The sequence below is a fragment of the Vibrio olivae genome (genome assembly GCF_042428525.1).
Lineage (GTDB): Bacteria > Pseudomonadota > Gammaproteobacteria > Enterobacterales > Vibrionaceae > Vibrio > Vibrio olivae.
This window is the reverse complement of record NZ_JBHMEP010000001.1, coordinates 55,961-113,631: the sequence shown is the minus strand read 5'-3', so window position 1 is coordinate 113,631 and position 57,671 is coordinate 55,961. Positions and strand designations below refer to the sequence as shown.

Annotated in this window: 55 protein-coding genes (2 of these 55 running past the window's edge); 19 read left to right on the top strand and 36 right to left on the bottom strand. The window is 46.2% G+C overall.

Annotated elements, in window-relative coordinates; genetic code table 11:
* The 5 genes from queF to xni all read left to right on the top strand — a co-directional run.
* Positions 1-275, top strand: partial view of an NADPH-dependent 7-cyano-7-deazaguanine reductase QueF gene (gene queF / locus ACFFUV_RS00580; protein ID WP_390188984.1) — the 3' end only. Its footprint begins 571 nt before the window's first position; 275 of the gene's 846 nt are visible here — the last part of the coding sequence; the start codon falls outside the window, past its left edge; it ends in the stop codon at positions 273-275.
* 10 nt (positions 276-285) lie between these two features.
* Complete coding sequence (locus tag ACFFUV_RS00575; protein ID WP_390188983.1) at positions 286-2,556, top strand: tetratricopeptide repeat-containing diguanylate cyclase; 2,271 nt, start codon at positions 286-288, stop codon at positions 2,554-2,556.
* Positions 2,557-2,663: 107 nt separating this feature from the next.
* Positions 2,664-4,232 (top strand): GGDEF domain-containing protein, encoded by a 1,569-nt coding sequence (locus ACFFUV_RS00570; protein ID WP_390188982.1) that lies wholly within the window; start codon positions 2,664-2,666, stop codon positions 4,230-4,232.
* Between the two features lie 151 nt (positions 4,233-4,383).
* On the top strand, positions 4,384-5,754 hold the full coding sequence (gene ppnN / locus ACFFUV_RS00565) for a nucleotide 5'-monophosphate nucleosidase PpnN (RefSeq protein ID WP_390188981.1): 1,371 nt from the start codon (positions 4,384-4,386) through the stop codon (positions 5,752-5,754).
* Between the two features lie 69 nt (positions 5,755-5,823).
* On the top strand, positions 5,824-6,597 hold the full coding sequence (gene xni, locus ACFFUV_RS00560) for a flap endonuclease Xni (protein WP_390188980.1): 774 nt from the start codon (positions 5,824-5,826) through the stop codon (positions 6,595-6,597).
* 52 nt (positions 6,598-6,649) lie between these two features.
* Here the strand turns inward: xni and rlmM are convergent, their stop codons facing one another.
* The 7 genes from rlmM to pomA all read right to left on the bottom strand — a co-directional run bounded on the left by rlmM (position 6,650) and on the right by pomA (position 13,401).
* A complete protein-coding gene (gene rlmM, locus ACFFUV_RS00555) occupies positions 6,650-7,741 on the bottom strand; it encodes a 23S rRNA (cytidine(2498)-2'-O)-methyltransferase RlmM (protein ID WP_390188978.1) in 1,092 nt (363 codons plus the stop codon).
* The gene (locus ACFFUV_RS00550) at positions 7,738-8,136 is read right to left on the bottom strand and encodes a DUF423 domain-containing protein (protein WP_390188977.1); all 399 of its coding nucleotides are present in this window, start codon (positions 8,134-8,136) and stop codon (positions 7,738-7,740) included. Before ACFFUV_RS00550 ends, rlmM begins: the two co-directional genes overlap by 4 nt.
* Positions 8,126-8,749: an alpha/beta family hydrolase gene (locus ACFFUV_RS00545; RefSeq protein WP_390188976.1), complete on the bottom strand. Its 624-nt coding sequence runs from the start codon at positions 8,747-8,749 to the stop codon at positions 8,126-8,128. The genes ACFFUV_RS00550 and ACFFUV_RS00545 overlap by 11 nt, the downstream gene beginning before the upstream one ends.
* Positions 8,730-9,650, bottom strand: a complete 921-nt coding sequence (locus ACFFUV_RS00540; protein WP_390188975.1) for a transcriptional regulator GcvA — start codon at positions 9,648-9,650, stop codon at positions 8,730-8,732. The genes ACFFUV_RS00545 and ACFFUV_RS00540 overlap by 20 nt, the downstream gene beginning before the upstream one ends.
* A 408-nt stretch (positions 9,651-10,058) precedes the next feature.
* The gene (gene thiI / locus ACFFUV_RS00535; protein WP_390188974.1) at positions 10,059-11,507 is read right to left on the bottom strand and encodes a tRNA uracil 4-sulfurtransferase ThiI; all 1,449 of its coding nucleotides are present in this window, start codon (positions 11,505-11,507) and stop codon (positions 10,059-10,061) included.
* Positions 11,508-11,670: 163 nt separating this feature from the next.
* Positions 11,671-12,627, bottom strand: a complete 957-nt coding sequence (locus ACFFUV_RS00530; RefSeq protein ID WP_390188973.1) for a flagellar motor protein MotB — start codon at positions 12,625-12,627, stop codon at positions 11,671-11,673.
* A gap of 9 nt (positions 12,628-12,636) precedes the next feature.
* Positions 12,637-13,401 (bottom strand): flagellar motor protein PomA, encoded by a 765-nt coding sequence (gene pomA, locus ACFFUV_RS00525; protein WP_390188972.1) that lies wholly within the window; start codon positions 13,399-13,401, stop codon positions 12,637-12,639.
* Positions 13,402-13,671: 270 nt separating this feature from the next.
* Between pomA and xseB the strand changes: the two genes are divergently transcribed.
* Genes xseB through dxs form a run of 3 tightly spaced genes read left to right on the top strand, consistent with a single transcriptional unit; the run spans position 13,672 to position 16,709 of the window.
* A complete protein-coding gene (gene xseB / locus ACFFUV_RS00520) occupies positions 13,672-13,914 on the top strand; it encodes an exodeoxyribonuclease VII small subunit (RefSeq protein WP_390188971.1) in 243 nt (80 codons plus the stop codon).
* A 23-nt stretch (positions 13,915-13,937) separates the two neighbouring features.
* Positions 13,938-14,822 (top strand): (2E,6E)-farnesyl diphosphate synthase, encoded by an 885-nt coding sequence (ispA, locus tag ACFFUV_RS00515; RefSeq protein ID WP_390188970.1) that lies wholly within the window; start codon positions 13,938-13,940, stop codon positions 14,820-14,822.
* 21 nt (positions 14,823-14,843) lie between these two features.
* Positions 14,844-16,709, top strand: coding sequence for a 1-deoxy-D-xylulose-5-phosphate synthase (gene dxs / locus ACFFUV_RS00510; RefSeq protein ID WP_390188969.1), 1,866 nt, complete (start codon positions 14,844-14,846; stop codon positions 16,707-16,709).
* Positions 16,710-16,762: 53 nt separating this feature from the next.
* On the opposite strand, the gene truC is transcribed toward dxs, so the two are convergent.
* Entirely contained in the window at positions 16,763-17,488 is a 726-nt protein-coding gene (gene truC, locus ACFFUV_RS00505) for a tRNA pseudouridine(65) synthase TruC (protein WP_390188968.1), read from the bottom strand.
* Entirely contained in the window at positions 17,488-17,805 is a 318-nt protein-coding gene (locus tag ACFFUV_RS00500) for a YqcC family protein (protein ID WP_390188967.1), read from the bottom strand. Before ACFFUV_RS00500 ends, truC begins: the two co-directional genes overlap by 1 nt.
* Before the next feature lie 77 nt (positions 17,806-17,882).
* Here ACFFUV_RS00500 and ACFFUV_RS00495 point away from each other — a divergent pair, with 77 nt between their 5' ends.
* Together ACFFUV_RS00495 and ACFFUV_RS00490 are read left to right on the top strand one after the other, a co-directional pair.
* Positions 17,883-18,926, top strand: coding sequence for a DUF3549 family protein (locus ACFFUV_RS00495; protein WP_390188966.1), 1,044 nt, complete (start codon positions 17,883-17,885; stop codon positions 18,924-18,926).
* On the top strand, positions 18,923-19,222 hold the full coding sequence (locus ACFFUV_RS00490; protein ID WP_390188965.1) for a DUF3301 domain-containing protein: 300 nt from the start codon (positions 18,923-18,925) through the stop codon (positions 19,220-19,222). Before ACFFUV_RS00495 ends, ACFFUV_RS00490 begins: the two co-directional genes overlap by 4 nt.
* On the opposite strand, the gene ACFFUV_RS00485 is transcribed toward ACFFUV_RS00490, so the two are convergent.
* The gene (locus ACFFUV_RS00485; RefSeq protein WP_390188964.1) at positions 19,182-19,688 is read right to left on the bottom strand and encodes a GNAT family N-acetyltransferase; all 507 of its coding nucleotides are present in this window, start codon (positions 19,686-19,688) and stop codon (positions 19,182-19,184) included. The genes ACFFUV_RS00490 and ACFFUV_RS00485 overlap by 41 nt on opposite strands.
* 767 nt (positions 19,689-20,455) lie before the next feature.
* On the opposite strand from ACFFUV_RS00485, the gene ACFFUV_RS00480 reads away from it, so the two are divergent.
* Together ACFFUV_RS00480 and ACFFUV_RS00475 are read left to right on the top strand one after the other, a co-directional pair.
* Entirely contained in the window at positions 20,456-20,743 is a 288-nt protein-coding gene (locus ACFFUV_RS00480) for a hypothetical protein (RefSeq protein WP_390188963.1), read from the top strand.
* On the top strand, positions 20,740-21,189 hold the full coding sequence (locus ACFFUV_RS00475) for a YaiI/YqxD family protein (RefSeq protein ID WP_390188962.1): 450 nt from the start codon (positions 20,740-20,742) through the stop codon (positions 21,187-21,189). The genes ACFFUV_RS00480 and ACFFUV_RS00475 overlap by 4 nt, the downstream gene beginning before the upstream one ends.
* A gap of 61 nt (positions 21,190-21,250) precedes the next feature.
* Here ACFFUV_RS00475 and ACFFUV_RS00470 read toward each other — a convergent pair whose 3' ends face one another.
* Positions 21,251-22,837: an AbgT family transporter gene (locus ACFFUV_RS00470; RefSeq protein WP_390188960.1), complete on the bottom strand. Its 1,587-nt coding sequence runs from the start codon at positions 22,835-22,837 to the stop codon at positions 21,251-21,253.
* A 358-nt stretch (positions 22,838-23,195) separates the two neighbouring features.
* Here ACFFUV_RS00470 and tsaA point away from each other — a divergent pair, with 358 nt between their 5' ends.
* Both tsaA and ACFFUV_RS00460 read left to right on the top strand, forming a co-directional pair.
* Positions 23,196-23,891: a tRNA (N6-threonylcarbamoyladenosine(37)-N6)-methyltransferase TrmO gene (gene tsaA, locus ACFFUV_RS00465; protein WP_390191781.1), complete on the top strand. Its 696-nt coding sequence runs from the start codon at positions 23,196-23,198 to the stop codon at positions 23,889-23,891.
* Positions 23,892-23,987: 96 nt separating this feature from the next.
* Positions 23,988-25,703, top strand: coding sequence for a proline--tRNA ligase (locus tag ACFFUV_RS00460; protein ID WP_390188958.1), 1,716 nt, complete (start codon positions 23,988-23,990; stop codon positions 25,701-25,703).
* A 50-nt stretch (positions 25,704-25,753) separates the two neighbouring features.
* On the opposite strand, the gene ACFFUV_RS00455 is transcribed toward ACFFUV_RS00460, so the two are convergent.
* Positions 25,754-26,599, bottom strand: a complete 846-nt coding sequence (locus ACFFUV_RS00455) for a class II glutamine amidotransferase (RefSeq protein ID WP_390188957.1) — start codon at positions 26,597-26,599, stop codon at positions 25,754-25,756.
* A 36-nt stretch (positions 26,600-26,635) separates the two neighbouring features.
* The gene (lpcA, locus tag ACFFUV_RS00450) at positions 26,636-27,214 is read right to left on the bottom strand and encodes a D-sedoheptulose 7-phosphate isomerase (protein ID WP_390188956.1); all 579 of its coding nucleotides are present in this window, start codon (positions 27,212-27,214) and stop codon (positions 26,636-26,638) included.
* 310 nt (positions 27,215-27,524) lie between these two features.
* Here lpcA and fadE point away from each other — a divergent pair, with 310 nt between their 5' ends.
* Positions 27,525-29,975 carry an acyl-CoA dehydrogenase FadE gene (fadE, locus tag ACFFUV_RS00445; RefSeq protein ID WP_390188955.1) on the top strand — a complete coding sequence of 817 codons (2,451 nt, stop codon included), beginning with the start codon at positions 27,525-27,527 and terminating at the stop codon, positions 29,973-29,975.
* Positions 29,976-30,041: 66 nt separating this feature from the next.
* Here the strand turns inward: fadE and ACFFUV_RS00440 are convergent, their stop codons facing one another.
* Entirely contained in the window at positions 30,042-31,292 is a 1,251-nt protein-coding gene (locus tag ACFFUV_RS00440) for a TIGR03503 family protein (protein ID WP_390188954.1), read from the bottom strand.
* A 26-nt stretch (positions 31,293-31,318) separates the two neighbouring features.
* A complete protein-coding gene (dnaQ, locus tag ACFFUV_RS00435) occupies positions 31,319-32,062 on the bottom strand; it encodes a DNA polymerase III subunit epsilon (protein WP_390188953.1) in 744 nt (247 codons plus the stop codon).
* 56 nt (positions 32,063-32,118) lie between these two features.
* On the opposite strand from dnaQ, the gene rnhA reads away from it, so the two are divergent.
* On the top strand, positions 32,119-32,595 hold the full coding sequence (gene rnhA, locus ACFFUV_RS00430; protein ID WP_390188952.1) for a ribonuclease HI: 477 nt from the start codon (positions 32,119-32,121) through the stop codon (positions 32,593-32,595).
* A gap of 5 nt (positions 32,596-32,600) precedes the next feature.
* Here the strand turns inward: rnhA and ACFFUV_RS00425 are convergent, their stop codons facing one another.
* Positions 32,601-33,314: a class I SAM-dependent methyltransferase gene (locus tag ACFFUV_RS00425; protein WP_390188951.1), complete on the bottom strand. Its 714-nt coding sequence runs from the start codon at positions 33,312-33,314 to the stop codon at positions 32,601-32,603.
* A 57-nt stretch (positions 33,315-33,371) separates the two neighbouring features.
* On the opposite strand from ACFFUV_RS00425, the gene gloB reads away from it, so the two are divergent.
* The 3 genes from gloB to ACFFUV_RS00410 all read left to right on the top strand — a co-directional run bounded on the left by gloB (position 33,372) and on the right by ACFFUV_RS00410 (position 36,461).
* Positions 33,372-34,130: a hydroxyacylglutathione hydrolase gene (gloB, locus tag ACFFUV_RS00420; protein WP_390188950.1), complete on the top strand. Its 759-nt coding sequence runs from the start codon at positions 33,372-33,374 to the stop codon at positions 34,128-34,130.
* Positions 34,131-34,200: 70 nt separating this feature from the next.
* A complete protein-coding gene (locus ACFFUV_RS00415; protein ID WP_390191777.1) occupies positions 34,201-35,772 on the top strand; it encodes a lytic transglycosylase in 1,572 nt (523 codons plus the stop codon).
* Positions 35,769-36,461: a YIP1 family protein gene (locus ACFFUV_RS00410; RefSeq protein WP_390188949.1), complete on the top strand. Its 693-nt coding sequence runs from the start codon at positions 35,769-35,771 to the stop codon at positions 36,459-36,461. Before ACFFUV_RS00415 ends, ACFFUV_RS00410 begins: the two co-directional genes overlap by 4 nt.
* Before the next feature lie 4 nt (positions 36,462-36,465).
* Here the strand turns inward: ACFFUV_RS00410 and ACFFUV_RS00405 are convergent, their stop codons facing one another.
* The 20 genes from ACFFUV_RS00405 to tsf form a co-directional block, all read right to left on the bottom strand.
* Positions 36,466-37,308 carry an endonuclease/exonuclease/phosphatase family protein gene (locus tag ACFFUV_RS00405; protein ID WP_390188948.1) on the bottom strand — a complete coding sequence of 281 codons (843 nt, stop codon included), beginning with the start codon at positions 37,306-37,308 and terminating at the stop codon, positions 36,466-36,468.
* A gap of 64 nt (positions 37,309-37,372) precedes the next feature.
* Entirely contained in the window at positions 37,373-37,711 is a 339-nt protein-coding gene (gene glnB / locus ACFFUV_RS00400) for a nitrogen regulatory protein P-II (protein WP_390188947.1), read from the bottom strand.
* Between the two features lie 101 nt (positions 37,712-37,812).
* Positions 37,813-38,127, bottom strand: a complete 315-nt coding sequence (locus ACFFUV_RS00395) for a c-type cytochrome (protein ID WP_390188946.1) — start codon at positions 38,125-38,127, stop codon at positions 37,813-37,815.
* A gap of 40 nt (positions 38,128-38,167) precedes the next feature.
* Positions 38,168-39,499 (bottom strand): tRNA lysidine(34) synthetase TilS, encoded by a 1,332-nt coding sequence (gene tilS / locus ACFFUV_RS00390; RefSeq protein ID WP_390188945.1) that lies wholly within the window; start codon positions 39,497-39,499, stop codon positions 38,168-38,170.
* A gap of 139 nt (positions 39,500-39,638) precedes the next feature.
* Positions 39,639-40,598, bottom strand: coding sequence for an acetyl-CoA carboxylase carboxyl transferase subunit alpha (gene accA / locus ACFFUV_RS00385; RefSeq protein WP_390188944.1), 960 nt, complete (start codon positions 40,596-40,598; stop codon positions 39,639-39,641).
* Positions 40,599-40,641: 43 nt separating this feature from the next.
* Positions 40,642-44,118, bottom strand: coding sequence for a DNA polymerase III subunit alpha (dnaE, locus tag ACFFUV_RS00380; protein ID WP_390188943.1), 3,477 nt, complete (start codon positions 44,116-44,118; stop codon positions 40,642-40,644).
* 79 nt (positions 44,119-44,197) lie between these two features.
* Positions 44,198-44,815, bottom strand: a complete 618-nt coding sequence (gene rnhB, locus ACFFUV_RS00375) for a ribonuclease HII (protein WP_390188942.1) — start codon at positions 44,813-44,815, stop codon at positions 44,198-44,200.
* Positions 44,816-44,825: 10 nt separating this feature from the next.
* Complete coding sequence (gene lpxB, locus ACFFUV_RS00370) at positions 44,826-45,968, bottom strand: lipid-A-disaccharide synthase (RefSeq protein WP_390188941.1); 1,143 nt, start codon at positions 45,966-45,968, stop codon at positions 44,826-44,828.
* Between the two features lie 109 nt (positions 45,969-46,077).
* On the bottom strand, positions 46,078-46,866 hold the full coding sequence (lpxA, locus tag ACFFUV_RS00365) for an acyl-ACP--UDP-N-acetylglucosamine O-acyltransferase (protein ID WP_390188940.1): 789 nt from the start codon (positions 46,864-46,866) through the stop codon (positions 46,078-46,080).
* A 1-nt stretch (position 46,867) separates the two neighbouring features.
* A complete protein-coding gene (fabZ, locus tag ACFFUV_RS00360; RefSeq protein ID WP_390188938.1) occupies positions 46,868-47,320 on the bottom strand; it encodes a 3-hydroxyacyl-ACP dehydratase FabZ in 453 nt (150 codons plus the stop codon).
* Positions 47,321-47,424: 104 nt separating this feature from the next.
* On the bottom strand, positions 47,425-48,450 hold the full coding sequence (gene lpxD / locus ACFFUV_RS00355; RefSeq protein ID WP_390188937.1) for a UDP-3-O-(3-hydroxymyristoyl)glucosamine N-acyltransferase: 1,026 nt from the start codon (positions 48,448-48,450) through the stop codon (positions 47,425-47,427).
* A 3-nt stretch (positions 48,451-48,453) separates the two neighbouring features.
* Positions 48,454-48,963 (bottom strand): OmpH/Skp family outer membrane protein, encoded by a 510-nt coding sequence (locus ACFFUV_RS00350; RefSeq protein WP_390188935.1) that lies wholly within the window; start codon positions 48,961-48,963, stop codon positions 48,454-48,456.
* Positions 48,964-48,977: 14 nt separating this feature from the next.
* Positions 48,978-51,389: an outer membrane protein assembly factor BamA gene (gene bamA / locus ACFFUV_RS00345; protein ID WP_390188934.1), complete on the bottom strand. Its 2,412-nt coding sequence runs from the start codon at positions 51,387-51,389 to the stop codon at positions 48,978-48,980.
* A gap of 39 nt (positions 51,390-51,428) precedes the next feature.
* Positions 51,429-52,787: a sigma E protease regulator RseP gene (gene rseP / locus ACFFUV_RS00340; RefSeq protein WP_390188933.1), complete on the bottom strand. Its 1,359-nt coding sequence runs from the start codon at positions 52,785-52,787 to the stop codon at positions 51,429-51,431.
* Positions 52,784-53,992: a 1-deoxy-D-xylulose-5-phosphate reductoisomerase gene (gene ispC, locus ACFFUV_RS00335; RefSeq protein WP_390188932.1), complete on the bottom strand. Its 1,209-nt coding sequence runs from the start codon at positions 53,990-53,992 to the stop codon at positions 52,784-52,786. The genes rseP and ispC overlap by 4 nt, the downstream gene beginning before the upstream one ends.
* A 51-nt stretch (positions 53,993-54,043) precedes the next feature.
* Positions 54,044-54,886, bottom strand: a complete 843-nt coding sequence (locus ACFFUV_RS00330) for a phosphatidate cytidylyltransferase (RefSeq protein WP_390188931.1) — start codon at positions 54,884-54,886, stop codon at positions 54,044-54,046.
* Positions 54,887-54,902: 16 nt separating this feature from the next.
* Positions 54,903-55,655 (bottom strand): undecaprenyl pyrophosphate synthase, encoded by a 753-nt coding sequence (gene uppS / locus ACFFUV_RS00325; protein WP_390188930.1) that lies wholly within the window; start codon positions 55,653-55,655, stop codon positions 54,903-54,905.
* 99 nt (positions 55,656-55,754) lie between these two features.
* On the bottom strand, positions 55,755-56,312 hold the full coding sequence (gene frr, locus ACFFUV_RS00320; RefSeq protein ID WP_390188929.1) for a ribosome recycling factor: 558 nt from the start codon (positions 56,310-56,312) through the stop codon (positions 55,755-55,757).
* A 97-nt stretch (positions 56,313-56,409) separates the two neighbouring features.
* The gene (gene pyrH, locus ACFFUV_RS00315) at positions 56,410-57,141 is read right to left on the bottom strand and encodes a UMP kinase (protein ID WP_390188928.1); all 732 of its coding nucleotides are present in this window, start codon (positions 57,139-57,141) and stop codon (positions 56,410-56,412) included.
* 201 nt (positions 57,142-57,342) lie between these two features.
* Positions 57,343-57,671: the final stretch of a translation elongation factor Ts gene (gene tsf, locus ACFFUV_RS00310; RefSeq protein WP_390188927.1), read on the bottom strand. 514 nt of this gene lie beyond the right edge of the window; the window shows 329 of its 843 coding nt (coding positions 515-843); the start codon falls outside the window, past its right edge — the gene reads right to left on this strand; the stop codon is at positions 57,343-57,345.

Below are 57,671 nucleotides of genomic sequence, written 5' to 3'. Positions count from 1 at the left end.
CCAATCAACCGGATTGGGGCAGCGTTGAAATTCAATATCAAGGCCGTAAAATTAATCGTGAAGCTTTACTGCGTTACATTGTTTCCTTTCGTGAGCATAATGAGTTCCATGAACAATGTGTCGAGCGTATTTTTACTGACATTATGAAATACTGTCAGCCAACCTCTCTCACCGTGTATGCGCGCTATACACGACGTGGCGGTCTCGATATCAACCCATACCGCTCGACTCAACAGGCGGAGCCTTTACACAATCAACGCATGGCGCGTCAATAAGGATTTTTACATGCTACCTTTTCGCTGGATATTCATCATCCTGTGGTGTGCGTTAAGTGTTACTCACGCTGCGCGAGCAGCTATTCTTTATTCGTCTCCCGTCCTCAACGAGGCTGCGGGGCTGCTAGATATCGTTCCGGAACAATCTAAACAGTTAGCGAGTAGTTACTTAACCCAGCGAACCTTAACCGCAAAAGAGGAGAAAAGCCCCTCTTCCGTGGGACGTGAAGATACGGACAGTCGAATTCGTACGCCAGGAGGCACCGTTGAAGCGCTACAAATTCTCGCTCAAGCGGAATACAATCTTGATAACCATAAAATAGCGATGCAAAGGCTAGAGCAAGCAGAGCAACTTTCCTCGCGCCATACATTGCCGTTTCAACATTTGAGAACCCGATTACTGATGATTCGTCTACGCTGGTTGGACGATCATAACTCTCGTCAGGCGCAGAAAAGCCTAGTCTCCGTTGAACAAGAATTTCGTCAAATCGAAAACACCGAGCAACTGGCTAAAGGCATTCAGTATCAAATGAGCATGCTTGCCGCTGAAATTGCCTCGTATGACAACGACATTCTTGCAGCCGATCGCCTGTATGCCGCTCAAGCAGATTACATCAGTCATGTGCAATCACCGAGCATCATTATTGACTACCACACGGCCATTGGTCGCCATCTTCTCAATCACAAACTGTATAACAAAGCGTTGTCTGAGTTATTGCTCGCCTACTGGAGCGCGATTGAGGAAAATGCCAGTGCGGAGTTGGCTAAGGTCAACCAATTATTGGCTCAGCTGTTCTACGAACGTAAAGTGCTCGACAAGTCACTGGATCATCTATTGCAGGCCGCCGATTTCTATGACAATTACGAGAAATCGCCTGCCCTACCCCATGTCCTGAAATTAATGGGCGATGTTTACTACCATCAAGGAAAATACAACCTTGCTTTGGTTCATTATTTTAATGTCATTGATCATGAAGACGAACGCAGTGATATTCGTAATGTCATTGATATTCGCCTTTCGCTGGCGAAAACCTACCTCCATCTGTACAACATCCCTTTGGCCGAGCAATATCTCAATCGCGCAAACGAACTGTTAGCGGTCGCTCACTTCCCTGAATTAAAGGCCGAGGCGTTACTTCTCGAGTCCGGGCTGGCGTATAATCAAAAGCTCTCTTCGCAAGCAATCAGCAGCGCACAACATGCTTTGGATATCGCAACCGAAGAAAAAGACGTTGGCTTACAACAAAATGCTTATCGTTTATTGTATTTAGCCTATGAACAAGCTGGCCAGTACGACAAAGCCCTTAGCAACATTGAGCAATATAATGCGTTGGCGACCATTGAGCAGCGCCAACTTAACCTGATTAGCGAAGACGCGTTTCGTCAGCAAAAAGAGTTTATCGAGCAGCGTTTACACTTAACCGCACAGCAAAAACAATTGGATAAAGTCAGCAGCGACTTTCAAAAATTCCAGAAAGTGTCGTTTGTGCTATTCATCGGTGGCACCTTATTCTTTTTGTTAATGCTACGTCGCGGCCAATTGCTTAAAGACAGTCAAGAAAGCATCGATGCCTTGACCAGTCGGTTATTTACTCACTCACGCTCAGGCCTCAACAACCTCAGAATGCTCAACATCAAATTGCCGCAATCTCTTGAGCAGAGTAGTGACAAATTTGAACGCTGGCACATTGGTGAATTGATTAACGAACCACTCAATGACCGCCTTCAATTCGCGATGATAGATGTTCCATTCATGCGTAACATTTACCTTAAACATGGGTACGAAGAAGGCTTGAAATTAGAAAAAGCGTTCGGCGACTACATGAAAGAACATATTGAAGAGCCCGCGCGAATTTATCATTTTTCCGATTCCAACTTTTTGTATATCGAACCCAACACCGACCGCGACCGAGACCCAGCGCAATTAGTCGATAAAATTCAAAAGTGGATTGAGGATTTTCTTCCTCAGCGCAACTTAGACAGAATCATTCGTGTTGGCATCGCAGATTATCCGTTTTTGCCGCGTGCTTATACGGCGATCAACGACCGCGAACTCCTCGATATTTTGCTGATGGCGACGAGCGCAGCGCGTACTTTGGCAATGCAAGAGCAAACCAGCCAGTGGGTTTATCTCAAAGCGATTGAAAATGCACCTGCGGCAAGCTTAGCCACCGGAAATATTCGCAAAGCGTGTAAGCATTCACTCAGTCAGGGGTTAATAAAAGTGCATTCTTCATTCCAGAATGAGGAAACGCTCAAAAAACTGTTAAAAGATGACTAAAAGGGCATCAAACAATCGTACAAACGGGTGACGAAGCGTTTTTATTTGATATTATCGAATATCAGTCGGCAGAGATGTCAGTGATTTAGTGGTTAAAAAGTTTATAAATGAGCGGTTTAGAACAAGACCTTGATCAACAGCTAAAAATGCTGAAACAGCAGCTTGAGCAAGTGCGGCTGACACAAAGGGATAGCTCATTTAAATACCAGCGCGAGCAAAAAGTACTCACCCGAATGATTGCATCGTTATGCCATTCTCAACGTGATCGGGCCAACTTGCGTCTAAACCAAAGCCTTGATGAACTGTGCCAATCTCTAGAACAAAATAAGGATGTCAGCCTCCTTATTCCTAAGATTTCCGTTGTCGAACGGCTATTGCGTCAGCAATCGACAGCCAACGAAAAGCACGGGCAACACTTGGATACCCAAGTCAAACAAAGCGGTGAAACACTGCTACGGATAACGGGCTTACCCGCTAAGTTAAAACGCGACTTAAGAGATCTACTCAGTTACTCACACGGCACTTCCCTCTCCCATTCTGAACACATCACTAAACTTCTTTCTGTCTATGAACGAGCGCTAAAAGTTGTTACCGCCAACCCCGAAGCCACAGTTGAAGAATTCCATAACAGTGCAGAAAAAGAGTTATTAGCCCGGCTATCCAATGAACTTCAACACCTCATCACCGAGCTCGATTTTGAAGGCGAATATGGTGAACGGTTGCTGGATATTCGCGCGAAATTACTGCTTGGCTTAAACACTCACTCATTGCTTGAAATTACCTTGCAAACTCTACGTTTGGTCGTTGAAGGTACCAAATTTGAACGTAAGACCTCCGAGCAATTTGTTGATACGGTCAATCAGACGTTATCTCATCACTTGGCCAATTCAGGGCACAATCTCGACCAAACGCAAAGTTACTTTCAGCAACGTGTTGCCACCAATCGTGAAATTCAACAAATCGTTCAACAGTCACACCGAACGGTGTCATCAGCGTCGACCCTTGAAGGGTTGCAGATGAACATTAGTCCACTACTGGAGAAAATTGCCCAGTTATCAGAACGATTGCAGTTAACCGAAGAGCGTGAACAAGCCCTGATTGAGCGAGTCAGCCATAGCCGAAGTCAGATAGAATCGCTATACGAAGTCAGCCAAGATTATCGCCGCAGACTTGAACTTCAAGCCCTGAAAATGCAGCGCGATCCACTCACCAAAGCATTGAACCGTAATGCTCTACTTGAACGTTTAGATATCGAATATCGTAAATGGATCCGTCATCAAAACTTGCTGCGTGTGGTGCTGTTAGATATCGATAACTTCAAAGTGATTAACGATAATTTTGGCTACACCGCCGGCGATAAAGCATTGAAAATCATCGTTCGCACCATTACCAAAGAGTTACATGCCTCAGAGACTCTCGCGCGTTTTTCCGGTGAAGAGTTCGTGCTGATTTTGCCAGAGCGCAACAGTAGTGACGCTCATAAACTAGTTAAAAACCTTCAAAATCAAGTCTCTAAACTTCCATTTAAATTTAAAGATCAAAACATCATGATTACCTTCACGGCCGCCGTTACCATGTTTGCTGACAACGACACGCCAGAAGTCGTGATGGATCGCCTCAACCATCTACTCAACCAAACCAAACAAAAAGGTCCCAACCAATTGGCGTGGCAATAAACGCCTCAACACATCATCAATATCTATAGATTGATTCAGTAATATCAAGAAGTTATGTTGTCCGATTCAAGCTTTGTCTGCTAAGCTAGGTTATACACCAACAATAACAGCATCAGTCAGGTGCGTTTTCCTGCTTAGGGAGGAGGTCATAATGATCACTCATATCAGTCCCGCTGGAAGCATGGATCTGCTTTCACAACTTGAAGTTGAACGTCTAAAGAAAACCGCAACCAGCGATAAAGACTTATACCAGCTATATCGAAATTGCACACTTGCGGTACTTAATTCAGGTAGCCATACCGATAACTCAAAAGAGCTTCTCGATAAATATCAATCTTTTGATGTTAATGTCTTAAGCCGAGAGCGTGGTATTAAGCTGGAACTTATTAATCCGCCAGAACATGCGTTTGTCGATGGTGACATCATTAAAGGTATCCAAGAGCACCTTTTTTCCGTATTGCGCGATATCGTCTACGTCAACATGCACTTGGCTGACAGCCAACGTCTTAACTTAACCAATTCAACGCACATTACGAACTTAGTGTTTGGAATACTGCGCAATTCAGGCACCATCCGCACCGGGATCATCCCTAATATGGTGGTGTGCTGGGGTGGTCACTCGATCAATCCTATCGAATACCAATATACGCGAGAAGTCGGAAATGAGCTTGGTTTACGCGAGCTAAACATCTGTACTGGATGCGGGCCTGGTGCAATGGAAGGCCCAATGAAAGGTGCTGCGATTGGTCATGCCAAGCAGCGTTACACCGAACAGCGTTATCTCGGCCTAACCGAGCCGTCGATTATTGCCGCTGAGCCACCCAACCCCATCGTCAATGAACTGGTGATCATGCCAGACATCGAGAAACGTCTTGAAGGATTCGTACGCCTTGGTCATGGCATCGTTATCTTCCCTGGCGGCCCAGGCACAGCGGAAGAGCTTCTTTACATTCTGGGTATCATGATGCATCCAGAAAATATCGACCAACCGATGCCCATCGTGCTGACAGGACCAAAAGAAAGTGAAGCTTACTTCCGCTCAATTGATGAGTTTATTGGTGACACCTTAGGCCCCGAGGCACAAAAACATTACCAGATTGTGATTGATGACCCGGCTCAAGTCGCTCGCATCGTCAAACAAGCGATGCCAAAAGTTCGTGAGCACCGTAAGATCAACAGTGATGCTTACAGCTTTAACTGGTCACTTAAAGTCGATGCAGATTTTCAGGTACCGTTTGAGCCGACCCATGAAAGTATGGCTGCGCTAGATTTGCATTTGGAGCAACCACCTGAGAAGTTGGCCGCTGCGTTGCGTAAGGCTTTCTCTGGAATCGTGGCTGGTAATGTCAAAGCCGAAGGCATTCGTGAAATTGAGCAATTTGGTCCATTTGAAATTGATGGCGACGCCCGTTTGATGCGTAAAATGGATAAACTACTTCGCGACTTTGTTGAGCAAAACCGAATGAAACTACCGGGTGGTAGTGACTATGTGCCTTGCTACAAAATTGCCTCGCAACTCTAACGGGTTGAAGGGCTGCGCATTTCTTTTACAATAGGGGCCAATTAACTGGCCCCTTTGCTTTGGAATTTTATGTCTATTCATCTTGTGATCATCGATGCGCTGAATCTTATTCGTCGAGTGCACTCGGCGCAGCCCGATCCAAACGATATTCCTCGCACCATTGAAACCACATCGCGCACCCTGAGACGTATTTTGTCTGAAGCTCAGCCAACCCATATTATCGCGGTGTTTGATCACCACCTTCAAGACCGAGGATGGCGGGCTGAGATCTTGCCAACCTACAAACAAAATCGTAAACCAATGCCCGAACCTCTACTCCATGGACTTGATACCATACAGCAAGCCTGGTGGGAGCTTGGCATTGACTCACTGTTGTCCGACGGTGATGAGGCCGATGACTTAGTGGCAACCCTGGCAGTCAAAGTGGCACAACACAACGAGAAGGTAACGATAATTTCAACCGATAAAGGCTACTGCCAACTGCTGTCACCCACATTGCAAATTCGTGATTACTTTCAAAACCGCTGGTTGGACGCGCCCTTCATCGCCAAAGAATTTGGCGTCGAGCCCAATCAACTCGCTGACTATTGGGGATTGACCGGCGTAAGTTCTAGCCAAGTTCCCGGTATACCCGGCATCGGCCCCAAAGCAGCAAAAGAGATATTAGGCCAATATCATGATATTGAGCAGGCATACGCAGCACCTGAACTCGCGACGAAATATCGTAAAAAATTCGATGAACATATTGAAATGGCGCGAGTTTGCAAGCAGGTCGCCATGCTCAAAACGGATATCGAGCTGGGGTTTAATTTGCAGGATATTCGGCTTCAATCGCCAAGCTAATCAGCACCAAACAACAGACATAAAAAAGCCGACCTGTGGGTCGGCTTTTTTATTATTGAGGTGAGATATTGGATAAACACTGAACATGCACCGTGATCTCTTCTCGATCGTGATAGAGGTGCTTAGCTTGCAGTTTAAACTTCACATCATGCTCTTTAAAAAACAGCTTTAAATTATCAATGTCTTCCGCCACCTCTTCGTAACGCCCTTTCATTGGTAATTTGAGGTTAAAAATCGCCTCTTTCGCCCAGCCACTGATGATCCATTCTCCCATCAATTGTGCTACTCGTGACGGGCGCTCGATCATATCGCAGATCAACCAAGTCACGTTCTTGCGCACAGGCTCAAACTTAAAGCCATCCACTTGATGATGCGTAACTTGCCCTGTTTCCATCAGGCTATCCGCCATCATACCGTTATCCACGGCATGTACGAACATTGAACGTTTAACCAGTTGGTAAGTCCAGCCTCCAGGGCACGCTCCGAGATCAACGCCCCACATGCCTGGTGCCAAGCGATCATCCCATTCATTACGAGGAATAAACACATGGAACGCTTCTTCTAATTTCAACGTTGAGCGGCTTGGAGCATCGGCTGGGAACTTCAGGCGCGGAATCCCCATAAAGAAAGCGGAGTTATTACCCGGTATCGAGTAACCGACAAAACAATGGCCTGGCGCGACAAAACAAATGTGTATTACTGGTTTCTTACTGTGTTCTTTTTTCAGCAAAAGACCTTTTCCGCGTAATGCTTGACGAGTTGGTACCGTAAACTTACGACAAAACTTTAACAACTCTTTGGCTTCGTTAGTGTCTGGCGTTTCAATTCGAAGATCACCACAAACAGGTAACCCATCACACTCGGCCAACGCGTCCAAAATCGGAGACAAGCGGTCACCACTTGGTAACTCACTCAGCTCTGCAGCGACCACAAACATCTGACGAGCGAAGATTAAGCTTTGAAAATCAAGCTGTTCAAGTAAGGCTTTTGCATCCCCTTCTTGATAGCATTCAAACAACACATAGCCTGAATGAACTTTTACACGAGGAAATCCAAAGATCTCTAGTTGATTAGCTCGGTCTTGGATTTCGCCAGCGCAGTCTTTTTCAAAACCTGCGCGGCAGTAAAGCATAAGGTGTTTCACTGCTTATCCTCTTTGATTTGTAGTGCTGCGAATATAAAGAGCGCCCAACCAACCATAAATAGCAAACCGCCAAATGGAGTAATGGGCCCAAACCATTTAATGCCAGTCAATGCCAACGCATACAAGCTGCCACTAAAGCAAAAGACGCCGATGATAAAGCAAATCGCTGCCGCACAAAATGCTTTTCGTGCTTTTGTAGGCAAAGAGAAGTTAAGTAAAACCGCACACACTAAAATAGCCAGCGCGTGAATAAACTGATAATTGACACCAGTTTGGAAAACCTCAAGCAGGTACGCAGAAAGCTGAGCTTTCAAACCATGAGCGGCAAACGCACCTAAACCAACACCAATCCCCGCGAACGCGCCACCAAAAACCAATAAATTTTTACTTGTCATTGTAAACCTCAAAAATAAAATCACTAAGCTCGGCTACGGCGGCCTTGATATTGTCCTGTTCGCTTAATCCAGAGCGTTTACGTGGTTTGAAACTATGGTCGCCATCCGTAAGGAATGTTAACCGTACTTGGTCTGAGAACGGATATTGCAAACACTCTTGCTGAGTTCCAAACGTATCGCGCTCGCCTTGCAAAATTAAGCACGGTTTTTCAATCTTCGCTAAGTGTTCACCTTTAAAGTTCTCGGGTTTACCCGGCGGGTGAAATGGAAACCCTAAACATGCCACCCCAACAACCTGCGGCAGATGAGCGAGATGGCTCGCCATGCGTCCGCCCATCGATTTACCACCAATAACCACCTTGGCGCCTGAATGTTCTTCAATCACTTGCTGATAAGCCTCAAGCAATTTAGGAGCACGATCTGGCGGACGCTTTTTCCCATCTTGTTCGCGTTTTTCCATGTAAGGAAAGTTAAAACGCAGAACCTGAATGCCTTTGGTTGCTAATCCGCTCGCAACTGCCGTCATAAACTCGTGGTCCATCCCCGCCCCGGCTCCATGGGCAAAAATAAATAATGGCTGATTGGTTTCACCATTATGGCGTATTTGTGTCATCTAAAAGCTCCTCTTGCTCGCTTTGTGCTTTGGCTAGCATCCAATCTCGGAATGTCGCGATACGCCCAGTATCCGCTTGTTTTTCATGACAAACCACGTAAAACGCATTGTTGGTCATCAACACTTCATCAAAAGGGGCAATCAAGCGCCCGGCATCCATTTCTGGTTGCGCCAACACGTTATTTCCAAGGGCGATTCCCTGCCCATGCGCCGCAGCTTGCAATACCATGGTCGAGTGGCTAAAGATCGGACCATGATTCACGTTCACCCCTTCAAGGTGATTTTGTTTGACGAACTGTTTCCAATCTTTGCGCGAAGTATCATGCAGAAGGGTATGCAGTTTCAAGTCTGCGAGGCTTTCCAAAGGCTTAGCGCCCAAAAGCAGAGAAGGAGAACACAAAGGTATGAGAAACTCTTGATAGAGCTTATCCGCACGTAGCCCAGGCCAGTGACCTCGACCATAATAAATGGCTACATCCACATCATCGGTCAGTGACCCCTCTTCGACATCCGCGGCTTTGATTCGTACATCAATATCCGGCTCTTGCTGATTGAAATCAGCAAGACGAGGAACCAACCATTGAATCGCAAAACTGGGCGGTAAACTGATGGTCAAGGTCCCTTTTTCACTGCGCTCAAGGACTTTATCTGTCGCATCAGTTAATGAAGAAAAGATATCTTTAATATCGAGGAAGTAGCCTTGCCCTTCCTCAGTAAGTAGCAAAGAACGATTGCGTCGGCGAAATAATTTTAATCCTAGAAATTCTTCTAGCGCTTTAATTTGATGACTTACCGCCGCCTGTGTCACAAACAGCTCTTCCGCGGCACGCGTGAAACTCAGGTGCCTTGCAGCCGCTTCAAACACGCGCAGCGAATTTAGAGGTGGCAATCTTCTGGACATAGGTCACTCTTTATTATGGATTAGTTTTTTTTATCTGAAACATTATAAAATGTCCGTTGCTTAGCAGCCAGAGAAATTCTATATTTCACCCCGCAACGCTAACCCAGAACGGCTTGGTTCTTCGAATCAATTGGCTTAGTTGTTGCGATGTTGTGTTTGCAAACTCGTATTTCGAGTTAGGTAGATTTCTACCATTGTTTTGTTTCTTTAAATCCGGGAAACAAAACAAATACTTCCTGTATTTTTTTTGACCTGTCTGTCAAATATTTTTAGCACCGCCAATAGGCGGTGTTTTTTTATCACATGTTCACTGCCGAACACCCTTTTACCGCCCTAAGCCGAATTTGGGCCAATAAAAAACCGCTTACCTGACGATAAGCGGTTATTGATTGGTTCGAAGCGTTACGTTTACGGGCGGTATACTTTTACGTTACCAAAGCCTTGCTCTTGCAAATACAACGCCTGCAAGCGACTCATCACCCCACGCTCACAATAGAGTAAATAGGTTTTACTCTGATCCAAGTCACCAAACTTAGTACCAAGCTTGTAAAAGGGTAGGTGCTGCACTTCAACACCATCGATTTCCAGCGGATTATGCTCTTCTTCTTCAGGGCCACGAATATCCAGCACAACCGCGTGCTCTTCAACCGCTTCCACCAACTCAACTTCAGGCGCAACTTGCTGCGACTCTTTGGCGATGTCACGAATATCCATTACGCGAGCGTCATACACCACCTGCTCAAGAACTGAGAAGTCGAAGTTTTGCTCTTCTGCTTCGAGCTTACGTTTAACCGCCTTGACCGTTGGCTTCTTAGAAATCACACCACAGTATTCAGGCATGGTTTTGGCGAAATCTTCAGTGCCGATATCACGCGCTAAATTGATGATGTCTTCTTTATCCCAGTTGATAAGTGGGCGTAAAATCAGAGTATCCGTTACGCCGTCGATATGGCGTAAGTTGGTTAGCGTCTGGCTAGAAACTTGCCCTAGCGCTTCACCGGTAACCAATGCTTCAATACCAAATTTATCCGCAACCATACCCGCTGCACGCATAAACATCCGCTTGAGCACTACGCCCATCTGACCATCATCGATGTTTTCTAGAATCTGTGCGACGACAGGTTCAAAGTCGATAGAGATAAACTTCACTTTGGCCGACGAACCGTATTTGTTCCACAAGAAATGGGCGACTTGCTTCACGCCAATTTCATGAGCAGGTCCACCTAAATTAAAGAAACAATAATGGACTTTTGAGCCTCGTTTAATGTGCAAATAGCTAGAGACACCAGAATCGAAACCACCTGAAATTAGGCTTAGTACATCTTCCTGAGTTCCCAGAGGGAAACCGCCCAAACCTTTATGGCGTGCGATGATTTGGTTAAGTTTGTCACCAGAGACTTCAACATTGACGGTCACATCGGGATTCTTCAATTTAACCGATGCAGATTCAACGGCTTGATTTAAACCACCGCCGACATAACGCTCGAGTTCAATCGAGGTGAAATCGTGTTTACCACGACGCTTAGCACGGACAACAAACGTCTTGTTTTCGATGTTTTTGCCGTTGAGCTCCAGTACTTGCTCAAAAATATCATGTAAGTCTTTGAACTCGGACTGCTGAACTTCCAACACGTGGTGAATACCCGGCGTACGAGTTAATACGCTCAAGGCTTGCTGGTAATACTCAAATGACTCTGACGTGACTTCAATATGATCACGACGGTTAAATACCGCGACAGACTGGGTCTCACGCTTGATGATATTGCGAATATTGCATTCAAGAATCTTCGTGAAGCGCTTGCGCACTGATTCACTTTTAACAAAAATTTCCGGATGGGGCTTAACAATAAATTTCATAGTTTCTTCGCAAGTTAGTTTCGCAAACAGTCAACCGTGAGTCAGAATCGCTTGCTGACGATCACGCGCCTTTAAGGGCGCAGGATTATACATGATCAATCGCACATAAAAAAGACGAGTCGCTGACTCGTCTTTGTATTTCATGTTATGGGCCTGCCTTTGACTATTCGCTCGGCGCTGGAACCGAAGGCACTTCATCGCTGTACAAAGGCTCGCCTTGCATGATGCTAATTTCAACACGGCGATTTCTCGCGCGCTGAATATCGGTATCATTCGGGACCAGTGGCTCTGTATCCGCCATTCCTCGCACTCGCAAACGCTGATGTGAGAAGCCACGCACCTGCTCCATTTCTTGAGCAACCGACACAGCACGCTGCGATGATAAATCCCAATTTGAGCGGTATAACTCTGAGTCAAGACGCTGATTATCGGTGTGCCCAGACACTCGCACAATACCCGGCACGTCTTTAACTAAATCGGCGATTTGCCTCACCAAAGGACGGAACTTGGGTTGTAAGAACGCGGAGTTTTCAGGAAAGGCGCCCTTTTCACGAATTCGAATAACCAGTTGCTGACCTAAATTTTCGACTTCAATCGCACCTTGATCGATCTCTTGCTGTAGCGCTTTCTTAATTTTTTCTTGCAGCTCTTCCATCTCTTGTGATTGAGATTCCGATTGCTGCTGCGGTTGATCCGATTCAGAGTTCTGGTTGGTCTGAGTCGACGTTTGCGGAGAGTCACCACCGGTCAGTTTGCCCGCTTCACGTTGCGTACCACCAGCACGGTCGGACTCCCCTTCATGAAACTCAAGCGTTTGCTGAGTGATATCCATGGTTTGCTGCATGATAACGTCAATTGGCGTTGGTTCTGGACGACCAGGACGAAATTCTTGTGCGATAATGCTTGTCCCTTTCGGGATGTCTTTGACTTCTAAGCGATTTTGCACACCAAAGGCGAATTTCATTGAGCCCGCGATCTGCTTAAACTTAAGAACATCCATCTCAGAGAACGAAAGAAGCAGAACGAAAAAGCACATCAGCAATGACATCAAATCAGCAAACGTCCCCATCCATAATGGAAGACCGGGTGGCGGACATTTTTTGTCATTTTCTTCTTCCATGCCGCTTACCTACTCGTTGTCAACGTCAAGCGCACGTTTGCTTTCATTGAGGTAGTTTTTCAGATAGCCGTCGATGACTCGTGGGTTTTGGCCATCTTGAATCGCCAAGACACCATCCATAATCAAGCGGCGATTTAGTTTCTCTTGTTCACGGCGAAGCGACAGTTTGTCGGCGATAGGGAAAAACACCATATTAGACAGGACCGCACCATAAAGCGTGGTCAACAAAGCCACCGCCATCGCAGGCCCAATGGATTTTGGATCATCCATGTTTGACAGCATCGCCACCAGACCGATCAAAGTCCCGATCATTCCCATGGCTGGCGCTACATCACCAAAGGCACGAAATACCCCCGCACCCGCTTCATGTCGCTCATCGGTAAGTGCAATGTCTTTTTGCAGTGCGGCGCGCACAACATCGGCGTCATGGCCATCAACCAATAAATCAATGCCTTTTTGCATGAAGCTGCTGCTGATTTCCATTTCTTCCAAAGCGAGAAAACCGCCCTTACGCGCGGCATCGGCCATTTCAACCACTTTGGCAATCAAGTCTTCTGGGTCATCGGCCTTAAACATAAAGGCTTTACCGGCAATTTTGGCTGCACCAAAGAACTGCCCCATGGTAAATTTCATCAACACCACAAAAGTGGAGCCGCCGACGACGATCAAAATAGAAGTGACGTCGATAAACATCATAATGCTTCCGCCTAGCACCATCGCCATAATCACGAAAGCAAAACCGCCAATGAGCCCTATCAGCGTTGCTAAATCCACAAAGCACTCCTCATGCACAAAATTAAACGTCTCATTCAGTATATCGGCAACATCTTAAGATCTTTAATGTTTTATTAAATTCTGTAGCCTATGCCAAACACCGCCACCCTAACACTATAAACCACCACAGATGAATTTCCTTACCGTGATGGATTGTCATCTTCAATCCATCAAGCAAGGTCGAATTTTATGGTAAATTTACATGGTTACATTTGACCATCCTCTATGCCTAAGGTAACTTTCGTCCATCTTTCTAAATCAAGAATTATTATGGCAAGCAAAAAACCGGAAAACATGACCTTTGAAGCCACCATCGAAGAACTCGATACGCTGGTTGAACAATTGGAAACGGGCGATTTGTCCCTTGACGATGCTTTAAAGAAGTTTGAACGTGGCATTGCCTTAGCACGCTCAGGACAAGTGAAACTGACGGAAGCGGAACAACGTGTTAGCATTCTCTTACAAAATGATGATGACGCCCCTTTGAGTGATTTTGACACTCCGTCTGAATAATCAAATGAAAGAAGTCCCGTTCCATGATTGAGTCTTTAACTGCGCTTCAACACCGTAATAGCGCTCAGCTTGACCAATGGTTAAGCCAACTCCCTCAACAAGAGGTTCCGCTAATCCAAGCCATGCGTTATGGGTTGTTGCTTGGCGGAAAACGTGCTCGTCCTTACTTAGTCTACATTACAGGCACCATGTTAGGGTGTGAGCTTGAAGCGCTGGATACTCCGGCCTCTGCCGTTGAGTGCATTCATGCCTACTCACTGATTCATGACGATCTTCCAGCAATGGACGACGACGAACTACGCCGTGGTCAGCCAACTTGCCATATCAAGTTTGATGAAGCGACTGCCATTTTAACTGGCGATGCCCTGCAAACGTTAGCCTTTACCATTTTAAGTGAAGGTCGATTGAGCCAACAAGGTGAGTCAAATCGTATAAAGATGATTCAGACCCTAGCCAACGCCTCGGGTATTGGTGGTATGTGCTTGGGGCAAGCACTTGATCTGGCAGCGGAAAACCGCAGAGTATCACTGGAAGAATTGCAGTTAATCCATCGCAATAAAACTGGCGCGCTGATGAAATGTGCCATACGCTTAGGCGCATTGGCTGCCGGAGAAAAAGGCCTTGCTGTCTTACCTCAGCTTGACAAATTTGCTGACGCGATTGGCTTGGCGTTTCAGGTTCAAGACGATATTCTGGATATAATCAGTGACACTGAAACCCTCGGAAAGCCGCAAGGCTCAGACCAGGAACTGAACAAAAGTACCTACCCAGCATTGTTGGGTTTAGAAGGTGCAATCAATAAAGCTCAAACTCTGTTAGAGGAAGCACTTCAAGCATTGTCGGCAATCCCTTACAATACTGAGCGTCTAGAAGAGTTCGCCCGATATGTCATCGAGCGCAAGAACTAACACTATAAGCGCGCATTTTATATGACTCTTGATATTTCAAAATATCCAACATTGGCATTGACCAACACACCGGATGAATTACGCAAGCTCCCAAAGGAGACATTGCCGAAGCTGTGTGACGAATTACGCACCTACTTACTGAACTCTGTGAGTCAGTCGAGTGGACACCTTGCGTCTGGACTCGGCACGGTTGAGCTCACCGTGGCGCTTCATTACGTCTACAACACGCCATTTGATAAATTAATTTGGGATGTAGGCCATCAAGCGTATCCACACAAAATCCTGACAGGGCGCCGTAGTAAAATGTCGACCATTCGCCAAAAAGAGGGGCTCCACCCTTTTCCATGGCGTGAGGAAAGCGAGTACGATACCTTATCTGTCGGTCACTCCTCGACCTCGATCAGTGCTGGGCTTGGTTTGGCCATCAGTGCGGAAAAGGAAGGTCAAGATCGTAAAGTGGTTAGCGTTATCGGCGACGGTGCGATTACTGCCGGGATGGCGTTTGAAGCCATGAACCACGCGGGTGATGTCCACCCTGATATGCTGGTGATTCTTAACGACAACGAGATGTCGATCTCTGAAAATGTGGGCGCGCTGAATAATCACTTAGCTCAATTGTTATCTGGCAATTTTTACACTTCCATTCGTGAAAGTAGTAAAAAAGTGCTTTCCGGTGTTCCGCCGATTAAAGAATTGGTTCGTCGCACCGAAGAGCATTTAAAAGGCATGGTAGTGCCGGGGACGCTATTTGAAGAGCTCGGTTTCAACTACATTGGCCCAGTTGATGGTCATGATGTCAATGAACTGGTCAAAACATTAAAGAACATGCGAGAGCTTAAAGGTCCGCAGTTTTTGCATATTATGACCAAAAAAGGCAAAGGCTATGAGCCAGCGGAGAAAGATCCCATTGGCTATCATGCTGTGCCGAAGTTTGCACCAAACAACGATTGCTTGCCAAAAAATACCAGCGCGAAACCAACATTTTCTAATATCTTTGGTGACTTCCTCTGCGATATGGCCGCCGAAGACCCTAGCCTTATGGCGATTACTCCAGCCATGCGCGAAGGTTCAGGCATGGTGCGTTTCTCTAAGGAATACCCATCGCAATACTTCGACGTTGCGATAGCTGAGCAACATGCAGTGACATTAGCATCAGGAATGGCGATTGCAGGTAATAAACCGATTGTGGCTATCTACTCCACCTTCTTGCAGCGTGGTTATGACCAGTTAATTCACGACGTGGCAATTATGGATCTCCCTGTGATGTTTGCTATCGACCGCGCCGGGCTAGTCGGTGCTGATGGCCAGACTCACCAAGGTGCATTTGATTTGAGCTTTATGCGTTGCATTCCGAACATGGTGATCATGACGCCAAGTGACGAAAATGAATGCCGTCAAATGCTGTATACCGGCCATCAACATCAAGGACCAAGTGCGGTGCGCTATCCACGAGGAAGTGGCTGTGGTGCCAAAGTGGAAACTCAGTTCACGGCGCTTGAGATTGGTAAAGGCCGCATCGTTCGTGAAGGTCAAAAAGTCGCGATATTAAACTTTGGTACGTTCTTACCAAACGCACTTGAAGCAGCAAACAACCTCAACGCAACTGTCGCCGACATGCGTTTTGTTAAGCCGCTGGATACCGCACTAATCAAGCAGCTTTCCGAACAATACGACGTATTGGTAACACTGGAAGAGAATGCCATTGCCGGCGGCGCGGGTGCGGGTGTCGTCGAGTTTATGATGCAAAATAAACTGATTAAGCCGGTGCTCAATCTTGGCCTGCCTGACCAATTTATCGAGCAAGGGACTCAAGATGAGCTTCATCAGCAACTCGGCCTTGATAGCCAAGGTATCGAACGTTCGATTCGCGAGTATTTAGACAAGTAGTCTTCGATAAAAAGGCCCTTTAAGGGCCTTTTTTCATATTGATGATTGCTACTTTAGGTAAGCGGGTTGTGCCAGCTAAATTGCTCAAATAAGCGCAACCAGACCTCATCAAATCCGGCTTTTATTGTGAGCGATTGCTCAGTAAACGGATGGATAAACCTCAACTCTGAAGCATGTAGCATTAAACGGTGCGCATCATACTGCTCTCGAAATAGGCGATTGTGTTTGCCATCGCCATGAGTCGTATCACCAATGATTGGGTGGCTTAAGTGATGCATATGACGTCGTAACTGATGCTTACGCCCGGTCGTTGGTTTCATCTCCAGTAACCCATAACGACTGGTAGCAAAACGCCCTGTCGAATAGGGCACTTCGACTTTCGCTAACGGCTGGTAAGCTGTGACAGCGGACTGCGGTGGTTTATCTTCACTGGCAAACTTATCGGCGATTTTATCCAACTCCACTTTGAGCGGATAATCCAGTACATCTCCTTGCTCAATCCAACCACGAATGATCGCATGATAGGTTTTCTCCATATCGTGATTGGCAAACATTGGCATCACTTGAGATGCTATCTCACTTGATAATGCAAACAGCAGTACACCGGATGTCGGACGATCGAGACGATGCAGTGGGAACACATGCTGACCCAGTTGATCACGTAGCGTTTGCATGACAAATTGAGTTTCGTGTTTGTCCAACCAACTGCGGTGGACCAGCATACCTGCGGGTTTATTCACCGCCACGAAGTAAGGGTCTTGATAAATAATCTCTAGCATTATTTGTGGCTCTCTTGATCAATTCGCTGGAGTATCGTCAGCACATTGGCATAGCCGGGCTGTTGTTGCCATACCTGCTCAAAGTACGGTGTAACCTCAAAACCACTAGGTAGCCCATGGTTCGCTTCAATCAACGCCCCCATTTTAGGAATAAAGATCCACTGTAACCATTGTTGCGGTGTTAGAATATCGACCGAAAAAGGCTCTCGGCTGCTCAATTGCTTCAGCGTAGGAGATTCAGTTTGCCATAACCCTAAAGCCTGTAATTCTCGCTCTAGCTCTTCAAGCTGTAACGCCATTGTTTTGAGTGTTGCCATTGATATTTTAAGAGTTGACCTTGAAAAAGGGCCATAGAGTACCATTTATACTGGAAAGAAAGTTAGGACAAATTTCCATGGAAACCATTAATACTTTGACCCAGCTGTTAACTAACAGCGATTGCGAGTTTCGCATCTTTGATTTGGGTCGCCGCATCACACCAATAGACGCTAAGGTGTTTTCTGACGTAGAGCAAGGGCTTCAACCCTATCCTTACCCACTACAACGCAAAGCTCATATCGCTATTGCCTATTGGAATGCACAGCAACAACCGTGGATTTGGTTTTTGAAGTTTGACCTTGATGAGCGCGGTTTACTCAAACAAGCTGAAATCGGCCAATTTATTGAATACGTTCTAGAGGCAATGGGGACGCGTTTAAACCAAGAGATTGATGAAGAGCAGCAGCAGAAGCTCGCGAATAATCCATATACTTTTAAACCATCAGAAGACAAGATGGCGGTGTTTCATAGCCAAGTTCGTGCGCTACTCGATCTCGCGACCAGTCAATACTACGAACACGCGCAGCACTATTTCAGTGGTGGATTGGGTTGGCAAAACTGGCAAACAGTTGGCCTACAAGGCATCACTGATATCTGTGCCCGCTTAGACAAAGAACAGAATCAAGTCACGCTGCGTAAGTCACTCCCACATCTTCCTAATGAGCCTTTGTATGCGCTGCTTGGCGCATTGGAACATGTCGAATTACCCGCAAAGTTAGCGCTGCGCATTCAAGAGTTAGCCGATGAACAGATAACAAGCTCCGACCCAGACCTATTTTTACTTGCTGCCTTAGCCCGCGCTCTTTCAGGTGCAGATAATAAAACGTTAACTGCAATGGTTAATACCATTCTTGCCAGTCCACGTCTAAGCCATCAAGAGGTACTTATCGGAATTGCAGGTCGCTCTTGGCACGCACTAAGCGATGCCGCAGTGGCTGAACAGTTTCTATTGCGTCTTGCCCAAACTGGCAACCAAGCACTATTTAACCAATTGTTTGCTGATTTAGTAATGATTCCACAGCTACGCATGGTTTTATTGCCCTTACTGCATAGCAATCCATCGTCACAATTGGCACAAGCGCTGACAGAGCTGCAACGTAGCGCTAAAGGTTCAGCATGATGGATAACTTGTTGATGATTCTTGGTGTCAGCTTAGCGTGCTGGCTTTTTTGGCAACAGCGACGTCAAGCGGAAATCGCAAGAACAACCATCACTCAAAAATGTAAGCAACTCGACCTGCAGTTGGTGAGCGTTGCGTTTGGCGCTCACAAATTAAAAACGCCAGCAGGAGCCTGGCGTTTTCATACCGTTTACCACTTTGAATTTTCTTCTTTGGGCGACGATTGCTACCCAGGAAGTCTGACTATGTGGGGCTTTAGGCCTGGCGAGTTTCATTTATCGCCACATCGGCTCTAAACACATACTCATAAAATGGCCCAAAACCATCACTGCGCTGTGCGCTATTCACGAATCCAAGCTTGTGCAGAATGCGTATTGATGCCTGATGATTGACATTCACAGTCGCACTCACGGTTTCAAGCTGACACTCATACAGCGCTTTAGGGAAGAAAGCCTTTAATGCTTCACTGGCGATTCCCCTACCCCAATACGCTTTGTCAAAGATAAAACCAAGCTCAGGTTTTTTATCAAGATGGCACACAAAAACATGCCCAATAAATTCGCGAGTGGTTTGATCAAGAACCGCCATCGAATACAAACTAGAATCATGCATCACTTGATGAAAAAGCTGTTTTGCCGCAGTTACGGTTAGCGGTCCATTCATCTCAGCACGGTTTTTTGAGCAGCAATTTAACATTAAAAAATCAGATTGAAGCGACTCATTATAAGGGATAAGGAGTAATCTCCTTGTTGCTATTGTCACGCCACATCCTTGGTAATGATTTATTATTACGGTAAGTAAAGCCGATTAAAGTGTTAGCCAAATAGTGTTTATATTAGTACCAGCGTTGCTAATGTGGTGTGGGCCACGGGAAGGCGAAAATTAATAGTTATTGATAGAACAATAAAAGGCCTATCGCTCACAATAAGAAAAGCCCTGACACGTAAGTATCAGGGCTATAGTCTTACTCGCAGCAGTCCGGCTACATTATAATGCTCCATGCATCATCCATAATAGTGGCGACTCCATGTGCCTTATCCTGACTTCGCCATCCTAGCGGTGTCCTGTTCGTCCTGATAGCTAACTATCCTCGTTAGCTGACATCACTTGTTCCTTGAGCGGTGTCCCTTGTGCCGTCCCAGCACTGTCCTTAATCCTTTAACACTCACATCCTGTTCGTGTTTTTGCATCCTGCTTGACCACTCATCCTGAGCCATCAAACTTTGATTCCTTACCATCCATCCTTGATGTTTGGTTTCAGCATCCTGCCGACAGAGATAAATTTACCCTATTCCGTAAAAGAAACAATCCTTGTCAGTTCACGTTTTTTATTCAAAAAACGATGAAACAAAGTAAATTATATAAATTTCAATACATTACATATAATAACTCAGCAAAACACACCAATGAAAAGCGCTATATCTCACGCTCGTGTGAGAGATATCGCACAATATTCATAATAAGAAAAAAGTCGATAAACGACGCTAAGTCAGTATGATTAACCTATCGCCTTAAATTGATGGTGCATTATGCTAACCAAAAACATCACAGACGAACTCGAATCCGTCTTACAAGCTCTCCATGATGAGGGGAAAACACCCACCGTTGCGTTGGTAAAAGCCCGTTTAACAACTCAGGTTCCAATGCCGGCCTTGGTCTCTACGTTGAAAAGCTGGAAAAGCAAAAAGCGAGTTCCTAAAGTCGAAGTCGCTACACCGCCAAACAACGAGCCAACCATCGCGCAATTGATGGAAAAAATTGATGCGTTAACCGAGCGCGTTATTGTTCTGGAAGATCAATTGAGAAAAACATCATGAAAATATGGGTTGATGCTGATGCCTGTCCGAAAGTGATTCGCGAGACCATCGTTCGAGCAGCAGAGCGCACTGGTGTGGAATGCACATTTGTTGCCAATCATGTGGTGCCAATTCCGAAACGTGATAACTTGCGGTCATTGCAAGTACCTGCTGGTTTTGACATCGCAGATAACGAAATCGTCAAGCGCACTGAAGCCGGTGATTTGGTGATTACCTCCGATATTCCACTGGCCGATGAAGTCATTACTAAAGGCGCATTTGCTTTGAGTAGTCGCGGTGAGTTGTACACCAAAGACACGATAAAAGCGCGACTTAATATTCGTGATTTTATGGATACCATGCGTTCAAGCGGTATTCAAACTGGTGGACCAAGTGCATTATCACAAACCGAGCGTCGTGAATTCGCTAATCATTTGGACCGATTCCTCGCCAAGTATCATCGCTAATTTTTAGAAAAAAAGCCTGCATTAATGCAGGCTTTTTCGTCTCTAACTCTCGCGTTAACCACTAAGGCGTATAATACGTAGCGGCACCAGGCCCTACCGGTAACCCGAAAATAAACACCCAAACGTAGAACAATACACTCCAACCCGCAATAAAACAGATTGAATATGGCAGCATGGTCGCAATCAACGTACCGATACCTAGGTTTTTCATATAACGCGTTGCAACCGCTAGAATTAAACCAAAGTAGCTCATCATTGGCGTAATAATATTGGTGGTCGAGTCGCCAATACGATATGCCGCTTGAATGGTTTCTGGCGCGTAACCGACCAACATCAGCATAGGTACAAAAATGGGTGCTGTGACCGCCCACTGCGCGGATGCTGAGCCAATCATTAAGTTGATAAAGCCACACATCAAAATGAAGGCAAAGAATAAACCTGGTCCAGTTAAGCCAACATTTTGTAAGAAGTCGGCGCCAGCCACGGCAAAAACTTGTCCAAAGTTTGTCCATTTAAAGAACGCAACGAATTGAGCAGCGAAGAATACTAATACGATATACATCCCCATTGATGACATTGACTTAGACATTGCGTCAATCACATCACGGTCAGTTTTCATCGTTCCAGCAATACGCCCATACACAAACCCGGGAATCGCAAAGAAAACGAAAATAAACGCCACGATACTCTTAAGGAAAGGAGACCCCGCAACGGTACCTTGTGCTGAACGAAGTACGCCATCTTCAGGGACAATGGTCCAAGCTAAGAGCGCAGAAACAACCAGTACCGCAACACCTGCCCATTTTAGAGCCTTCTTCTCGATGGCGGTCAGTTTGCCCATACTGTCTTTAGAGAGATCCTCCGCCGCATCTTCATCTTGGTAAGCTCCCAGTTTTGGCTCAACGATTTTCTCAGTAACAAATGCCCCCATTCCTGCAATGAAGAAGGTCGAAATGAACATAAAGTACCAGTTCGATTCAGGCCCAACCGTATAGGTTGGATCAATCACTTGTGCCGCCGTTTGGGTAATCCCCGACAACAGAGGGTCAACCGTACCGATCAGCAGGTTCGCTGAATAACCGCCAGAAACACCAGCAAAAGCTGCTGCTAGGCCCGCCAAGGGGTGACGTCCTAATGAGTGGAACAACATCGCAGCCAGTGGTATTAACACCACATACCCGAGCTCTGATGCCGTATTTGAAATAATACCAGCAAAAACAACGGTGACCGTTACCATACGCTTAGAAGCGCCCATGACAAGACCGCGCATAGCCGCTGACAGTAAACCTGAATGCTCAGCAATCGCCACACCTAACATGGCAACCAACACCGTCCCAAGCGGTGCAAAACCAACAAAGTTTTTCACCAAGTTAGTGACGATCAGCTGTAAACCTTCGGCATTGAGTAGACTTACTACGTAAATCATCCCATCTGCAGAACGTCCTTTTGCTCCCTCAGGACGAGGGTCGACAACAGAAACATCGAAATAACCCGCAACCCCTGACATCACCAAAATGGCTAAACAGAAAATGGCAAACAAAGTGATTGGGTGGGGCAATAAATTCCCTAAGTACTCGACAGAATCAAGAAAGCGCGTAAACAGTGGCTTCTTCGGCGAGTTTTGTTTTATTGAAGTTGATGAACTCATCAAATTCCTCCTTGTAATTATCCTTAGCTCCCAGGGGGTTAGCACTGAGAAGGCGGAATAATACAAAACAAGGAGGACGTACGGTAAATAAAAGTGTTACAAAAGTTTATAATTTCAAACTAAATAACTATTATTAGTAGATAAATTAAATTTTACCTCCAATTAAATTTATTTTTCCAGCATATAAAATCAAAATGAATAACGCCAAGTTCATCATCGGCAGTGATTTCTGGCGCGGCATTTCATAACGCAGGCCTATCTGACTCTTGCAATGCATTGGTCGACGAACGCACGCTTTGCTCTAAAACTAGCTGAAATGTGTTATTTTCTTGGCATTCCAACTCGAACAAATACCGATATGCATACCATCACTCCTATTGGCTACGTTGAAAGTCCATATAAAGAAAAATTTGCTGTCCCTCGCCAACCTCGATTAGTGCCGAGTGCCACGGCGAAAATTCAGTTATGTGGCGAAGCGAATTCACCGCAAGCCATTCGAGGAATCGAACAATTTAGTCACTTGTGGCTACTGTTTTTGTTTGACCAGAACTTAGCGCAGGGCTGGAAGCCGACGGTGCGTCCGCCCCGTCTTGGTGGCAATGAAAGAATGGGCGTCTTCGCGTCACGCGCAACATTTCGTCCTAATGGCATTGGCATGTCTGCCGTGGAGTTACTCGGCAGTGAAATCAACGGTGACCAAGTTTCCTTACTGGTCGGAAGTGTCGATTTAGTCGATAAAACCCCGATCGTCGATATTAAGCCGTATATCCCCTACTCCGACGCGATTTCTGATGCGACCGGTGGCTATGCGGGTAGCCAACCAGAAACCATTGAGGTCATGTTTTCACAACGCGCCCTAGACGCGTTAGAGAAACATAGTGATGCCAGCATGATCAAAAACGTCATCGCACAGGTATTGGCTCAAGATCCAAGGCCTGCGTACAAAAAGAACAAGCCCGACAGTAAAGAATATGCCGTAAATCTGTTCGACTTGAACGTAAAATTCACGATCACTGACAACTTAGCGACCGTAACCGACATACAAGGCTTTTGACAAACGCATTTGGCTGATATTATTAGCGGCTACAGAAATTTGCGCCAGCCCACGGGTATGGCGAGTTATTATCACCTTAATAAACGGATACCATAAATGCGTACCAGTAATTATCTTCTTTCAACTCTGAAGGAGACCCCAAACGACGCAGAAGTTGTGAGCCACCAGCTCATGCTACGTGCCGGTATGATCCGTAAGCTAGCTTCAGGTCTTTACACTTGGCTACCTACAGGTCTGCGCGTAATGCGTAAAGTCGAAAACATCGTTCGCCAAGAAATCGATAATGCTGGCGCGATTGAAACGCTAATGCCTGTCGTTCAGCCGTTTGAACTGTGGGAAGAGACAGGTCGCTCAGAAAAAATGGGCCCCGAGCTTCTGCGCTTTACTGACCGCCATGAACGTCCGTTTGTTTTGAGCCCAACCGCTGAAGAAGTGATCACCAGTTTGGTACGTAACGAAGTCAGCTCCTACAAACAGCTTCCGCTCAACTTGTACCAGATTCAAACCAAATTCCGTGATGAACGTCGCCCTCGTTTTGGTGTGATGCGTGCACGAGAATTTTCAATGATGGATGCTTATAGCTTCGACATTGATAAAGCGGGTCTGCAGCAATCTTACGACACAATGCATGACGCATACTGTAAAGCGTTTGATCGCATGGGCCTCGACTACCGTCCAGTATTAGCGGATAGCGGTGCGATTGGCGGCAACGGCTCGCAAGAATTCCATGTGCTTGCCGAAAGCGGTGAGGACCTGATTGCTTTCTCGAGTGAATCAGATTACGCAGCCAACATTGAAAAAGCTGAGGCAGTAGCACCAAGTGGTGAATTAGCTGAGCCGACTCAAGACATGCACTTGGTCGACACGCCAAATGCGAAAACCATCGCCCAATTGGTTGAGCAACACGGCCTCGACATCGAGAAAACGGTCAAAACTTTGTTCTTCAAAGCCTCTGACCAAGTTGATGCCCCAATCATTGCTCTGATGGTTCGTGGCGATCATGAGCTCAATGAGGTGAAAGCAGAAAACCTACCTCAAGTTGCGGCACCACTTGAGATGGCGACCGAAGAAGAAATTCGGGAGTTAGTGGGGGCAGGCCCTGGCTCTCTCGGCCCTGTTGGTCTGAAACTGCCATTAATCGTTGACCGCTCAGTCGCAATGATGAGCGATTTCGGCGCTGGCGCTAATATCGACGGTAAGCACTATTTCGGCATTAACTGGGGACGTGATGTTGAACTCGGTCAAGTTGAAGACATTCGTAACGTGGTTGAAGGTGACCCAAGCCCATGTGGTCAAGGCGTTATTCAGCTAAAACGTGGTATCGAAGTCGGCCATATTTTCCAACTGGGCACCAACTACTCAGAGAAAATGAACTGTGGTGTGCTTGGTCCTGATGGTAAAAATGTGATTCTGGAAATGGGCTGTTATGGTATCGGTGTATCACGTGTTGTCGCTGCCGCCATTGAGCAGAACCACGATAAGTACGGCATTATCTGGCCAGATGCCATCGCGCCATTCCAGATCGCCATTGTGCCAATGAACATGCATAAATCTGAGCGTGTACAACAAGCCGCTGAAAAACTGTATGCAGAACTGACTGCTGCTGGTTTCGATGTATTGTTTGATGATCGTAAAGAACGCCCCGGCGTCATGTTCTCTGATATGGAACTTATCGGCGTACCACACACCGTCATCATTGGTGACCGTAGTATGGATGAGGGTAACTTCGAATATAAGAATCGTCGTAGCGGTGAGAAATCTGCCGTGGCCATCGATAACATCATCGATCACCTCTCATCACAAATCGCTTAGTGATTGGAACAAAAAAGGTTGATGCGAGCATCAACCTTTTTTTTGACCATTTATATCAGTGGTTCAGTAGGCGCCTGATTCCCAGGCTTGGCCTCAGCGTAGTCAATATGTGAAAGCGCATTGGTATTGCTGGCAATACGCCCCCCCAAATAGAATACCCCATATTCTCCCGGCTTCATTCTGCGCCAATCTTCGTTGTCCGTTAAAGGCTGGGTGGCAATCACCGAGACAATATCATTCGGCGTGGTCTCTTCTTGAAAGTTAATCGTGACATCTTCATCAATTAACGTGGCTTTACCAAAAGGCGCACGGCGGGTAATCCAATATAAATGGTTGGTGCAGTACGTCATCACATACTCACCATCAGACATCAACATATTGAACACCCCTTTCTCACGCAACTGAGTACAACAATCTGCAAGGTATTCAAACACCTCCACCATATTGCTCGGCGGCATTGGGTATTTCGTTTCCAGCTGATTTAGCAGCCAACAAAAAGCTTGTTCACTGTCGGTTTGACCGACAGCGCGGTGACGCCCGGTCTCTAAACTCTCATAGCCCGTCATCTGTCCATTGTGGGCAAACGTCCAATATTTACCCCACAACTCACGGGTAAAAGGATGCGTATTTTCAAGGTTGATCGCTCCGCGATTCGCCTGACGAATATGGCTGATCACCGCACAGCTTTTGATGGGATAGTTTTGTACAAGCTCCGCTATTTTTGACTCGGAACTGGGCGCAGGATCTTTAAAGTTACGAAAGCCTTTGCCTTCATAAAAGGTAATCCCCCAGCCATCGCGATGAGGGCCAGTATTGCCCCCACGCTGCATCAAGCCTGTGAAGCTAAAACATATGTCAGTGGGCACATTGGCACTCATACCGAGCAACTCACACATGATTTCATTGTCTCCTTTTTCATTCACCGTAGTGAATTACTTTTCCATTTCTTTTTCAATTAATTGAATCACGATATGGATGATTTTAATGTGTACTTCTTGAATACGATCCGCGTAGCCAAAATGTGGAACGCGAATTTCGACATCCGCTAAACCCGCCATTTTTCCGCCATCTTTACCAGTTAACGCAATGGTTTTCATGCCTTTTGCTTGCGCCGCTTCTATCGCTTTAAGAATATTGCCTGAGTTCCCCGAGGTCGATAAACCAAATAACACATCGCCTTTACTGCCGACCGCTTCAACGTAACGAGAGAAAACAAAATCGTAACCAAAATCGTTACTCACGCAAGAAAGATGACTAGGATCTGAAATCGCAATCCCTGGGTAACCAGGACGGTTTTCTCGATAACGACCCGTTAATTCTTCTGCAAAATGCATAGAATCGCAGTGGGAACCGCCGTTACCACAAGAAAGCACCTTACCACCCTGCTTAAAAGAGTCTGCAATCGTTTTTGCTGCCTTTTCTATTTGGGCAATATTGTGGTCATCGCTTAAAAATGCGTTCAGTACTTCAGCCGCTTCCGTCAATTCGTTCTTAATTAAGTCGTGGTACATAGCTAATGTCTCTGGTTATCGATCTAAAAAATAGCTCTGAATAGAGGCTAGTGGTTATGGGGTGAGTTTACCCGAACTCCAGATAGTGTCGATAGTTATACTCCAAGATTTATCTCAAACTTAGCTTTTATGACTTTCGTTCCTTTGAACTAAGCAGTCAAAGTTAGACTATTAACTCTACTTGGATCACTTTTTACTCAATTGATCATTTTACAAACCATTAATAATCTGTTTACACTCTTCTGGTCTGACCTCTAATTAAAGTCATAACGTATAACTCCTACACCACGTCCAAAAAAGGAACATGACTATGGACTTGCTTCTTTCACTCTTTACTCTCGCTCTGGTACTGGGTATCTGCCTCTACCACCGTGCATCAATGATGACCAGCCTTATTGCGTTAGCGGTATCCATGCTAGCGCTGACATTGGTTGGCATAACCTCATCATTAGGATGGCTGATTTTTATTGTCATGGCGAGCATCGTCGCGATCCCAAACCTGCGCCAATCCTTAGTTAGCGCAAAGGCATTAAAGCTGTTCAAATCCGTACTCCCTGCCATGTCTCAAACCGAGAAAGAGGCCCTTGAGGCCGGGACAGTATGGTGGGAGGCAGACCTGTTTAAAGGCAAACCGGATTGGCAAAAAATGCACAAAATTGGCGCACCAACACTCAGCGCCGAAGAGCAAGCCTTTATCGATGGTCCGGTCAATGAAGTGTGTGCAATGGCTAGCGATTTTGAAATCACTCATGAACTCGCCGACCTTCCTCCACAAGTATGGCAATATCTCAAAGACAATAAGTTCTTTGCGATGATCATCAAAAAGCAATATGGCGGTTTAGAGTTCTCCGCCTATGCTCAATCGGTTGTATTGCAAAAACTATCCGGTGTATCGGGCGTTTTATCTTCTACCGTTGGCGTGCCTAATTCATTGGGCCCAGGTGAACTGTTACAACACTACGGTACTGAAGAACAAAAAAATTATTACCTGCCTCGTCTTGCACAAGGCATTGAAATTCCATGCTTTGCCTTAACCAGCCCAGAAGCAGGCTCTGACGCGGGTTCGATTCCAGATTATGGCGTTGTTTGTGAAGGAGAATGGGAAGGTAAAAAAGTGTTGGGGATGCGCCTGACTTGGAACAAACGCTATATTACATTAGCTCCTGTTGCCACTGTACTGGGCTTAGCGTTTAAGTTACGTGATCCTGATGGGCTGCTTGGCGAACAACAAGACTTAGGTATTACCTGTGCGCTAATTCCAACTGATCTCAAAGGGGTCGAAATTGGTCACCGCCACTTCCCGTTGAATGTTCCGTTTCAAAATGGCCCAACACGTGGCAATGACATTTTCGTCCCACTTGATTTCATCATTGGTGGCGCAGCCATGGCAGGTCAAGGCTGGCGTATGTTGGTGGAATGTTTATCGGTCGGTCGCGGCATCACGTTACCCTCAAACTCAACAGGCACAACAAAAGCAGCGGCACTGGCGACCGGCGCTTACGCTCGTATACGCCGTCAATTTAAACAGCCTATTGGTCATATGGAAGGGGTCGAAGAACCGCTAGCTCGTCTTGCGGGGAACGCCTACATGATGGATGCGGCAAGCAACTTTACCGTTGCGGCGATCGATCTCGGCGAAAAACCCTCCGTAATCTCAGCAATTGTCAAATACCACTGTACTCATCGCGGTCAACGTGCCGTCATTGATGCAATGGATATCGTCGGTGGTAAAGGTATTTGCATGGGACCATCTAACTTTTTGGCGCGTAGCTATCAAGGCTCCCCCATCGCGATCACAGTCGAAGGGGCCAATATTCTTACTCGATCGATGATCATCTTTGGCCAAGGGGCTATTCGTTGTCATCCCTATGTCCTCAAAGAGATGGAGGCGGCTTATTCACAAAGCCCAAATGCCGTTAACGACTTTGACCAAGCACTTGTCGGTCATATTGGTTTTACCCTCAGCAACTTTGCTCGTAGTTTATGGCTAGGATTAACCGATGGTCGAGGGTCTGCAAGCCCCGTCAGTGATAGCACCAAACGTTACTATCAACAGCTCAATCGCTACAGCGCGAACTTGGCGCTGCTCGCGGATATTTCCATGGCGGTACTTGGCGGTTCATTGAAGCGTAAAGAGCGCTTATCAGCACGGTTAGGGGATATTCTCAGCCAACTCTATTTAAGTTCTGCGGCCCTCAAACGGTTTGATAACGATGGACGCGTCAGTGGTGATTTAGCCTTGGTTCACTGGGGATTACAAGACAGCTTATACCAAGCGGAACAAGCAATTGATGCCTTCTTAGCAAACTTCCCGAATAAATGGCTAGCAAAAGCGCTGCGTGTTGTGATTCTACCTTTTGGTAAAGTTCGCCGTTTGCCCAACGACAAACTTGATAGCAAAGTGGCGCGAATCCTTCAAATGCCAAGCGCGACTCGTTCACGCATTGGACGCGATCAATACCTTGAGCCCACAGAACACAATACTGTTGGTCGTATTGAGCAAGCTTTGGACGTCATCTTACAGGCCGAACCTGTATTTGATAAAGTATGCCAAGCCCTTGAACAACGCAGACCTTTTACCAACCTGGATAAAGTTGCAGCATTAGGGTTAGAGCAGCAAGTGATTGACCAACAAGAAGCGGACCTGTTAATCACGGCCGAACGGCTACGTTTATATGTCATTAATGTCGATGACTTTAAACCAGAGCAATTATCGGCAAACCAATCATTAACACATCCGGCGATGGGCAACGTGGCGTAAATTAGGTCACGTGCAAAATAAAAAAGGCAGCATCATGATGCTGCCTTTTTGTTTGTCGATACATGATCAACTCTTGGGCATGTCCAGTTGCATTTCAGGAACTTTTGCTTTGCTGGCTTTAATTTTACGCACAACAAACCAGCCTAAAATTCCCAGTACAAGAGCAACCAAGTTGCCGATGATTAAAATCAGCATATTACGTTGGCGTGCATCTTCACGCGCCTGAATAATACGAATTTCTTGCAAGCGCTGCGCCTGCTTCGCTCGCTCCTCTTCCTGAAGACGCCGGCTTTCAGCGATATCGAGCTCTTGGACAACACTGTAGGTATGATTGGTGATTGGGAAGATCAATGGGCGTTTTGATGCCAGATCCGTTGCGTACATCATTCCAGACCAAGAGTAATTACCGAGTTGGCCATTATAGGGAATATCTAAACTCGCTTTTAAAGAGCCATTCTCGGCGCGAGTTTCAACGGCCAGTTTATCGCCATCCGGGCCTTGATGATCAATATGCGCCGCCACGGAACCCGGCTCAATCATGCCCTGTTCACCAGAAAACACGATTTGATGCGGTGTGCCTTCATTGCGTGATTGAATAAACGTACTTTCCATCGGTGGTGGATAGACCAACACTTCTTGCTCTAAAGCACGTAAAAATACCCCGTTGCCTGAGGTGATACGAACACGATATTTGTTTGGTTGCGCGGTGATCGGCAATGAAACCGTAAACACTCCATCGCCAGCTTGTTCATCAAGCCCTTGCCCATCATCCTCAAACACACCAAGTTCAATCGGAATCGGCCTCGCGTCTTTAGAAAGGCTTTCAACACTCTCAATATACTTGGTAAAGGTCACTTTTAAGTTCACACGATCCAGAAAGTCTCTCAACACGAGCGGCTGATCATCAGAGGTCAATCGAGCGGTAAGCTTCAGCTCTTCGCCTTCAAAAAGACGTTCGGGCAGTGGCTGTGCTTCCAGCTTGAGATTAGAGATTAACTTAATTTTGTTTTTAGGCGTGACTTTACCGATCGCTTGCCATGGACCTGGCATGGGATTATCGACCGAGATAATGTCCATTGAGGATTCCTGATACCAGCGAACGTTATCAGGAAAACGCGACGCATAATATTTTTTGCCATCGGGGCGCACCAGAACCACCGGCTGTGAATTATCCGCGCGATATATCACAAAGGTCATCTGCTCTACAGATGGGTCGACACGGAAACGATTATCGAGGAGCGACATTGAGGACTCTTGGCTCGCAAACCCGCTTGCACTAACAAGTAATCCCAATATGGACACCAGCTTCCTCAACATGTTCTCTCCTACTCGGTTTTACTTAGTTACGATCGCCACAGGCAGTTGCCACCTTTAGCCACTAAATCTAAACGTTCATTATGCGCTGCTATTTCATCGGCAGAAGCAGGGATAACCTTTAGCGATTTTCGTCCGACATCAGCTCGTTTTATCGACTCACCTCCCACTTCACCGCTGCTATTACCATTGCCACCAAACTGAATTGACGTTTGGCCGCCAGTCATCATTAAGTAAACGTCCGCTAATATCTCCGCATCGAGCAAAGCGCCGTGCAGCGTACGATGTGAGTTATCAATCCCGTAACGCTCACAAAGAATGTCCAAGTTGTTACGCTTACCGGGGAAGATTTTCTTTGCCATCGCCAAGGTATCAGTCACTTGACAGAAATCCTCTGTCTTACCGATTGAGCGATTGAGCATTTCAAACTCGTTGTCCATAAAGCCAACGTCAAACGGCGCATTGTGTGCGACAAGTTCGGCGCCTTTGATAAATTCGAGAAACTCATCATGGACATCACGATACTCTGGCTTATCAGCCAAGAATTCATCGGTAATACCGTGAACTTCAATCGCTTGTTCTTGAATCAGGCGATCAGGTTTAATGTAAACGTGAAAATGACGCCCCGTCAGTTTACGGTTAACGATTTCCACCGCACCAATTTCAACGATGCGATGGCCTTGATAATGTGGACCACCTTCAAAGTTCATACCTGTGGTTTCGGTATCGAGAACCACAATGCGGTGGTAGTAAGAATTGTTGCTAGTATTCATAACAAATTTTGTGTCAGACTATGCCAATAATGTGCTTAACCCAATAGTATCAAATCATGACGAAACAGGTGGAAATTTTCACGGATGGTTCTTGCTTAGGCAATCCAGGGCCCGGTGGCTATGGCATTGTAATGCGCTATAAGCAGACCGAAAAAACGTTAGCCAAAGGCTTTCGACTCACCACCAACAACCGGATGGAAATGTTGGCAACCATCGAGGCACTACGGGCGCTGAAAGAGCCATGTAAAGTGAGCTTAACCACCGATAGCCAATATGTTCGTCAAGGTATAACCCAGTGGATTCATAACTGGAAAAAGCGTGGTTGGAAAACATCCGACAAGAAACCAGTAAAAAATGCCGACCTTTGGAAAGCGTTAGATGCTGAAACAGAGCGCCATGACATAGAATGGCATTGGGTTAAGGGCCACGCGGGCCATCGTGAAAATGAGATGTGTGACGAGTTAGCACGCACCGCGGCCGAAAATCCGACCCTTGATGACCAAGGTTATATAGACGCAACTCAAGCGAACTAAATCGTTCATCCATTGACGCTTACCGGCGTCAATTTTCGTTTTAACTTCCAGTGCGGTTTGATCGGTTTCAACGGGTAACTGCGTTTTCTGGCCACAATAAAATACAGGCTACCAAATGGTGACGCCCATTCACCGATGCCATTTTCCACCCAAGTCCAAAAGGTTCGATGGTACTGGAAAGGAAACAGCGCGTAACTGTCCGCTTCAACCACTTGATAATTGAGAATACCGAGCCAATCTTTGACACGGTTGGGCGTAAACATTCGCCCACACCAAGGAAAATTATTTTTCCGCCATGGCATTAAACTCGACAAGCCCGTCAGGCTAAAGGGATTAAACCCCGTGATGATAAGGTAGCCATCGTCAATCATGACCCGATCCACCTCGCGCAGTAAGCGATGCGGATCGCTGACATAATCCAACTGATGAGAAAGAATCACAACATCAATACTTTTTTCACAAATAGGTAAATCGTAACAATCAGCGATGACGTTGTGTAATGGATTCTGGATATCTAGGTTTACTTGATGTTGAATGGTAGAGTTAAGCGTAGAAAGTTCACAGCTCAATCCACCGAGTTTGAGCATGTGGTAACCAAAGAGTTTCGGGCACCATTCATCGAGGCGAGTTTGAATCGATTCACTCACCCACTGTCCATTTTTCAGCTGAGACCAAGAATGCGGCTTTTCAATTTTTCTTTTGCTGCGTGCTGGCTTCATGGATAACCTGCTCACTTAAAAAGGGTCAACAGCCCCTAATAAACTGGAGACTCAACAATGTTAGATATCAAAAGCATACCTGCATTTAATGATAATTACATCTGGCTAATTGAAAATAACCAACAGTCGTGCGCTGTGGTTGACCCAGGTGACGCCAAACCCGTTTTAGATTACCTAGAAGACAATGATTTAGCGCTTGATGCGATTCTGATTACCCATCATCACAATGACCACACAGGCGGAGTTGCGGAGTTGGTCCGCCACTTTCCTAAAGCTCAAGTGGTGGGTCCCAAAAATGATCCGGTGTCTTCATTAAATCTTTCTGTCAGCGGCGGCGATCAAATTGAGTTGTTTGGCGAAGTGTTCTTTGTGCTTGACCTCGCAGGGCATACACTCGGTCATATCGGCTATGTCGGCGATGGTAAACTTTTTTGTGGGGATGTCCTATTTTCTGCAGGATGTGGACGTGTATTTGAAGGCAGTATGGCACAAATGCATGACTCATTGAGTAAACTGGAAAAGCTGCCTGAAGAGACCTTAGTCTATTGCGCTCATGAGTATACGGCCAGTAATGTCGCATTTGCATTAGCGGTCGAACCGGACAATCAACTCCTGCATAAGTACCGCGATGAGGTGAATCGCCTGCGTGCGCAAAATCATCCCACGTTACCAACCACCATTCGCCAAGAGAAATGGATTAACCCTTTCCTACGAGTGGATCAGCCAAGTGTGATGAAATCCGTCTCCAATCGCACCTTGAAAACAGATCCTCTTTCAATTTTTACTGCTTTACGTGAGTGGAAGAACGAATTTTAACGATTTCTTACTTGTCACCTACACACGGTGGCAAGTATTATCAGCAGCCGTTTAAAAAAAGGGCTGTATGATGCGAGTAAAATACAGCTGGGTGTTGGCGCTTTTTATCGCTGGATGTCAACTAACCCAGCCCCAACAAGAGACAACAAACACCGATTCGATTGATGACACTAATCATCCACAAGTTGCAGAAAAAAAGATCGACGCAACTGATTTAAGTAGTGAAAAAGTCATAGAAGAACCGGTTGTCACGCCCCAATCTCAGCAAGACGTTTGGCGTCGTATTGGTATGCAATTGGAGCTACCAATACCGGATAATAAACGCGTAAACTACTATCGTAACTGGTACTTAAAACACCCAGGTCATTTAGCGATCGTATCAAAGCGCGCTGAACCATTTCTATACTTAATTACCGAAAAAATAGAGCAAAAAGGTTTACCCCTTGAACTCGCTCTACTGCCTATTGTTGAAAGTTCATTTGATGCTTTTGCGTACTCTCATGGTAGTGCTGCCGGTCTTTGGCAGTTTGTACCTGCGACAGGCAAAATGTATGGATTGAAGCAAAACTACTGGTATGACGGTCGTCGTGATGTGGCGGCGGCAACAGATGCTGCTCTCGCGTATCTCGAAAACCTCTCTAAGCGTTTTGATGGTGACTGGGGACACGCAATTGCCGCATATAACAGTGGCGGCGGCAGAGTTTCAAGCGCCATTCGTAAAAACCGCAAAGCAGGCAAACCGATTGACTTCTTCTCTTTAGAATTACCTAAAGAGACCAGTGGCTATGTGCCAAAACTCCTAGCCTTAGCTGATATTGTCGCCAATCAAGACAAATATGGTCTGCACATCCCAGCCATTGCCAACCAGCCAAAGGTGGAACTTGTGGATCCTCAAGAGCAGTTGGATTTAGCCATTGCGGCAAGCTACGCGGGCATTTCGGTCAAAGCATTACAAAGCTTGAACCCTGCCTACAACAAATGGTCCACAGCGCCTGAAGGGCCACATCAATTACTGCTGCCAGTCTATGCTGTCGAACGTTTTAATCAGCAAGTACTCGCCAATCAAGGGCAAGGGATTAAAACCATTCGCTACCGTGTTCAGTCTGGCGATACCATCAGTACTCTCGCGGTAAAATACAACACCAGCAGTAAAGTCATTCGAGCCGCCAACAGTTTAACCAATAACGAAATTCGTATTGGGCAGTATTTACTGATTCCTACCTCAGCCAAAGATGATGATGCTTACGTATTGAGCGCGGCGAATCGTCTTGCCAAAAAGCAGTCCATTGCCCGTGGTCAGTACAAACTTGAACATCGAGTCACCAGTGGTGAAAGCTTATGGACCATTGCTCGCCGTCATAAAGTGTCGACGGCCTCATTAGCCAAGTGGAACGGCATGGGGCCACGCGATACCTTACGAGTCGGACAGAAATTAGTGATTTGGAAAAAGCCGACTGACGGAGCCATCATTCGAACCGTATTTTATCGAGTACGCAATGGTGACACGATTAGCGGAATTGCCAGTAAATTCAGAGTTAAGAGCCATGATATTGTAAAATGGAACGATTTGAGCCGCAGTAAGTACTTGCAACCGGGTCAAAAGCTCAAGCTCTATGTTGATATCACGAAGGTAAGTGTATGACCGTTTCCGCCTCCAGCAATCCATTAACGTTATTGTTGGATATTTTCCGCAGCCCAAGCGCCTGCTTTCTCGCCCTTTACGAACCAAGGTTATGGGGCTGGCAACCGTTTATCGTGCTATTGGTTACCCCCTTTCTATTTTGGGGTAGCTACTTTGATATGGTCGACTTTGTTTGGCTTAAGGCCGAACTGGTCAAACAAATGCCAACGGCAGCAGCGGTAGAGCTGGATCGTATTGATGCCAATACTTTGATGGCGACCGAAATCATCACCGATACCGTTGGGCGCCTAACCACTGTGTTAATGCTTGGCTTATGGTTTTTGCTCGCCACTCGAAGTAACCAACAGCAACATGGTTACTGGCGTTGGGTCGCGGCAAGCTGTGCGATTTTGTTTCCTGCAGTACTGGGGGACTTAGCCAGTTATGTGAGCCTGGTACTTAACCAAGGACACGTACTTAACTATGCCGCAGACCTCAACACATTAAACGGGTTGTTGAAGCTGCCAATGACGCATCCTTGGTCCGAGTTTTGTCGCTCACTGCCACTATTGATGCCATGGTACATCGTGCTCGGCTACGCTGCCGTCATCACATGGACAACAATAGAACGCGGGCAAGCGCTAGTGATCGCCGCCCTTCCCTGGGTTGGTTATTACGCAGCTTGGGCGCTGTATTTACTGGTGATGTAGTCGGTTAAAGCGTAAAGCTCACCATCAGTGGATTATGATCAGAGGCGTCGGTTTTCGGCGCCTTTGCCGTTTTAAGGGTCAAGCCTCGAAAAAAGACATGATCAAGCGCGAGTCCAGTCATAAAGCGCTTACGCTCATCAGGCATAAAACTGACTTCTTGCATCTCCAATGAGTCGAGTGCTTGTCTCATCGCGCTCAATCTAGATTCACTCCACGAGTTAAAATCTCCCGCAACAATAAGCGGCCCGCGATGCTGTATCAGTTCTTGTTTGAGCTGTTGCAACTGCTGCCTATACGCTTTGACTCCTAGCGTAAAGTTCACGGCGTGAATGTTGACCACCGCCAACGTTTCTCCATTGGACAGAGGATAACGCGCGTAAATCGCCGATTTGGGCAACCTTAGCCAAGGTTCGACCGTCATGTAGGCACAAGCCAACAAGGGGTTATCCTTACTCAAGTTCAATACGCCTGCAGGCGTATCAAAAGCCTTAAAGGCGTTGGCTTGATTACCATACCATTTCGATTGGGTAATCCACTGCTTCATTTCCGTGGTCATACTCGCTTCTTGAAGCAAAACCAACTGTTTGTTATTCGATAACTGACTCAGTGCTCGCTGCCAATTCTGGCGATTTTGTTTGTAGATATTCCACACCAAGAGATTTAATTCACCGTTGTCATCAAGAAACGTGTCACTTTGTGAATGAAAGCAGTGCAGTTCTGGGGATGAAACAGACTGGTGGTCAAAGTGAGTAATCATCGGCTCATCATTCAAGGTAAAAATTTGTGAGAAACTAAAGTACGCGGCGAAACCGGCAACTGCGGGATAGAGAAACGCTTTTTTCTTCATAAACAACTACAACTCAAAAACAAATAAGGAGCCATCTGGCTCCTTATCATTAAAATCGATTGTTTTAAATCGCGTCGTCGTCTTCTTCACCAGTTCGAATACGAACAACACGTTCAACGGCAGTGATGAATATCTTGCCGTCACCGATTTTACCTGTTTGTGCGGTTTCAATAATGCTGTCGACACATTGCTCTGCAACATCATCAGTAACCACGATTTCGATTTTCACTTTTGGAAGAAAATCGACCATATATTCGGCACCACGGTATAATTCCGTATGACCTTTTTGACGACCAAAACCTTTAACTTCTGACACCGTCATACCTGTAATGCCAACATCGGCTAAGGCTTCACGAACATCATCCAACTTAAACGGTTTGATAATGGCTTCAATCTTTTTCATGTTCATCCCTTACACTTCAATCAATTACGCTATTATCGAACAGCTACTTTCAACAATCAAATAAAAGCCTGAGAGCCACAACAAGTTTATCAAATTCAGACTTATTTTAAACTTGCGTAGTAAGCAGCAAGATTTTCGATATCTTGATCGTTTAGCATTCCTGCTTGAGCCTGCATCACCGCGGCGAGACCACCGGTACGTTTACCACTCTTATAAGCTTTGAGTGCAGAAACCAAGTATTGTTCATTCTGCCCTCGCAAATTTGGATAACCAGGAATGGTTGCCATTCCGTTTGCCCCATGACAAGCCGCACACACCGCTGCTTTGGTTTTCCCAGCTTCAACATCCCCAGCGGCAAAAGCATTTGTTGCCAACATTACACCACCAAGTACGATTCCAATCATTGCTGCTTTCATTGCTTTCCCTTCTCATCCTCATCAATAATGAGTCTTTATTCTAAGATTGTGGCACAAATACGCGATTTTTGTGCCACACAAATTCATATTGTTGTCCGGCAAATGTTCGATCGACAAACAGTCCTGCTACCGCAGCAACCTGCCCATTACACAGTAAAATGGGCGTACGACGCCTTAACCAGCTTGGCACACCATATTCTTGAAACAGTTTTTTTAATTGCCGGCTATGTCCGCGTTGTACTGGGTGCGCCGTCAACCCTTGTGGATTAAAAATCACATCTAAATGCGCATCTGGAGGAATCGCTAATGCTCCCTGTGCCGATGGTTTGATAATCACTTCCCCCAGATTATCTGGTAACACTTGCGGCAAATTTAAGGTTAACGTCGCGCGCCAATCGCTCACATCCGCAAAGGTAGGTAGCCAATATAACCCATCTCCATAGCGGCGAATTTGACCTTGGTTAAGCATCAGTTCAGGATTAGCGTCGTGTTTTGCCAGTGCAACTTGATTCCAGAGCTGGGAAAGCTGGGCTTCACTTGGCATCCTTGCTTTGTGATTATCTAACCACATACGTAACAACCGAAACCGTGTCAGCTCAGTTTGTGTCGTCAAGTACGAGATTTGGATGCTGCCATCACAACGTGTTGCATTGTTTAAATGCGGCGTGAGTAACTCATCCAGCAGTGCTTCTTGCTCCGCACATAAACGTGCACTGCGCGCCACGGAGCGATCAAGAGACGGCCATCGTGCAAGAAGTGGCGGTAAAATTTCCTGACGCAAAAAATTACGATCGTAGCGGCGGTCTTGGTTACTCTCATCTTCAACCCAGCTTAACCTTTGCTGCTTGGCGTAATCTTCTATCTCACCTTGCTCAACACTTAACAGCGGCCGTGCCAACCAGCCTTTGGCAAATGGCATTATGGATGCCATCGCAGACAACCCTTTGGGGCCACTGCCTCGACGCAATGCTAGCAAGAAAGTTTCGAGCTGATCATGGCGATGTTGCCCGGTGAGCAACACATCGCCCTCTGTCATATGCGCTGACAGCGCTTGATAGCGCGCATCACGTGCTTTTTCTTCGACACTTTCACCATCCAGTTCATTCAGTGTGATGTGCTCAATACGCAGAGGAATTTGGTATTGCTGGCACCAAGTTTGACAGCGTTCAGCCCACCTATCCGCATGGGGACTCAAACCATGATGGACATGAATTGCCATACAGCGTTCACCGCTGATGTTTTGATGATGGTGCATTAAATCAAGTAGCACTCGTGAGTCTACGCCACCGCTCAAAGCGATAATCCAACGATTAGGCGTAAAACTGACTGTGTGTCTCAGTAAGGTGGAAAAGCGATGGTCTAAGCTCGTCATAAGGCTTGGCTAGAAGGGTCGAAAGCTCAACCCATTGATAAACAAATATCCTTAAGTGTAACTCGAATTGGTCATTGTGTGCCAACAACAAAAAAGGCTAACCAAAATGGTTAGCCTTTCAATTGTCGTCAACGGCAACTTAGCAGTAACCGTAGCTCATCAGACGCTGGTATCGACGCTCACGAAGTTCGTCAGTAGAGAGAGGCTCGAGATCAGCAAGTTGCTTCTTCAATACCGCTTTCATGTTCTCCGCCATTGCCGGATAATCACGATGCGCACCACCCAGTGGTTCTTCGATGATTTCATCGATAAGCTCGAGTTCTTTCAAGCGTGGGGCAATCAAGCCCATCGCTTCAGCAGCTTGCGGCGCCTTATCAGAATCACGCCACAAGATAGAGGCACAGCCCTCTGGAGAAATAACCGAGTAAGTGGAGTATTGCAGCATGTTGACGTAGTCACCAACACCAATAGCCAATGCACCACCAGAACCCCCTTCGCCAACCACATTACAGATGACGGGCACTTTCAAACCTGCCATAACTTTTAAGTTAGTCGCAATCGCTTCAGATTGGCCGCGTTCTTCTGCACCCACACCAGGATAAGCACCTGCAGTATCGATAAAGGTAATCACGGGCATATTGAAACGCTCAGCCATACGCATTAAGCGCAGTGCTTTACGATAACCTTCAGGCTTTGGCATACCAAAGTTACGACGCACTTTTTCCTTCGTTTCACGGCCTTTTTGGTGACCAATCACCATCACTGGCTGATCATCCAGACGCGCAATGCCGCCGACGATCGCTTTATCATCGGCAAAAGCACGATCGCCTGCCAATTCATCAAATTCAGTAAATACATGTTCGATGTAATCAAGCGTGTACGGGCGTAACGGGTGACGAGCAAGTTGCGCCGTTTCCCAAGCACCTAAGTTACTAAACGTACGTTTCTTAAGCTCTACACTCTTCTTTTCAAGCTGTTCAATCTCTTTGTCTAGATCGACTCCTGAATTGCCGCCGTGGCGAGAAACGTCACGTAACGCTTCAATTTTAGCTTCAAGTTCTGCAATCGGTTTTTCAAATTCTAGAAAATTCAGGCTCATCTATGGATCCTTTTTTACTCGGCTATCTTTAATTGCGCCGAATTTAGTTAAATTCGAGTTCTACCTGGCTCTTACCAAGTAATTGCTTCAATTCGTCTAATAATGTATCGCTTGGCGTTACACGCCATTCGGTACCAAGCGTCAACCGCGCTCGCGCGTCGTTACGCTGATAATATACATTGACAGGTATCGTCCCTGCTTTATGAGGCTCCAATATTTGGCTAAAGCGCTCAAAAAATTGGTCATTTATCTGAGATTGATGGATAGAAACGGATAAACCTCTTGCGTATTTTTCTCGAGCATTGCCGAGATCCATCACCTCGCGGGCGGTCATTTTAAGACCGCCATTGAAATCATCAAAGCTGACCTGTCCAGAAACGACTAAAATTCTGTCTTTTTCAAGTAATTCTGCGTACCTATCTAAGGAATCGGAGAATAACATCACTTCCATACGACCACTGCGGTCATCTAATGTCATGATCCCAATGCGACTGCCTCGCTTGGTGGTCATGACACGTGCTGCAATCACTAAACCCGCCACCGTGACAGATTGATCGCGCCGAGTTGGCGTTGCGTCTTTTAGTCGACAACTGGTGTATTTAGTTAGTTCCTTGAGGTAAGCATTAATTGGGTGCCCCGTCAAATATAGCCCTAAAGTATCGCGCTCTCCTTCCAACCATACTTTTTCGGGCCATGGATCAACTTTGGTGTATTTGTTTTCCACTTCTTCCGGCGCTTCCGTCAACACACCAAACAAGTCGGTTTGACCAAAGGCTTCTGCTTGGTGGTGTTGGCTGGCAGCTTTGACGGCATCATCTAGTGAGGCCATCATCGCGGCGCGATGTGGGCCTAAACGGTCCAGCGCGCCAGCATAAATCAGCTTCTCGATAACTCGCTTATTGACTTTCTTAAGGTCAAGTCGCGCACAGAAATCAAACAAGTCTTTAAAGTGGCCATCTTTACGCGCTTCAAGGATGGCTTCGATAGGACCTTCACCCACCCCTTTGATCGCTCCGATGCCATAAACAATGGCTCCATTTTCATCCACATTAAAGCGATAGAGCCCCGAGTTAATATCCGGTGGTAAAACCGTGAGCTTCATGCGAATACACTCATCGACTAAGCCAACCACCTTCTCGGTGTTGTCCATATCCGCGGTCATCACGGCCGCCATGAACTCGGCCGGATAATGCGTTTTTAACCACAATGTTTGGTAAGAGACCAGAGCGTAAGCCGCCGAGTGCGATTTGTTAAATCCATAACCGGCAAATTTCTCTACCAAGTCAAAGATTTTGATCGCCAGTTCACCATCAATACCGTTCTTGATCGCGCCCTCTTCAAACGTCGCCCGCTGCTTGGCCATCTCTTCGGGCTTTTTCTTACCCATGGCACGACGTAACATATCCGCGCCGCCAAGCGTATACCCAGATAATACCTGAGCAATCTGCATCACCTGCTCTTGATAGAGGATGATGCCGTAAGTCGGATCCAATATCTCTTTCAACGACTCGTGTTGCCATTTTTCATCTGGGTAAGACACCGCTTCACGGCCGTGCTTACGGTCGATAAAGTTATCTACCATGCCCGATTGCAACGGGCCGGGACGAAACAGCGCTACCAACGCGATGATGTCTTCAAAACAGTCAGGTTGCAGACGCTTAATCAGCTCTTTCATGCCGCGCGATTCAAGCTGGAATACCGCCGTCGTCTCCGAGTTTTGCAGAATGTTAAACGAGGCTTTATCGGCTAAGTCAATCGCTTCAATGCGAACGGGCTCTTTACCTTCTCGCTCTAAACGCGGGTTAATTAACCCTAGCGCCCAGTCGATAATGGTCAGCGTACGCAGTCCCAAGAAGTCAAATTTAACCAAACCCGCGGTTTCGACATCGTTTTTGTCAAACTGCGTTACGGGGAAATGGCCTTCTGCATCGGCGTAAATTGGCGCAAAATCGGTAATGGTTGTTGGTGAAATCACGACCCCACCGGCGTGTTTACCAGCGTTTCGAGTACAGCCCTCAAGAATTCGACACATGTCGATAAGCTCTTTGACTTCTTCATCGGCGTCATAGAGCTCAGGGAGTGCAGGCTCGGCTTTAAACGCTTTTTCAAGCGTCATGCCCGGATCGGGTGGCACCAATTTAGAAATGCGGTCAACAAAGCCAAATGGATGCCCCAGCACGCGGCCAACATCGCGAATTACCGCTTTGGCCGCCATGGTACCAAAAGTAATGATCTGCGATACCGCGTCACGGCCGTACATTTCTGCTACGTGATCAATCACTCGGTCACGCTTATCCATACAGAAGTCGACGTCGAAATCGGGCATCGAAACCCGCTCTGGGTTCAGAAAACGTTCGAACAGCAGATCGTATTCCAACGGATCGAGGTCGGTGATTTTAAGCGCATAAGCCACCAGCGAACCTGCACCAGACCCTCGTCCTGGACCAACAGGAATGTCGTTATCTTTAGACCACTGGATAAACTCCATTACGATCAAGAAGTAACCGGGAAAACCCATGTTATTGATCACTTCAAGCTCAACTTGCAAACGCTCATCGTATTCAGGGCGCTTTTGCGCTCTGACTTCTGGATCTGGGAATAAAAATTCTAAACGCTCTTCGAGTCCTTCCAGTGACTTCTTGACTAAGAATTCGGTTTCTTCCATTCCTTCGGTTGGGAATGCAGGCAAAAAGTATTCGCCAAGACGCACAGTGACGTTACAGCGCTTAGCGATTTCTACACTGTTTTGCAGCGCTTCTGGAATGTCTTCAAACAGCTCGCACATTTCTTCTTCACTGCGAAGATACTGCTGGGGACTGTAGTTTTTAGGACGACGAGGATCTTCTAATGTGTATCCGTCATGAATAGCAACGCGAATTTCATGGGCATCAAATAATTCTTGATTCAAGAACACAACTTCATTCGTGGCCACAACAGGTAGACCAACTTCCTGCGCCAATTCCAAAGCAAAATGAAGGTAAGTTTCTTCATCACTGCGCCCGGTTCGCACCAACTCTAAATAATAACGGTCGGCAAAATGCGTTTGATAGAACTCAACACATTGTTCCACTAACCGCTGATTGCCTTTTAATAAAGCTCGCCCAACATCCCCATTTTTTGCACCAGAGAGTAATATCAGCCCTTGCGCATGCTCAATTAGCCAGGATTTATCGATCACGGGCTGATGCTGAATATGCCCGCGTAAATAGGCTTTTGAAATTAATAAAGTGAGGTTTTTATAGCCTTCATTATCAGCGGCTAAAATCGTCAGTCGAGTCAGTTCATCACCAAACTCTTCTGACTGAACAGCAAAGTCAGCGCCAATAATCGGCTTAATACCCTGTTTATGCGCATTGTCATAAAACTTCACCAAACCGCATAAGTTTGTAAAATCTGTCAATGCCATCGCGGGCATATTCAATTCAGCCACTTTACTCACCAAGGGCGGCACTTTGGATAGGCCGTCAACCATGGAAAAGTCACTATGAATGCGAAGATGGACAAACTTTGGGTCAGACATGGATAGGTTCCAAGTTAAGGAAATTAAAAACCAGCAAGGGCACTATTTTACGGAATTCGAGAAGGGAATAAAGGGCTGTTTAGTCCAGCCCTAATGCACGGCATACTGGTTTGAAGCTTTTGCGGTGCTGGTCAATCACGCCATGCTGCTCAATCGCTGCAAAATGCGCTTTGGTTGGGTAACCTTTATGTTGTGCGAAGCCAAATTGCGGATACAACGCATCCAATTCGTCCATTTCACTGTCACGAACCACTTTGGCGATAATGGAAGCAGCACTGATCTCCGCCACTCGCAGATCACCTTTGACCACGGCCAGGCCTGGAATTTCAAGCTCTGGTACACGGTTCCCATCAATTAAAGCAAAGTCCGGCTGAACATGAAGCCCAGCGATTGCACGCTGCATAGCCACCATGGTCGCCTGCAAAATATTCCACTGATCAATTTCTGCGGGAGAGCAACGTCCGACTGACCAAGCTAAAGCCTTTTGCTGAATTTCAGGAAACAACGCTAAGCGCTTTTTCTCAGACAACTTTTTAGAGTCGTTTAAACCTTCAATCGGCTGGGTTGGATCTAAAATAACCGCCGCCGTAACCACATCACCAACTAAGGGTCCGCGTCCCACTTCATCAACGCCAGCAAATAAGCGGTAGCCTAGTGGGTATTCAAATGGCGGTAGAACGAGTTTTTCTTTCGGCATGACACTCTCTTTATCGTTTGTCTATCAACGCAAGTACGGCTTGGGCAGCTTGTTTGTCAGCGTCCTTTCGAATCCAATGATGCATCTCAGTGAACTTGCTGAGCATGGTTTGGTTGTCAGAATCAAGCAACTGGCTGACTTCGCGAAATAGGTTTTCACCGGTGCATTCTTCTTGAAGCAGCTCTTTGACCAATTCACTGTCTGACAAAATATTGGGTAAGGATACATATTTGGTTTTTAGCATTCGACGCGCTAAGAAGGCGGTAACGGCGTTGACCCGATACCCAACGACCATTGGGCGTTTCAGAAGCATACACTCTAAAGCGACCGTTCCGGAGGCCAACATCACAGCATCTGATGCAGTAATCACATTGCGTGCAGTGTCATTCACCAATTCAAACTCAAGCTCAGGTGCAAACTCTTTCCAAGCTTGCTCAAACTGTTCGCGGCGTTTTTCATTCACCAAAGCGACCACAAAACCTAAGTCTGGATAGCGCTGTTTGAGCTGCTGGCAAGTTTCGATAAATGGCTGAGCCAACATTTTAAGTTCAGCGCCGCGGCTTCCCGGCAGTACGGCTAACCAACGTTTTTGACTATCCAACCCAAGGTGTTCACAGGCCTGCGCTTTATCTGACTGTAAAGGAATGGCATCAGCCAAGGTATGGCCAACAAACTCACAAGGTACATTGAATTTGTCGTAAAACGCTTTTTCAAAGGGCAAAAACGCAAGCACCAAATTTGTCGCCGCTGCAATCTTATGGATTCGCTTTTGACGCCATGCCCATACTGATGGGCTAACGTAGTGAACCGTTTTGATTCCGGCTTGCTTGAGATCTTTTTCCACGCGCAGGTTAAAGTCTGGCGCATCAATCCCCACGAACACATCCGGTGGATTAGCGGTGAAATAATCCACCAACTCAGCCTTGACTTTCAGTAAGCGAGGAAGGCGACCAAGCACTTCGACTAAGCCCATCACCGCGAGCTCTTCCATATCAAACAGGCTTTGACAGCCTTGGGCAATCATTTTAGGCCCACCAATGCCCACAAATTCAGCGTCTGGGTGAACTTGCTTAATCGCTCTGATAAAACCTTCACCTAAGGTGTCACCGGATAATTCTCCAGCAATAATACCGATGCGCAGTGGCTTATCCATAATAATCCTTGGTTGACATGAGCATTGTCGCTCACAATAAAATCGCTACATTAGATACAAAAAGATCGCCGCAATAGCGGCGATCTTCATCGCGAATCATTCCCGTTAATTAACGAATAATGCCGCGCTCTGTCGTCTCAAGCATGTGAATCATACGCTCGATCGACGCATGCTCTTTGGCCATTTCTTGAAGCGCTGGGATGGCTTCTGGCAGCGTTTTGCCTGAACGATAAATTTCTTTATACGCTTTCATCAAAGCGCGCAATTCCGCTTTCTCAAAGCCATTACGTTGCAAACCAACTTTGTTCAAACCAAATGGTGCCGCATGGTTACCTTGAGCCAATACATAAGGCAGCACATCCTGAACCACCGCAGAACAGCCACCAATATAGGCATAAGCCCCGACAGTACAAAACGGATGAATAGCTGACAGCGCCATCACACCGGCATAGTCATCTACAGTTACGTGACCACCCAAAATCGAATTGTTGCCGATATGCGTATGATTACCGACAATCACATCATGCGCGATGTGAGCATTCACACACAGCAAGTTATCATCACCAACCACGGTTTCACCACGGTCTTGAATTGTGCCGCGATGAATTTGTACTGCTTCACGGATGACGTTGCGATCACCAATCACCACCGTCGTATCTTCACCGCCGTATTTCTTATCTTGGTTCTCTTCACCAATAACGGCATGAGGAAAAATTCGGTTATCTTTACCTATCGTGGTGTGACCTTTGATCACCACGTGAGACATCACTTCAGTCCCCTCACCAATTTCAACGTTTGACGTGATATAGGTAAATGGTCCAACCGTTACATTAGCACCAATCTTAGCGCCATCTTCAACCACCGCTGCTGGGTGGATTTGAGCGGTTTCATGAATCATATTAAAACTCTCGGCGTGCACATTTTAATTCAGCAGAACAAACCACGTCACCATCGACTTTGGCTACGCAGCTAAACGCAGCGATGCCGCGACGCTCTTTAATAAATTGTACTTCAATAACCAGTTGATCACCTGGCGTGACTGGCTTACGGAATTTTGCGCCGTCAACACTGGCAAAATAGTAAAGCTCCTTACCAGAAGGCGCACCAAATGATTTAAATGCCAGTAGGCCCGTCGCTTGAGCCATAGCTTCAAGGATTAATACACCAGGAAAAACAGGTAACTGAGGGAAGTGGCCTGTAAATTGAGGCTCATTCACTGAAACGTTCTTAATCGCGTGAAGGTACTGTTCTTCTTGAAAATCAGTCACACGGTCAATCAGCAAAAATGGATAACGGTGAGGGAGGAGTTCCTGGATTTCAGAGATATCCATTGTTCTTTTTTCAGTAGTCAAAGTCGTAATCCTATATGAAAATTTAAAAACTTTGTAATGGCAGGCATTATAGACGAAAAAGGCCCGCGTTTCGCGAGCCTTTTAAAACAGAAATTGAATAAAGATTACGTTTTCTGTCCTAGCTGCTTTTCGATAGCCTTCAAGCGTTTATTCATTTCATCAATTCGATGAACGCGAGTTGCCGTCTTGCGCCACTCTTTATTCGGTTGAAGAGGAATACCCGATGAGTATACGCCTTTCTCTTCGATACTGCGCATCACCATACCCATACCGGTAATGGTTACGCCATCCGCAATCTCGATATGACCGTTAATCACCGATGCTCCACCGATAATGCAGTACTTACCTATGGTCGTACTACCAGCAACAATGGTACCACCAGCCATCGCGGTACCATATCCGATGTGCACGTTATGGGCGATTTGCATCTGGTTATCAAGAATCACGTTGTCTTCAATCACTGTATCATCAAGTGCGCCACGATCGATGGTGGTAGAGGCACCAATTTCCACGCGGTTACCAATGCGAACACTACCAAGCTGAGGAATTTTAATCCACTCACCACGTTCATTCGCATAACCAAACCCGTCAGAACCGATGACACTCCCCGCTTGTACTAAGCAGTCATCACCAATAATAACTTGATGGTAGATACTGACATTGGCCCAAAGTTTGGTGTTGTTTCCCAACTTGGCGCCTTTGCCGATAAAACAACCCGCACCGATAATGACGTTATCACCAAGCACGGCACCAGATTCGATCACCGCATTCGCGCCTACCGATACATTTGTACCGAGCGTGGCATCATCCGCAATCACGGCTGATGGCGAAATACCCGTTGCTGGATTCGGTGTCGTATCTAAAGCTTGTGCGACGCGTGCAAAGGCAACATAGGGATCAGCAACAACCAGTACGTTACCGCTAAATTGCTCTTTTTGAGCTTCTTTAACCATTACGACGGTAGCTTGGCACTGTTCAAGATGCTTTGCGTATTTAGGATTAGACAAAAAGGTCACATGACCTTTTTGCGCTTTATCCATTGGAGCGACCATGGAAACTTCTGCATTTTTGTCACCATGCAGCGTTCCCCCGGTAATTGTTGCCAGTTCGGCTAATGTCAATGTTGCCATAAGTTATTTTAATTCTTTGATTACTTTCTCGGAAAGGTTGTCTTCAGGCTTGCCGTATTGCATGGTCTGAATGTCGATCACCATATCATAACCGTCACGTTCTGCGACAGTTTTCACGGCTTTTTGAATCACTTGGAATAACTTGCCTTTCTCTTCAGCTTCGCGGCGTTTTGATGCTTGATCCAACGCTTGCGCTTTCACTTTGTACTTGCTATCCAGCTGACCGATTTCGATACGCAGTTTTTCAACTTGATCGTCATTCATCAACTCGCCATCACGCTTAAGCTTTTCGATCTTTGTTTTCGCTTGAGCTTGGATGGATTTTAGCTCATCAGCACGATCTTTGAATTCGCTTTGCATCTTTTGCAAAACCGCTTCGCGCTGCGGCAATGCCTGAAAAACTTGAGCTGTATTGATGTAACCAATTTTTTGAGCAGCGCTCGCAACATTAGCAAACAACATAGAACTCAAGACAACAAGGCTAACACCAGCCGCTTTGACGATTTTTTTCAAAATTAATTCCTCTTTTAGAAGGTTTTACCGATAGTGAAAGTGAAGAATTCCTCATCGTCACCTTTATATTTCTTGATAGGTCTTGCAATGGAGAAGACCAAAGGCCCCATTGGAGACATCCATTGCAATGCTGCACCATAGGATGCACGATAATTCATCGGATCAGAGTAATCATCGTAGTATTCATTACCATACGCAGCACTACCTTGATAATCAAATTCCGTATCCCAAACACTGGCCGCGTCTAAGAACACACTGGTACGAATTTGACTTCTTGCTTCATCCGATGCAAATGGCGTTGGAACAATCAGCTCCATACTTGCCAATGCGATGGCATTACCACCCACGGAATCATCCGTCGCTGACACACAGCCGTTGTTACCACAGCCGCCACTACGCGTCGTGTAGACGGCACGTGGGCCCGCACTGTTGGAGCTAAAGCCTCGTAGCGACGAGAAACCACCAGCGTAGTAGTTTTCATAGAACGGGAACAGGTTATCACTGTCACCCGATGTTCCATATCCATTACCGTAACCAACTCGACCACGCATCAACAAGGTAAACTCATGACCTTTGGTTAATGGGTAGTACTGACGCACATCATATTGCAATTTAAAGTACTGAGCATCAGAGCCCGGTACAGTCATTTTCGCAGAAGCGCGTTGGTAGTTACCAGCAGTTGGGAAATACCCTTTATTGAGGTTGTTTCGGGTCCATGACAGGTTAATATCGAAATCACTGGTAAGAATTTCGTTTTCATCGCCTTGGCCAATACTGATGGCAAACTGACGAGCCTGATCATAAGTTGGCACATTACCGATTCGGTTATGGGTATAACCAAGACCAAATTCTAAACGGTTAAGTTCATCGAACGGGAAACCCCACGTTAAATCTGCGCCATAGCTTTCATTGGTATAGTCGATGATACCCGCTTCGGATGCTTCGAATTCATTGTAGAAAATCTTGCCACCAAGGCTCACACCATCAAGGTTCCAGTATGGGTCACGATATTCTAAGCTGATGTTCTTTTGATAATCGTTGGTCATCGCGTTAATGCCAACTCGATTACCCGTTCCCATAAAGTTATCTTGTTGAAGGCCAACTTGGAAACTCACCCCAGATTCCGTGCCGTAACCAACACCGAAGTTAATGCTACCTGAGTTTGCTTCTTTAACGCTGTATACCAAATCAACCTGGTCATCGCTGCCTGGCACACGCACAGTTTGTACATCAACGGTTTCGAAAAAACCGAGACGGTTAAGGCGGTTTTTACCGGTATCAATCGCTTTTGAATTCAACCAGCTGCCTTCCATTTGGCGCATTTCACGGCGCAAAACTTCATCTTTCGTGACCGTGTTACCGACAAAACGAATGTCGCGAACGTAAATACGTTTTCCGGCTTCGACGTTGACCACCAAAGAAACCTCTTTGGTCTCTTCGTCAAATTCCGGCATGGTGCGAACTTGAGGGTAAGCGTAGCCGGCCTCCCCAAGAATGCGCTTTACGCCCTCTTCAAGATTGGTGACTTGTGAGCCATTGTAGGTATCGCCTTCTTCAAACGGCACCAAAGCTTCAAACTCATCGTTCTTACCGATCAATTCACCACGGAACTTGACGTCTTTAACTTTGTATTGCTCCCCTTCTTCCAGACCAAGCGTAATATAAACGCCCTTCTTGTCTGGTGAGATAGCAACTTGCGTAGAATCAACTTTAAATTTCAGGTAACCGCGATCCAGATAATACGATTTCAGCGCTTCAATATCGCCCGCAAGCACTTGCTTTTGATACTTGTCGTCAGACAGGAAGTTCCACCATGCGACATCAACATTAAGATTGAAACGGCTTAGTAGTTCGTCATCACTGAAGACTTCATTACCGATAAAGTTGATCTGTTGAATTTTAGCGGAAACACCTTCAGTGAACACAAACTTCAAATCAGCTCGGTTACGTGGAAGTGGGGTGACAACGGCTTTCACAGTCGCATTGTATTTACCCACGCTATAGTAGAAGTCTTCTAGCCCTTTTTCGATATTGGTCAAGGTGGTGCGATCAAGTGCCTCACCAACGCGAACACCCGAGGCATCAAGGTTTTCTTGCAACTGCTCTTCTTTGATCGCCTTATTGCCAGAGAACGAAACACTGGCAATGGTTGGACGCTCTTTAACTTGAACCACTAAGGTGTTGTTATCACGCAATACTTTAATATCTTCAAAGTTGCCTGAGTCATACAGCGCTTTAATGATTTCTGATACGTCGTTGTTATCTACCGTATCGCCCACACGTACGGGCATTTTTAGAAGCGCGGCGCCAAGAGCGACACGCTGCAAACCTTCAATTTTAATGTCTTGAACTACGAAGTCCTCGGCACCATGTGCTGATACACTGGTTGCTAGAAGCGTCGCAAGCAGAAGTTTTTTCATCGCCATATTTGTTTTAGTTATTCCTTACTACAACCTATGCCCTGCTTACAGGCGTGCAAAATCATTGAATATCGCAATTATCATCAGAGAAAAAATAATTGCACCACCTAAACGGTAACCCATCTCCTGCACCTTTTCGGAAACAGGACGTCGAATAACAGCCTCGACAGCGAAAAACAACAAATGACCGCCGTCTAGCATAGGTAATGGAACCAAATTGATAATACCGAGGTTCACACTGATTAAAGCGAGAAAACCTAGAAAATAAACCAACCCATAATCAGCCGTCGCTCCCGCGCCCTTGGCAATCGAGATAGGACCGCTGAGATTGTTCAGCCCAACATCCCCAACGACCAGCTTTTTCAACATGCTGACAGTTAAACCGATAATTTGACCGGTTTTATCTACCGCTTTGCCGACAGACTCAAGAACACCGTATTGCAGTTCAAAACGGTAATTCTCGGGCCACTCTGCCACCTCGGGAGCAATACCGGCAAAGCCGATAGATTCACCGTTTTTACCTGCCTTCTCAGCGGGCGTAAAGGTGATACTGCGTTGTTGACCATCGCGCTCAATCACCGTTTCTATCGGTGTGCTCGCGCTGGCTTGAATTTTTTGTACCACTTGTGGCCACGAAGTGATGGCAACGCCATCCATCTCGAGCAAAGTGTCGCCCGTTCGCAGCCCGGATTGGTAACCAGCCCCTTGCTCAGAAACCATCGCTAACTGCGTGGAAACTTCTGGCGTATAAGGTTTAAACCCCAACGCCTCCATAGCAGACTCGTTTTCTGGGTCAAAGTTCCAATCATGAAGATCGAGAACTTTAGTTTCTTCAATACCAATCCCATCAACAGGCACCACGGTTAACGTCATGCGGTCATCACCAATATGCGAAATAAGCTCCATATTGACTGACTCCCAATCCGAGGTTTTGACGCCAGAGACGGCTTTAAGTTCCATACCTGATGAGATTCCTGCTTGAGCAGAAATAGACGACGGCGCCACCTCACCGACAACGGGTTTGACCGCAGGGACACCGATAAGAAACACCAGCCAGTACGCAACAATGGCAAATAGAAAGTTAAAGATAGGCCCGGCGGACACAATCGCCGTTCTCTTCCACAAAGGTTTTTTATCAAAGGCAAATTGCTGCTGTTCAGGAGTAACATCATCCACTCGCCCATCAAGCATTTTGACAAAACCACCCAACGGAATCATCGAGATACTGTATTCAGTGCCATCCGCTGCGACTCGGCTCCAGAGCGATTTACCAAAACCGATGGAAAACTTCTCGACTTTCACGCCACATTTGCGTGCTACCCAGAAATGACCAAATTCATGAACAGCAACCAAAATGCTCAATGCGACAATAAAAGAAGCCAGGTTCCATAGAATGCCTGTCATAGTTTTCGTCCACTTATAATGTTACCCGCAATTAATCGAGCCATTCTATCCAGCTCAATTAAGCTTTCCAAGTCATGGTTTTGTAACTGAGTGTTCTGAGCGACAATTTGTGACATTACCTGCTCATTCACCACCGCAATATCGGTAAATCCAAGCTCGCGGTTAAGGAAAGCCGCAACCGCCACCTCATTAGCTGCGTTCAGCGCTGTAGTTGCATGTTGCCCTTCATAACACGCCTCTATGGCTAATTTAAGACAAGGATAACGGTTAAAATCCGGCTCAAGGAAAGTTAACTCACCAACTCGAGTGAAATCTAAAGGCTTTACGCCAGCCTCTACCCGCTGGGGATAAGCCATGGTTTGAGCGATCGGCGTTGCCATGTCGGGTTCCCCCATCTGCGCGATGACCGAACCATCTTTATACTGCACCATCGAGTGAATAACAGATTGAGGATGAATCAGCACTTTCAACTGCGACTGAGCGGCATTGAACAGCCATTTAGCTTCAATAAATTCGAGGCCTTTATTCATCATTGTCGCTGAGTCGACCGATATTTTCGGTCCCATCGACCAGTTCGGGTGGGCAATCGCCTGCTCAGGCGTAACACTGGCAAGCGTTTGAATGTCTGTGTAACGAAATGGACCGCCAGAGCCCGTTAATAAGATATGGTTAATCCCATGAGCACGTAAATCACAACGACCAAGCTGAGTTTGAATTTCACTAGGCAGACATTGGAAGATGGCATTGTGCTCACTATCGACGGGCAGCAGCTCGGCTCCGTACTGCTCAACCGCATCAATGAACAGTTGCCCAGACATGACCAGCGCTTCTTTATTCGCAAGTAACACACGCTTACCCGCTTTTACGGCGGCCATGGTTGGCAATAATCCAGCCGCGCCGACAATTGCGGCCATGACTGAATCGACTTCGTCTAGAGCAGCAACGTGGCACATGGCGTCAACGCCATAACTGACTTCGGTATGAATACCTAGATTGCGCAGCTTTAATGTCAGTTGCTGCGCCGCTTCTGCGCTTGACATCACCGCATATTGAGGCGACCAACGCTGACACAATTGCGCCATCTTCTCGACATTTTTCCCTGCCACTAATGCAACAACCGAAAAGGATTCTGGGTTTTGAGCAACGACTTTAAGCGTGCTTTCGCCTATCGACCCTGTCGCCCCAAGAATTGTTAACTTACGCATATAATATCAAACCGCTGATGTAATGGGCCTGTATGCTACAGGCCCATTACGTTAGAAACTAAAATACAGAAGAGTAAAGATAGGAAATGCTGCCGTAAGGCTATCGATACGATCTAATACGCCACCATGGCCAGGAATAATATTGCTGCTGTCTTTGATACCCGACACACGCTTAAACATACTTTCGACAAGATCCCCCAGTACTGAGATGATCACGGTCAATAAGGTAGTCACTAGCAACGCACCAAAGCTCGCAAACTGAATATCAAAATATTGAGCCGCAGCCCAACCGGCAATAAGCGCGGTGGCCATGCCGCCAAGCAACCCTTCAATGGTTTTATTCGGGCTAACATTGGGTGCCATTTTGTGCTTGCCGAAACTCTTTCCAGCAAAATAAGCGCCACTATCTGCAGCCCAAACAATTAAGCAAACAAACAGCACTAATTTGGCACCGTGATAAACGTCGCCGCTCATGTTCTCTGCACGAAGGAGAATAACACTCCAAAAAAACGGCAGTAAGGTCAAAATGCCAAAGGCATGACGTAATAGAGAAGAATGATTCCAAAGAGACGATGAACGCGGGTAAGTCACCGCGAGCACACTGGCGATGATCCACCAGATCGTTCCCAACCATAGCATCACAAAATGTGAGTGAGTTACGGCGTCTAGGCTAATGCTGTCAAAAGGGATGAAATAAAGGCTTAGCGCACTAACCACGACACCCGGAATCAACGTCATCACGCGAGACGCATCTCCGACAAACTGAGTCCATTCCCAGAAACCAATTAAGGTAATAATCGCCAAAGCGGCAATGAACAGAGGAAGAGGCAACATAAAAATGCCAGCAATAACTAAAGGCGCCAGGATAACGGCGGTTATTATTCTTTGCTTCAAATGATGAGGTCCTTGTTTAATATTCCATCAACGCCTTGACTTGCTCACCTGTACAGCCAAATCGACGCTCGCGATTCACATACCAGGTCACTGCTTCAATCAAACAGCTTTCATCAAATTCAGGCCAAAATACTGGGGTAAAATACATTTCAGCATAGGCCATCTGCCACAACATAAAGTTGCTGATTCGGCACTCCCCACTAGTACGAATTAATAAATCAACGTCTGGTAAATCAGCCATAGTTAAGTACTGAGATAACGTCTCTTCGTTAATATCTTCTGGTTCAATTTGACCAAGCTTGACGCTTTCGGCAACGCGTTTTGCGGCCTGAGTAATGTCCCACTTTCCACCGTAGTTCGCAGCGATATTAATCACCATTCCGGTATTATTCGCGGTCATCTCCTCCGCATGAGCGATTTTTTCTTGTAAACGTCGGCTAAATCGAGATTTATCGCCGATGATACGCAGCCTTAAATTATTTTTGTGTAGTTTCTTTACCTCTGTTGAAAGAACAGAAATAAATAACTCCATCAATACGCCAACTTCATCCTCCGGACGTCGCCAGTTTTCACTGCTAAATGCAAATAAAGTAACAGCTTTGATTCCTAACTTCGCTGAAGAAGAGATGGTTTTACGAACCGCGCTCACGCCATTTTTATGACCAAACACTCTTGGCTTTCCACGAGCTTTCGCCCAGCGGCCATTGCCATCCATAATTATCGCGATATGTTGTGGTAATTGTTCAGGTGAGAGTTGTGAGTTATGCATAAGAGGTTAGTCTGAGTAACAGCAAGGGACAAAGCGTAGCATAAAAAAACGCTGGGCTGCGAGCACAGCGTTTTTCATATTGAGGGAGTGTATGAAATATTAAACTTCCATCAACTCTTTTTCTTTCGCGGCTAGAGCTTCATCCACTTTTTTGATCGCCAAGTCGGTGATTTTTTGGATTTCGTCTTGCGCTTTACGATCTTCATCTTCTGAAATTTCTTTCTCTTTCAGTAGTCCTTTCAGATCGCTGTTCGAATCACGGCGAATATTACGGATAGCCACACGACCACCTTCAGCTTCGCCACGAACGATTTTCACAAGGTCTTTACGACGCTCTTCTGTCAGCGGTGGAAGTGGTACACGAATAACCGTGCCCGCTGACATTGGGTTAAGACCTAAGTCAGACTGCATGATCGCTTTCTCAACTTTTTGAGTAAGCTCTTTATCAAATACAGTGATCGCCAGTGTACGTGCATCTTCAGCGACAACGTTAGCAACTTGGTTTAGAGGCGTTGGCGCACCGTAGTACTCAACATTGATACCTGATAAAAGGCTTGGATGAGCACGGCCCGTACGGACTTTAGAAAGGTTATTTTTCAGTGCTTCAACACTTTTATCCATGCGCTCTTGAGCACTTTTTTTAATCTCGTTAATCACAATATCACCTTAATGTATGATTTTATTAGGCTTTAGCCTAGCGGGCTGAAAAGAATAGCCTGATATTTTGCTCTAAAAACAGCAGGCTAAACAGTGATTAGTCGTCTGAACTGATCAACGTTCCTTCCACTTCACCCATTACCACGCGACGCAATGCGCCTGGCTTATTCATATTAAATACGCGAATCGGCATTTTATGGTCACGGGCCAGAGTAAACGCCGCTAAATCCATTACTTTAAGCTCTTTATCAAGAACTGCATTGTAAGACAGCTTATCATACAGCTCTGCATCTGGATTGGCTACCGGGTCTGCACTAAATACACCATCAACTTTGGTCGCTTTGAGCACAACATCAGCTTCAATTTCGATACCGCGCAAACATGCAGCAGAATCGGTTGTGAAGAATGGGTTCCCTGTCCCTGCAGAGAAGATGACCACGCGTCCTTGGCGCAGCTCGCGAATCGCATCTGCCCAGTTGTAATCATCACAAACACTTTGCAATGGAATCGCAGACATAACGCGCGCATTCACGTAAGCACGGTGCAGTGCATCACGCATCGCCAAACCGTTCATTACGGTTGCTAACATCCCCATGTGGTCACCAACAACGCGGTTCATTCCTGCTTCCGCAAGACCAGCACCACGGAAAAGGTTACCACCGCCAATCACGACACCAACCTGAACCCCTAATTCAACCAGTTCTTTTACTTCTTGAGCCATACGGTCGAGAACCGCGGGATCGATACCAAAACCTTCAGAGCCTTGTAGCGCCTCGCCACTCAGTTTTAACAGAATACGTTGATACGCTGGTTTAGGGTTCGTAGTCATGGAGCTTACCTTCCAAAGTGAATTGTTTATTAACAGTCAAGAATAACGGCTTAGACTCTATCGCCTTTTTTGTCTCAAAGGTGCATCAACAAGCAGGAAATGAGCCATTATTCGTCACGGCTAAGCAAATTTTTATTTCTCTATTCACAAAAAGACCGTAGCCATGGCCACGGTCTAATTGTTGTACAACGACGCTAAAGATTAACCTTTTTGCGCTGCTGCAACTTCTTCAGCGAAGCTCATTTCTTCTTTCTTCTCGATACCTTCACCTACTTCTAGGCGAACGAAAGTAGAAACAGAAGCGCCACGCTCTTTAAGAATTTCGCCAACAGATTTCTTAGGTTCCATTACGAATGGTTGACCTGTTAGAGAAATCTCGCCAGTGAATTTCTTCATACGGCCAACAACCATCTTCTCAGCGATCTCAGCAGGTTTGCCTTCGTTCATAGCGATTTCAACTTGAACCGCTTTTTCTTTTTCTACAACGTCAGCAGGAACATCTTCTGGGTTCACGAACTCTGGCTTAGAAG

What these genes read in the sequence shown, in the direction of transcription:
- ACFFUV_RS00575 (WP_390188983.1), top strand. Translation starts at nt 286, where the DNA reads ATGCTACCTTTTCGCTGGATATTCATCATCCTGTGGTGTGCGTTAAGT.
- ACFFUV_RS00570 (WP_390188982.1), top strand. Translation starts at nt 2,664, where the DNA reads ATGAGCGGTTTAGAACAAGACCTTGATCAACAGCTAAAAATGCTGAAA.
- ppnN (WP_390188981.1), top strand. Translation starts at nt 4,384, where the DNA reads ATGATCACTCATATCAGTCCCGCTGGAAGCATGGATCTGCTTTCACAA.
- xni (WP_390188980.1), top strand. Translation starts at nt 5,824, where the DNA reads ATGTCTATTCATCTTGTGATCATCGATGCGCTGAATCTTATTCGTCGA.
- ACFFUV_RS00550 (WP_390188977.1), bottom strand. Translation starts at nt 8,136, where the DNA reads ATGACAAGTAAAAATTTATTGGTTTTTGGTGGCGCGTTCGCGGGGATT.
- ACFFUV_RS00545 (WP_390188976.1), bottom strand. Translation starts at nt 8,749, where the DNA reads ATGACACAAATACGCCATAATGGTGAAACCAATCAGCCATTATTTATT.
- ACFFUV_RS00540 (WP_390188975.1), bottom strand. Translation starts at nt 9,650, where the DNA reads ATGTCCAGAAGATTGCCACCTCTAAATTCGCTGCGCGTGTTTGAAGCG.
- thiI (WP_390188974.1), bottom strand. Translation starts at nt 11,507, where the DNA reads ATGAAATTTATTGTTAAGCCCCATCCGGAAATTTTTGTTAAAAGTGAA.
- ACFFUV_RS00530 (WP_390188973.1), bottom strand. Translation starts at nt 12,627, where the DNA reads ATGGAAGAAGAAAATGACAAAAAATGTCCGCCACCCGGTCTTCCATTA.
- xseB (WP_390188971.1), top strand. Translation starts at nt 13,672, where the DNA reads ATGGCAAGCAAAAAACCGGAAAACATGACCTTTGAAGCCACCATCGAA.
- ispA (WP_390188970.1), top strand. Translation starts at nt 13,938, where the DNA reads ATGATTGAGTCTTTAACTGCGCTTCAACACCGTAATAGCGCTCAGCTT.
- dxs (WP_390188969.1), top strand. Translation starts at nt 14,844, where the DNA reads ATGACTCTTGATATTTCAAAATATCCAACATTGGCATTGACCAACACA.
- truC (WP_390188968.1), bottom strand. Translation starts at nt 17,488, where the DNA reads ATGCTAGAGATTATTTATCAAGACCCTTACTTCGTGGCGGTGAATAAA.
- ACFFUV_RS00500 (WP_390188967.1), bottom strand. Translation starts at nt 17,805, where the DNA reads ATGGCAACACTCAAAACAATGGCGTTACAGCTTGAAGAGCTAGAGCGA.
- ACFFUV_RS00495 (WP_390188966.1), top strand. Translation starts at nt 17,883, where the DNA reads ATGGAAACCATTAATACTTTGACCCAGCTGTTAACTAACAGCGATTGC.
- ACFFUV_RS00490 (WP_390188965.1), top strand. Translation starts at nt 18,923, where the DNA reads ATGATGGATAACTTGTTGATGATTCTTGGTGTCAGCTTAGCGTGCTGG.
- ACFFUV_RS00480 (WP_390188963.1), top strand. Translation starts at nt 20,456, where the DNA reads ATGCTAACCAAAAACATCACAGACGAACTCGAATCCGTCTTACAAGCT.
- ACFFUV_RS00475 (WP_390188962.1), top strand. Translation starts at nt 20,740, where the DNA reads ATGAAAATATGGGTTGATGCTGATGCCTGTCCGAAAGTGATTCGCGAG.
- ACFFUV_RS00470 (WP_390188960.1), bottom strand. Translation starts at nt 22,837, where the DNA reads ATGAGTTCATCAACTTCAATAAAACAAAACTCGCCGAAGAAGCCACTG.
- tsaA (WP_390191781.1), top strand. Translation starts at nt 23,196, where the DNA reads ATGCATACCATCACTCCTATTGGCTACGTTGAAAGTCCATATAAAGAA.
- ACFFUV_RS00460 (WP_390188958.1), top strand. Translation starts at nt 23,988, where the DNA reads ATGCGTACCAGTAATTATCTTCTTTCAACTCTGAAGGAGACCCCAAAC.
- ACFFUV_RS00455 (WP_390188957.1), bottom strand. Translation starts at nt 26,599, where the DNA reads ATGTGTGAGTTGCTCGGTATGAGTGCCAATGTGCCCACTGACATATGT.
- lpcA (WP_390188956.1), bottom strand. Translation starts at nt 27,214, where the DNA reads ATGTACCACGACTTAATTAAGAACGAATTGACGGAAGCGGCTGAAGTA.
- fadE (WP_390188955.1), top strand. Translation starts at nt 27,525, where the DNA reads ATGGACTTGCTTCTTTCACTCTTTACTCTCGCTCTGGTACTGGGTATC.
- ACFFUV_RS00440 (WP_390188954.1), bottom strand. Translation starts at nt 31,292, where the DNA reads ATGTTGAGGAAGCTGGTGTCCATATTGGGATTACTTGTTAGTGCAAGC.
- dnaQ (WP_390188953.1), bottom strand. Translation starts at nt 32,062, where the DNA reads ATGAATACTAGCAACAATTCTTACTACCACCGCATTGTGGTTCTCGAT.
- rnhA (WP_390188952.1), top strand. Translation starts at nt 32,119, where the DNA reads ATGACGAAACAGGTGGAAATTTTCACGGATGGTTCTTGCTTAGGCAAT.
- ACFFUV_RS00425 (WP_390188951.1), bottom strand. Translation starts at nt 33,314, where the DNA reads ATGAAGCCAGCACGCAGCAAAAGAAAAATTGAAAAGCCGCATTCTTGG.
- gloB (WP_390188950.1), top strand. Translation starts at nt 33,372, where the DNA reads ATGTTAGATATCAAAAGCATACCTGCATTTAATGATAATTACATCTGG.
- ACFFUV_RS00415 (WP_390191777.1), top strand. Translation starts at nt 34,201, where the DNA reads ATGCGAGTAAAATACAGCTGGGTGTTGGCGCTTTTTATCGCTGGATGT.
- ACFFUV_RS00410 (WP_390188949.1), top strand. Translation starts at nt 35,769, where the DNA reads ATGACCGTTTCCGCCTCCAGCAATCCATTAACGTTATTGTTGGATATT.
- ACFFUV_RS00405 (WP_390188948.1), bottom strand. Translation starts at nt 37,308, where the DNA reads ATGAAGAAAAAAGCGTTTCTCTATCCCGCAGTTGCCGGTTTCGCCGCG.
- glnB (WP_390188947.1), bottom strand. Translation starts at nt 37,711, where the DNA reads ATGAAAAAGATTGAAGCCATTATCAAACCGTTTAAGTTGGATGATGTT.
- ACFFUV_RS00395 (WP_390188946.1), bottom strand. Translation starts at nt 38,127, where the DNA reads ATGAAAGCAGCAATGATTGGAATCGTACTTGGTGGTGTAATGTTGGCA.
- tilS (WP_390188945.1), bottom strand. Translation starts at nt 39,499, where the DNA reads ATGACGAGCTTAGACCATCGCTTTTCCACCTTACTGAGACACACAGTC.
- accA (WP_390188944.1), bottom strand. Translation starts at nt 40,598, where the DNA reads ATGAGCCTGAATTTTCTAGAATTTGAAAAACCGATTGCAGAACTTGAA.
- dnaE (WP_390188943.1), bottom strand. Translation starts at nt 44,118, where the DNA reads ATGTCTGACCCAAAGTTTGTCCATCTTCGCATTCATAGTGACTTTTCC.
- rnhB (WP_390188942.1), bottom strand. Translation starts at nt 44,815, where the DNA reads ATGCCGAAAGAAAAACTCGTTCTACCGCCATTTGAATACCCACTAGGC.
- lpxB (WP_390188941.1), bottom strand. Translation starts at nt 45,968, where the DNA reads ATGGATAAGCCACTGCGCATCGGTATTATTGCTGGAGAATTATCCGGT.
- lpxA (WP_390188940.1), bottom strand. Translation starts at nt 46,866, where the DNA reads ATGATTCATGAAACCGCTCAAATCCACCCAGCAGCGGTGGTTGAAGAT.
- lpxD (WP_390188937.1), bottom strand. Translation starts at nt 48,450, where the DNA reads ATGGCAACATTGACATTAGCCGAACTGGCAACAATTACCGGGGGAACG.
- bamA (WP_390188934.1), bottom strand. Translation starts at nt 51,389, where the DNA reads ATGGCGATGAAAAAACTTCTGCTTGCGACGCTTCTAGCAACCAGTGTA.
- rseP (WP_390188933.1), bottom strand. Translation starts at nt 52,787, where the DNA reads ATGACAGGCATTCTATGGAACCTGGCTTCTTTTATTGTCGCATTGAGC.
- ispC (WP_390188932.1), bottom strand. Translation starts at nt 53,992, where the DNA reads ATGCGTAAGTTAACAATTCTTGGGGCGACAGGGTCGATAGGCGAAAGC.
- uppS (WP_390188930.1), bottom strand. Translation starts at nt 55,655, where the DNA reads ATGCATAACTCACAACTCTCACCTGAACAATTACCACAACATATCGCG.
- pyrH (WP_390188928.1), bottom strand. Translation starts at nt 57,141, where the DNA reads ATGACTACGAACCCTAAACCAGCGTATCAACGTATTCTGTTAAAACTG.